48 protein-coding genes are annotated in these 53,997 nt (G+C 45.8%); 23 read left to right on the top strand and 25 right to left on the bottom strand.

All coding sequences use genetic code 11. The annotated features are described in order from the left end of the window. Positions 1-118 precede the first annotated feature (118 nt). Positions 119-1,447 (bottom strand): anaerobic C4-dicarboxylate transporter, encoded by a 1,329-nt coding sequence (locus AB6F11_RS14460; protein WP_010432780.1) that lies wholly within the window; start codon positions 1,445-1,447, stop codon positions 119-121. Positions 1,448-1,858: 411 nt separating this feature from the next. On the opposite strand from AB6F11_RS14460, the gene AB6F11_RS14455 reads away from it, so the two are divergent. The 10 genes from AB6F11_RS14455 to AB6F11_RS14410 all read left to right on the top strand — a co-directional run bounded on the left by AB6F11_RS14455 (position 1,859) and on the right by AB6F11_RS14410 (position 13,495). Continuing rightward, positions 1,859-2,518 (top strand): HAD family phosphatase, encoded by a 660-nt coding sequence (locus AB6F11_RS14455; protein ID WP_017069081.1) that lies wholly within the window; start codon positions 1,859-1,861, stop codon positions 2,516-2,518. 196 nt (positions 2,519-2,714) lie between these two features. Then, on the top strand, positions 2,715-3,341 hold the full coding sequence (locus tag AB6F11_RS14450) for an HD domain-containing protein (protein ID WP_102393980.1): 627 nt from the start codon (positions 2,715-2,717) through the stop codon (positions 3,339-3,341). A gap of 40 nt (positions 3,342-3,381) precedes the next feature. After that, positions 3,382-3,897, top strand: a complete 516-nt coding sequence (locus AB6F11_RS14445) for an N-acetyltransferase (protein ID WP_102393981.1) — start codon at positions 3,382-3,384, stop codon at positions 3,895-3,897. Between the two features lie 97 nt (positions 3,898-3,994). After that, a complete protein-coding gene (locus AB6F11_RS14440; RefSeq protein WP_102393982.1) occupies positions 3,995-4,681 on the top strand; it encodes a DNA-3-methyladenine glycosylase I in 687 nt (228 codons plus the stop codon). Between the two features lie 274 nt (positions 4,682-4,955). Continuing rightward, positions 4,956-5,690 (top strand): GntR family transcriptional regulator, encoded by a 735-nt coding sequence (locus AB6F11_RS14435; protein ID WP_065106896.1) that lies wholly within the window; start codon positions 4,956-4,958, stop codon positions 5,688-5,690. A gap of 424 nt (positions 5,691-6,114) precedes the next feature. Next, positions 6,115-7,560: a xanthine dehydrogenase small subunit gene (gene xdhA, locus AB6F11_RS14430; RefSeq protein ID WP_102393983.1), complete on the top strand. Its 1,446-nt coding sequence runs from the start codon at positions 6,115-6,117 to the stop codon at positions 7,558-7,560. Further along, positions 7,553-9,958 carry a xanthine dehydrogenase molybdopterin binding subunit gene (xdhB, locus tag AB6F11_RS14425; protein ID WP_102393984.1) on the top strand — a complete coding sequence of 802 codons (2,406 nt, stop codon included), beginning with the start codon at positions 7,553-7,555 and terminating at the stop codon, positions 9,956-9,958. Before xdhA ends, xdhB begins: the two co-directional genes overlap by 8 nt. Before the next feature lie 92 nt (positions 9,959-10,050). Continuing rightward, a complete protein-coding gene (gene xdhC, locus AB6F11_RS14420; RefSeq protein WP_004732871.1) occupies positions 10,051-10,932 on the top strand; it encodes a xanthine dehydrogenase accessory protein XdhC in 882 nt (293 codons plus the stop codon). A gap of 59 nt (positions 10,933-10,991) precedes the next feature. After that, entirely contained in the window at positions 10,992-12,326 is a 1,335-nt protein-coding gene (gene guaD, locus AB6F11_RS14415; protein WP_102320851.1) for a guanine deaminase, read from the top strand. A 287-nt stretch (positions 12,327-12,613) separates the two neighbouring features. Continuing rightward, positions 12,614-13,495 carry an AEC family transporter gene (locus tag AB6F11_RS14410; RefSeq protein ID WP_004732869.1) on the top strand — a complete coding sequence of 294 codons (882 nt, stop codon included), beginning with the start codon at positions 12,614-12,616 and terminating at the stop codon, positions 13,493-13,495. Here the strand turns inward: AB6F11_RS14410 and AB6F11_RS14405 are convergent. The 10 genes from AB6F11_RS14405 to puuE form a co-directional block, all read right to left on the bottom strand. Beyond that, complete coding sequence (locus tag AB6F11_RS14405) at positions 13,492-14,016, bottom strand: hypothetical protein (RefSeq protein ID WP_017067015.1); 525 nt, start codon at positions 14,014-14,016, stop codon at positions 13,492-13,494. The two genes, AB6F11_RS14410 and AB6F11_RS14405, sit on opposite strands and share 4 nt — an antisense overlap. Before the next feature lie 267 nt (positions 14,017-14,283). After that, on the bottom strand, positions 14,284-14,757 hold the full coding sequence (locus tag AB6F11_RS14400) for a GrpB family protein (RefSeq protein WP_102393985.1): 474 nt from the start codon (positions 14,755-14,757) through the stop codon (positions 14,284-14,286). Positions 14,758-14,773: 16 nt separating this feature from the next. Next, complete coding sequence (locus AB6F11_RS14395; RefSeq protein WP_102393986.1) at positions 14,774-15,013, bottom strand: hypothetical protein; 240 nt, start codon at positions 15,011-15,013, stop codon at positions 14,774-14,776. Between the two features lie 96 nt (positions 15,014-15,109). Next, on the bottom strand, positions 15,110-15,706 hold the full coding sequence (locus AB6F11_RS14390) for a DJ-1/PfpI family protein (protein WP_102393987.1): 597 nt from the start codon (positions 15,704-15,706) through the stop codon (positions 15,110-15,112). Positions 15,707-15,790: 84 nt separating this feature from the next. Next, positions 15,791-16,777, bottom strand: coding sequence for an ATP-binding protein (locus tag AB6F11_RS14385; protein ID WP_102393988.1), 987 nt, complete (start codon positions 16,775-16,777; stop codon positions 15,791-15,793). Positions 16,778-17,069: 292 nt separating this feature from the next. Next, positions 17,070-18,389 carry a urate hydroxylase PuuD gene (locus AB6F11_RS14380; protein WP_104216395.1) on the bottom strand — a complete coding sequence of 440 codons (1,320 nt, stop codon included), beginning with the start codon at positions 18,387-18,389 and terminating at the stop codon, positions 17,070-17,072. 14 nt (positions 18,390-18,403) lie between these two features. After that, complete coding sequence (locus tag AB6F11_RS14375; protein WP_004732859.1) at positions 18,404-18,964, bottom strand: ureidoglycolate lyase; 561 nt, start codon at positions 18,962-18,964, stop codon at positions 18,404-18,406. Between the two features lie 15 nt (positions 18,965-18,979). Further along, positions 18,980-19,966, bottom strand: a complete 987-nt coding sequence (gene alc / locus AB6F11_RS14370; RefSeq protein ID WP_061021346.1) for an allantoicase — start codon at positions 19,964-19,966, stop codon at positions 18,980-18,982. Positions 19,967-20,089: 123 nt separating this feature from the next. After that, positions 20,090-20,605 (bottom strand): 2-oxo-4-hydroxy-4-carboxy-5-ureidoimidazoline decarboxylase, encoded by a 516-nt coding sequence (gene uraD, locus AB6F11_RS14365; protein ID WP_017067791.1) that lies wholly within the window; start codon positions 20,603-20,605, stop codon positions 20,090-20,092. 22 nt (positions 20,606-20,627) lie between these two features. Continuing rightward, positions 20,628-21,566, bottom strand: a complete 939-nt coding sequence (puuE, locus tag AB6F11_RS14360; RefSeq protein ID WP_104216394.1) for an allantoinase PuuE — start codon at positions 21,564-21,566, stop codon at positions 20,628-20,630. Positions 21,567-21,977: 411 nt separating this feature from the next. Between puuE and uraH the strand changes: the two genes are divergently transcribed. The 4 genes from uraH (at position 21,978) to AB6F11_RS14340 (ending at position 27,117) form a co-directional block, all read left to right on the top strand. After that, the gene (gene uraH, locus AB6F11_RS14355) at positions 21,978-22,331 is read left to right on the top strand and encodes a hydroxyisourate hydrolase (protein WP_017083063.1); all 354 of its coding nucleotides are present in this window, start codon (positions 21,978-21,980) and stop codon (positions 22,329-22,331) included. A 246-nt stretch (positions 22,332-22,577) separates the two neighbouring features. Then, positions 22,578-23,921, top strand: coding sequence for an NCS2 family permease (locus AB6F11_RS14350; protein ID WP_104216393.1), 1,344 nt, complete (start codon positions 22,578-22,580; stop codon positions 23,919-23,921). A 224-nt stretch (positions 23,922-24,145) separates the two neighbouring features. Further along, a complete protein-coding gene (locus AB6F11_RS14345) occupies positions 24,146-25,597 on the top strand; it encodes a nucleobase:cation symporter-2 family protein (protein ID WP_104216392.1) in 1,452 nt (483 codons plus the stop codon). Positions 25,598-25,755: 158 nt separating this feature from the next. Further along, positions 25,756-27,117, top strand: coding sequence for an 8-oxoguanine deaminase (locus tag AB6F11_RS14340; RefSeq protein WP_104216391.1), 1,362 nt, complete (start codon positions 25,756-25,758; stop codon positions 27,115-27,117). Between the two features lie 173 nt (positions 27,118-27,290). Here the strand turns inward: AB6F11_RS14340 and gabT are convergent, their stop codons facing one another. From gabT to AB6F11_RS14300, 8 genes are all read right to left on the bottom strand, one after another. Then, positions 27,291-28,562, bottom strand: coding sequence for a 4-aminobutyrate--2-oxoglutarate transaminase (gene gabT, locus AB6F11_RS14335; RefSeq protein WP_017065005.1), 1,272 nt, complete (start codon positions 28,560-28,562; stop codon positions 27,291-27,293). A gap of 15 nt (positions 28,563-28,577) precedes the next feature. Beyond that, the gene (locus tag AB6F11_RS14330; protein WP_017065006.1) at positions 28,578-30,005 is read right to left on the bottom strand and encodes an NAD-dependent succinate-semialdehyde dehydrogenase; all 1,428 of its coding nucleotides are present in this window, start codon (positions 30,003-30,005) and stop codon (positions 28,578-28,580) included. Between the two features lie 93 nt (positions 30,006-30,098). Continuing rightward, the gene (gene aguA, locus AB6F11_RS14325; protein WP_017065007.1) at positions 30,099-31,181 is read right to left on the bottom strand and encodes an agmatine deiminase; all 1,083 of its coding nucleotides are present in this window, start codon (positions 31,179-31,181) and stop codon (positions 30,099-30,101) included. A gap of 11 nt (positions 31,182-31,192) precedes the next feature. Continuing rightward, positions 31,193-32,059 (bottom strand): N-carbamoylputrescine amidase, encoded by an 867-nt coding sequence (gene aguB / locus AB6F11_RS14320; RefSeq protein WP_017067340.1) that lies wholly within the window; start codon positions 32,057-32,059, stop codon positions 31,193-31,195. 21 nt (positions 32,060-32,080) lie between these two features. Then, on the bottom strand, positions 32,081-33,358 hold the full coding sequence (locus tag AB6F11_RS14315) for an FAD-binding oxidoreductase (RefSeq protein WP_017065009.1): 1,278 nt from the start codon (positions 33,356-33,358) through the stop codon (positions 32,081-32,083). A gap of 30 nt (positions 33,359-33,388) precedes the next feature. Beyond that, the gene (locus AB6F11_RS14310) at positions 33,389-34,873 is read right to left on the bottom strand and encodes an aldehyde dehydrogenase (RefSeq protein ID WP_017065010.1); all 1,485 of its coding nucleotides are present in this window, start codon (positions 34,871-34,873) and stop codon (positions 33,389-33,391) included. A 36-nt stretch (positions 34,874-34,909) separates the two neighbouring features. Then, a complete protein-coding gene (gene puuR, locus AB6F11_RS14305) occupies positions 34,910-35,467 on the bottom strand; it encodes an HTH-type transcriptional regulator PuuR (RefSeq protein ID WP_017065011.1) in 558 nt (185 codons plus the stop codon). 16 nt (positions 35,468-35,483) lie between these two features. Next, positions 35,484-36,230 carry a gamma-glutamyl-gamma-aminobutyrate hydrolase family protein gene (locus AB6F11_RS14300; RefSeq protein WP_017065012.1) on the bottom strand — a complete coding sequence of 249 codons (747 nt, stop codon included), beginning with the start codon at positions 36,228-36,230 and terminating at the stop codon, positions 35,484-35,486. A gap of 342 nt (positions 36,231-36,572) precedes the next feature. Here AB6F11_RS14300 and AB6F11_RS14295 point away from each other — a divergent pair, with 342 nt between their 5' ends. Further along, positions 36,573-37,916, top strand: a complete 1,344-nt coding sequence (locus tag AB6F11_RS14295) for a glutamine synthetase family protein (RefSeq protein WP_017065013.1) — start codon at positions 36,573-36,575, stop codon at positions 37,914-37,916. 17 nt (positions 37,917-37,933) lie between these two features. Next, positions 37,934-39,409 (top strand): Na+/H+ antiporter NhaC family protein, encoded by a 1,476-nt coding sequence (locus tag AB6F11_RS14290; protein WP_104216390.1) that lies wholly within the window; start codon positions 37,934-37,936, stop codon positions 39,407-39,409. Between the two features lie 109 nt (positions 39,410-39,518). On the opposite strand, the gene AB6F11_RS14285 is transcribed toward AB6F11_RS14290, so the two are convergent. From AB6F11_RS14285 to gcl, 5 genes are all read right to left on the bottom strand, one after another. Beyond that, positions 39,519-40,133, bottom strand: coding sequence for a TetR/AcrR family transcriptional regulator (locus AB6F11_RS14285; RefSeq protein WP_065584813.1), 615 nt, complete (start codon positions 40,131-40,133; stop codon positions 39,519-39,521). A gap of 163 nt (positions 40,134-40,296) precedes the next feature. Then, complete coding sequence (locus AB6F11_RS14280) at positions 40,297-41,607, bottom strand: glycerate kinase (RefSeq protein WP_065584812.1); 1,311 nt, start codon at positions 41,605-41,607, stop codon at positions 40,297-40,299. 187 nt (positions 41,608-41,794) lie between these two features. Beyond that, positions 41,795-42,691: a 2-hydroxy-3-oxopropionate reductase gene (locus tag AB6F11_RS14275; protein ID WP_017083054.1), complete on the bottom strand. Its 897-nt coding sequence runs from the start codon at positions 42,689-42,691 to the stop codon at positions 41,795-41,797. A gap of 37 nt (positions 42,692-42,728) precedes the next feature. Next, positions 42,729-43,505 (bottom strand): hydroxypyruvate isomerase, encoded by a 777-nt coding sequence (hyi, locus tag AB6F11_RS14270; protein WP_104216389.1) that lies wholly within the window; start codon positions 43,503-43,505, stop codon positions 42,729-42,731. Positions 43,506-43,621: 116 nt separating this feature from the next. Further along, positions 43,622-45,394, bottom strand: coding sequence for a glyoxylate carboligase (gene gcl / locus AB6F11_RS14265; protein ID WP_104216388.1), 1,773 nt, complete (start codon positions 45,392-45,394; stop codon positions 43,622-43,624). 313 nt (positions 45,395-45,707) lie between these two features. Between gcl and aceB the strand changes: the two genes are divergently transcribed. Continuing rightward, positions 45,708-47,333 carry a malate synthase A gene (gene aceB, locus AB6F11_RS14260; RefSeq protein ID WP_104216387.1) on the top strand — a complete coding sequence of 542 codons (1,626 nt, stop codon included), beginning with the start codon at positions 45,708-45,710 and terminating at the stop codon, positions 47,331-47,333. 101 nt (positions 47,334-47,434) lie between these two features. Further along, complete coding sequence (locus tag AB6F11_RS14255) at positions 47,435-47,875, top strand: heme-binding protein (RefSeq protein ID WP_008220964.1); 441 nt, start codon at positions 47,435-47,437, stop codon at positions 47,873-47,875. A 99-nt stretch (positions 47,876-47,974) separates the two neighbouring features. Here the strand turns inward: AB6F11_RS14255 and AB6F11_RS14250 are convergent, their stop codons facing one another. Further along, positions 47,975-48,457, bottom strand: coding sequence for a MarR family winged helix-turn-helix transcriptional regulator (locus AB6F11_RS14250; RefSeq protein WP_017054932.1), 483 nt, complete (start codon positions 48,455-48,457; stop codon positions 47,975-47,977). A 124-nt stretch (positions 48,458-48,581) separates the two neighbouring features. Here AB6F11_RS14250 and AB6F11_RS14245 point away from each other — a divergent pair, with 124 nt between their 5' ends. The 5 genes from AB6F11_RS14245 (at position 48,582) to AB6F11_RS14225 (ending at position 53,898) form a co-directional block, all read left to right on the top strand. Further along, entirely contained in the window at positions 48,582-49,475 is an 894-nt protein-coding gene (locus AB6F11_RS14245) for a DMT family transporter (RefSeq protein ID WP_104216386.1), read from the top strand. Between the two features lie 134 nt (positions 49,476-49,609). Next, positions 49,610-50,533, top strand: a complete 924-nt coding sequence (locus AB6F11_RS14240) for a LysR family transcriptional regulator (RefSeq protein ID WP_104216385.1) — start codon at positions 49,610-49,612, stop codon at positions 50,531-50,533. 171 nt (positions 50,534-50,704) lie between these two features. Then, complete coding sequence (locus tag AB6F11_RS14235; protein WP_104216384.1) at positions 50,705-51,889, top strand: hypothetical protein; 1,185 nt, start codon at positions 50,705-50,707, stop codon at positions 51,887-51,889. 73 nt (positions 51,890-51,962) lie between these two features. Further along, entirely contained in the window at positions 51,963-52,616 is a 654-nt protein-coding gene (locus AB6F11_RS14230) for a hypothetical protein (RefSeq protein WP_029406111.1), read from the top strand. A 367-nt stretch (positions 52,617-52,983) separates the two neighbouring features. Continuing rightward, positions 52,984-53,898, top strand: a complete 915-nt coding sequence (locus AB6F11_RS14225; RefSeq protein ID WP_104216383.1) for a DMT family transporter — start codon at positions 52,984-52,986, stop codon at positions 53,896-53,898. Positions 53,899-53,997: the final 99 nt, after the last annotated feature.

Genomic DNA, 53,997 nt, shown 5'->3' with positions numbered 1-53,997 from the left:
CGTAGAGGACTTTCACCTCCTAGATCAACGCCATGCTCGGCGCACAAACAAAAACAGCGCCAATTTAGGCGCTGTTTTTCGTTGTTGTCTTGGCTATTTCAAAAAAAGAGTTAATACATTAAGCGATAAAAATCTGAGCCAGTGCATAACCTAAGCAACATGCGCCGACCACACCAATTAAACCAACCGACATGAATGAGTGGTTGAAGTACCACTTACCAATCTTGGTTGTGCCAGAGACATCGAAGTTCACTGTTGCGATGTCTGATGGGTAGTTCGGGATAAAGAAGTAGCCGTAAACTGCTGGCATCAAACCGATAAGCAGTGCTGGATCTAATCCTAAGCCAAGGCCAACAGGTAGCATCATACGTGCAGTCGCCGCTTGAGAGTTCACCACAACCGATACGATGAATAGCGCTAGAGCAAACGTCCATGGGTAATTGGTCACCATTTCAACGATGCCAGACTTGAACTGAGGCATTGCGTATTGGAAGTAGGTATCCGACATCCAAGCGATACCGAAGATCGCAATCGCCGCCACCATTCCCGATTTGAATACCACACCGTTTGGCACATCTCGCGGGTCAGTTTTAGTCGCCAGCAAAATGATACCGCCGAAGCAGAGCATCATCATTTGGATGATCACCGACATCTTGATTGGCTTGTCGCCGTCAACGATGGTTCTGATCTCAGGCACCATCGCCACGATAACAATCACCACAATCGACAATAGGAAAATCAAAACCGCATTACGAGCCGAGGTTGGCAGCACTTCATCCAAAGACGTCGCAGTAGTGCTTTCGATACGCTTTTTCCACTCAGGATCTTTTAGACGAGCTTGGTATTCAGGATCGTCGTTCAGTTCTTTGCCGCGTTTCAGGCTGTACAAAGAAAGCAAAAACGTACCAAACAGCGTTGCAGGCACCGTCACCATCAAAATGGAAAGCAGTGTAATAGAGTGTTGAATATCAGAAAGCTGCGCGAGGTAGTACACCACAGCGGCTGAAATTGGAGATGCGGTAATAGCTAGTTGAGACGCAACTGACGCTGCCGCCATTGGACGCTCAGGACGAATACCGTTCTTCAGTGCAACATCGCCAATGATCGGCATGATGGAGTAAACCGCGTGGCCAGTACCCAATAAGAAAGTCATCGAGTAAGTCACGAACGGAGCTATCAGGGTAACGCGTTTCGGGTTCTTTCTAAGCACCCTTTCCGCCACTTGCAGCATGTATTTCAAACCACCTGCCGCTTCGAGAATCGAAGCACAAGTAACAACGGCGAGGATGATCAGCATCACGGTGACAGGTGGAGACGTTGGTGGCATCTTGAAGACAAACACCTCGATAACCAAACCAATACCAGAAACAACACCTAAGCCAATACCGCCATACCGAGATCCGATATAAAGGACGACTAATAAAAATAGAAACTCAAAATACAACATAAGCAACCCTGCTAAAAGTGTGGACTAATGTTATTTTCTCCCTAAGCTCAGCCATTTACTTATTGCTTGGTCACACTATGATTGCAGGCTCCCGGTAATTGTTTTTTATAAGATTATGGTCACGTAAACAGACCTGTAAGTTTATGAAATGTAATAAGAAGCCAGACGCACAAGCTAGATTTGTTATGTGGAATAATCATAATTGTTTCTGTTAGATCTGGATGGCCTATAAAATATCAGGCTCATAACTGAACGATATTATTTCAACCACAACCAATCACATTTAAAGTCATGCAGAAGCATATTGCCGAGCCGATTGGATATATTCTTACTGAACGTTGACTCGCCTATCACTAGACACTATGTCAAAATACCCGCCCTCACGATGACAACACATTAAGAACCACGGATATGAATTTTCAAGCTGCTATTTTTGATATGGATGGGCTGCTGCTCGACACCGAGCGACTTTGTATGCAGGTTTTTGAAGAAGCATGTCACGCGCAAGGTGTTCCGTTTTTGCAAGATGTCTACCTAGGCATCATTGGTTGTAACGCAAAAACCATCGAACAGATTTTTCGAAATGGTTACGGTGAAGGGTTAGATTACCCAGCGCTGAATAATGAATGGCGCACGCGCTACAGTGCAATTGTTAAAAACCAAGCAATCCCAGTAAAAGATGGCGTGATTGAGCTGCTTGAATGGCTAAAATCGAATGACATTCCAATCGCGGTGGCGACCTCCACTCAGCTTGATATCGCAAAGAAGAAGCTTGAGCTGGCTGGCCTAGATTCGTACTTCACCTCATTAAGCACAGGCTGCGAAGTGACTCACGGCAAGCCTCACCCAGAGATTTACTTGCTGGCGGCTGAACGCCTAGGTGTTGCGCCTGAAACCTGCCTAGCGTTCGAAGATTCGAACAACGGAATTCGCGCTTCTATGGCAGCCAACATGATCAGCTTCCAGATCCCTGATTTAGTAGAGCCATGTGACGAAGTGAAAGCGCTTGGACACACCATCAGCCCTTCTCTGCATGATGTGCTAGCACAGCTTCAACAAGCTGCAGCTTAAGCTCTGACTGCCGTTGATAATGCTTTTATCAACGTAGACAAGCCCCTCTATTAAGCCGACTCACAGAGTCGTTTTTTTTGTTGATATACTTTTTATAAAAGATAAAAACTCGCGCTTGAAACTGTTAAAGTCGATTTGGGATAAATGCTAAGTAATCAGCAAGATTGCTAACGTCTAAATATGGAGACAGAGACGCGTGAAGGAAAAGTTTGAAGACCAACTGCTTGAGTTTGCACAACAAGAAATGACACAAGATGCGGCGCATGATATCAGCCACATCAAACGCGTAGTCAAAACCGCCAAAGCTTTGTGTGCTCAAGAACAAGCTAAGCTTGAAGTCGTGTTACCTGCAGCTTATCTTCATGATTGCTTCACCTTTCCTAAGAACCACCCAGACAGAGCCCAAAGCTCAACAATGGCAGCAGATAAGGCGATCTCTTTCCTCAAATCTATCGACTATCCCGCGTCCTATCTTGATGAGATCCATCACGCCATTGTCACGCACAGCTACAGCGCCAACATCACACCTGAAACCTTAGAAGCTCAGATCGTCCAAGATGCCGATCGCCTTGATTCTCTCGGTGCAATTGGTATCGCTCGCTGTTTGTATGTGGGTCAGAGCTTTAACGCTGAACTCTATAATCACGAAGACCCGTTCGCGGAACATCGTGACTTAGATGACAAGCATTACAGCGTCGACCACTTCTACGTGAAGCTGTTTAAGCTCGCTGAAACCATGAATACAGAGTCCGCCAAGTTAGAAGCCAACAAGCGCACCGACTACATGCGTGGCTTTCTTGAGCAGTTGAGTACGGAAGTTTAATGGTTTAGAAAAAGAGACACACGACAAGGAGAAAAAGGATATGGAAATAAACCACTTTAAAGCATCCGACGCCGACGAGATCGTCACTTGGTTTACATCCCTAGAAGACTACGTGTTATGGGGAGGGCGAACATTTGGTTGGCCGTTGGAAGCAGCCTCAATCATCAAACGCTCTCAAGAGCCTCATGTCGATCTCTATACCTTCTCTGAACCTAGTGCTCTCTCTGAACTGAGTTCGAACGGCAATAACTCAGAACTGATCGGGTTTATGGAGTTTCAACGTATGTCAGACAGTGAACTTCGTTTTTGCCGAGTTGCTATTCACCCAAACCAACGAGGCAAAGGGTTAGGACAATCGATGCTTGAAACGGCCTTAAAGGCGGCGAAAGAAATACCGAATGTCACCACCATCACCTTGGCCGTATTCAAGCAAAACCACGGCGCAAAACGCTGCTACGACAAAGCGGGTTTTGAGGTGGTCGACAAAGAGCCAAGCGTTAAAGAATTTAATGGTAAAACATGGCCCTTGTATCAGATGGAATTAAAGATCTCTTAATTGGCTTTCATTTGATTTGAAGACAATGGCTTAAGCTCCTTTTCATATAGAAATTAATCCCCATATCATAAAGAATCGCTTTAGTTTGGAACCTCCAATGACCCAAGAAAAATTCGACACCATTTACCAACGTGCCGCTCACCGTAAAGGCGGCGCAGCAGAGCTCGAGAAGATTGTTCGTGCACCTCTTTCACAAACCGAGTTATCACAAATTACCGACGACCGTTGGCTAGCCGCCTTTACCGAGAAGGTATTCCAGTGTGGTATTTCGTGGAATGTGGTGAGAAAGAAGTGGCCACAATTTGAAGAAGTATTCTTTGAGTTCGATATTGAAAAGATGCTGATGCTGCCGAATGAGATGTGGGAACAGAAAGCGCAAGACCCGCGCATTATTCGCCACCTCACCAAGGTAATGACCATCCCTGCCAACGCCATGATGATCCACAATGCCAAGCGTGAAGCGGATTCCTTCTCGCAAATGGTTGCCGACTGGCCATCAGAACGTATCACCGAGCTGTGGGATTACCTGAAAAAACACGGCAAGCGATTAGGTGGTAATACTGGAGCCTACACTCTGCGCCAAATGGGTAAAGATACCTTCATCTTGTCATCAGATGTTGAAGCACACCTACGCAGCACAGACGTGGTTGATAGCGGTCGTAACACCAAGCGAGCACAACTGGCAGCGAGTAAAGCCTTCAACGAATGGCAGCAACAGTCAGGTCGTAGCCTGAGCGAAATCAGTCAGATCGTGGCATACAGTTGCGGCGATAATCGAGTATAGCTTTAAACAGAACGCGCATTTAGCTTTAATTACATACACACTTAGCTTCGACCAGATGAGCACTAAGCTTCAAACCAAAACTCACTTTTTAAAAAGTACATAGTTCAATATTGCACCGATTTGTACGAAGCTGAATGTTATAAGTCGTTAACAAATAAGCGTACATCGCACTTTCAGCCAGTGGCATTGTATAGATAAGTGTATACAATGTAAGGTAACACTCACGAATCATGCTCAACCCACCCTACTCGACTAAACAAGGGCCCTTATCTCTATGACAGCTCTCAAAAACTCTGTCTCCAAAGGTATAAATACAAAAGTATCAGGCCAGACTCAAGACGATGTTGTTTACTGCCATATCTTCGACGCGATACTAGAACAAAGGCTGCCACCAGCCACCAAATTAAGCGAAGAAGCCCTCGCAGAAATCTTTGGCGTTAGCCGTACTATTATCCGTCGTGCCTTACTACGACTCTCTTTGGAGCAAGTTGTGGTGATCCGCCCTAACCGAGGAGCTGTGATTGCGGCTCCAACAGTAGACGAAGCCAAACAGATATTTAAAGCACGTGAAGTAATGGAAATTGCTATCACCGAGCTAGCCGTTAAAAACGCGACCAAAGCTCAAATCGAAGAGTGCAGAAAATTGGTCGCGAAAGAGAACAGTGCTTTCGACCAAGGTGATTACGGCTCTGGCTTACGTTTGTCTGGAGAGTTCCACATCAAACTGGCTGAAATGGCCGAAAACGCTCCACTGCTGGCTTTCCAACGCAGTTTAGTATCGCAAACCTCACTGCTGATCGCTCAATACGAAACGGGCAACCACTCAAACTGTTCTTTAGACGAACACTCCGGCTTACTGGATGCAATAGAGTCAGGCAACGAACAACAAGCCGTCGAGTTGATGCAAGAACATCTAAGCCATATTCGTTCTAAACTCAACCTAGACAGCAGCACAGCTTCTAGTGATCTACATGTGGTATTCTCCGATCTGCTTAAGAAGAAATCATAGTCCTTTAAACAACAATTTTTATAAATCGACAGAAGTGAACCAATTGTGTTCACTTCTCTTCTTGATACCTGAATCCCTCTTTTTACCTTATAAAATCAACGCAGCTTTGCCCGGAAATTTTGCTCTCTATTACCTCAACACTTCAGAAAAGTTGAATAGTAACGATACTTCACATCACAAAAACTCCTCTTAATTTGTATACATAGTCAAAAGTCAACCTTCACCAAAAAACTTCCAAATAACCAGTCAAGTCCATATAAAACAAGTCACTACAATAGAAACTAAATTGTACACAATCCACCAAAGCGCCATATTGTTGCGTTTTTGTAAATAAATAGTTGACCCTTAGGTCAGGATGGATAATTATTGACCTAGAAGTCAAAAAGAATACACATGGAAATATGTCGATTTACAAGGAGGTCTCTTGATTACTTTTTTGCTCAATCAGGAAATAAGACGTGAAGATAATCTGTCGCCAAATATGACAGTGCTCAACTACCTTCGTACCAAAGTTAATAGAACGGGTACAAAAGAAGGTTGTGGGTCGGGTGACTGTGGTGCATGTACGGTAGTTCTGGGTGAAGTGGTTAATGGACAGCTACAATACCGCTCGGTGAACTCTTGCCTTACATTCGTTTCAGCGCTGCATGGCAAGCAACTGATCACAGTAGAAGATCTGCAAAATCGAGATCGCTCATTGCACCCAGTACAAAAAGCGGTGGTTGATTTTCACGGTTCACAGTGTGGTTACTGCACGCCGGGCTTCATCATGTCGATGTTTGCGCTAGGCAAAAACAAACCCGATGCGAGCAAAGAAGACGTCATGGAATCACTGGCGGGTAACCTATGTCGTTGTACAGGCTACCGACCAATTGTTGATGCTGCGATGTCACTTTCAACAGACCAACCTTTGATCGACCAATTTGCTGAACTTGAACGCAACACCATCAAGAAGCTAGAAAGCATTCAAGACACTGAGGCCAACTTACGCCTTGGTCACCTCACCGCTTTCTCCCCGAAAAGCACTGATGAGTTGGCCAAGCTTTTTCAAGCCCACCCGAACGCTAAGCTGGTTGCTGGCGGTACGGATTTAGCGCTGGAAGTGACGCAATTCCATCGTGAGATTGAAACACTGATCAGCGTGAACCTTGTTGAAGACATGAAGGTATGTGAAGAGACCGACACCGATCTAATCATTGGTGCCAACCTGCCTATCAGTGATTCTTACTCACTATTGAAAAAACACTACCCAGATTTTGGTGAACTGCTGCATCGCTTTGCTTCACTGCAAGTGCGTAACCAAGGCACCATCGGCGGTAATGTAGCGAATGCCTCACCTATCGGTGATACCCCTCCTCTGCTGATTGCCCTGAACGCGAAGATCAAACTTCGTTGCGGCGACGAGTCACGTACGATGCCGATTGAAGACTACTTCATCAGCTACAAAGTGACGGCGCAAAAAGAGAGTGAATTCATTGAGCAGATCATCATTCCTAAGCCAACTAACGACAGCTTCCGAGCTTACAAGCTGTCTAAGCGTTTAGATGATGACATCTCTGCAGTGTGTGGTGCGTTTGATATTCAAATCGAAGACGGCAAGGTTTCTTACGCTCGTATCGCCTTTGGCGGTATGGCTGCAACACCTAAGCGCGCGGCGCGTTGTGAAAATACGTTATTAGGCAAACCGTGGACAGACGCTAATATTAAGTTAGCGATGCAGGAACTGTATAACGACTTTGAGCCGCTCTCTGATTTCCGTGCAAGCCAAGAATACCGTTCAGTGTCGGCGGCCAACATGCTGCGTCGCTACTTCATTGAACAACAGAACAAAAACAACCAAATCGAAACAAGGGTAACGTCTTATGTCTAAATCAAATTCCTCTGTTCACAAGAGCAATGCGATGACCCACGAAGAGATGGTTACCATTGCAAAACAAGACCTTAAAACTGGCGTCGGTAAAAGCGTTAAACACGACAGTGCAGCCAAGCAAGTCACGGGCGAAGCGGTATACATTGATGACCGCCTAGAGTTCCCAAATCAACTGCATGTCTACGCTCGCCTGAGCACGCAAGCACACGCTAACATCACCAAAATAGACCTGTCACCATGTTACGAATTCGAAGGTGTGGCAATTGCCATTCAAGCCAAAGACGTACCGGGTGAGCTGGATATCGGTGCGATTCTTCCGGGTGACCCACTGCTTGCCGATGGCAAAGTTGAATACTACGGCCAACCCGTGATTGCTGTGGCAGCCAACGATTTAGAAACGGCACGCAAAGCCGCACATGCAGCCATTATTGAATACGAAGAGCTACCTGCGATTCTTGATGTGAAAGAAGCGCTAGACAAAGAGCACTTCGTAACAGAAAGCCACACTCAACAACGTGGCGACTCTAAAGCTGCACTGGCAAAAGCAAAACACGTGATCTCTGGCGACCTAGAGATCGGCGGACAAGAACACTTCTACCTAGAAACTCAAATCAGTAGCGTGATGCCAACCGAAGACGGCGGCATGATCGTTTACACCTCGACACAAAACCCGACCGAAGTTCAAAAACTGGTTGCGGAAGTGATTGGCGTACCGATGCACAAAGTCGTGATTGATATGCGTCGTATGGGTGGTGGTTTCGGTGGTAAAGAGACCCAAGCGGCCTCTCCAGCATGTATGGCTGCGGTTATTGCTCACCTTACAGGTCGACCTACAAAAATGCGTTTGCTGCGCAATGAAGACATGCAGCAAACTGGTAAACGCCACCCGTTCTACAATCAATATACGGTCGGTTTTGACGACAATGGTGTGATTCAAGGTGCCGATATTACCGTTGCAGGTAACTGTGGCTACTCGCCAGACTTATCAAGTTCTATTGTCGACCGCGCGATGTTCCACTCAGACAACGCCTATTATCTAGGTGATGCAACTGTGGTCGGTCATCGATGCAAAACCAATACAGCATCGAACACCGCTTACCGTGGCTTTGGTGGTCCGCAAGGCATGATGACCATTGAACACATTATGGACGAGATTGCGCGTTACCTGAAAAAAGATCCTTTGGAAGTACGTAAGGCGAACTACTACGGCGAAGAAGGCCGTAACGTGACCCATTACTACCAAACCGTTGAAGACAACTTTTTACCTGAGATAACCGAACAGCTTGAGCGCAGCAGTGACTATCACGCACGTCGTAAAGACATCGCTGAGTTCAACAAGCAGAGCCCTATCTTAAAGAAAGGCCTTGCGATCACACCAGTGAAATTCGGCATCTCGTTTACTGCGACTTTCTTGAACCAAGCAGGTGCGCTCATCCATATCTACACCGATGGCAGTATTCATTTGAATCACGGTGGTACGGAAATGGGGCAAGGCTTGAACATCAAAGTGGCACAAATCGTTGCACAGGAGTTCCAAGTCGATGTCGAACGTATCCAGATCACCGCTACAAACACAGACAAAGTTCCGAACACATCACCAACCGCAGCCTCATCGGGCACCGACCTCAACGGTAAGGCCGCGCAAAACGCCGCAATGACCATTAAGCAGCGCCTGATTGACTTCGCTTCTTCGCACTTCAAAGTGTGGCCTGAAGAGGTGGTATTTAAGAACGGCATGGTGCAGATTCGCGACGAGATCATGACCTTCAACTCATTTGTTGAACTGGCTTGGTTTAACCAAATCTCGCTATCGAGCACTGGCTTCTACCGCACTCCGAAGATCTATTACGATCACGAGAAAGCACGCGGTCGCCCGTTCTACTACTACGCATACGGAGCATCTTGTTCAGAGGTTATCGTCGATACCCTAACCGGTGAAAACAAGATTCTACGTGTCGATATTTTGCATGACGTGGGCGCTTCACTGAACCCTGCGATTGATATCGGCCAAGTCGAAGGTGGCTTTGTGCAAGGCGTCGGTTGGTTAACAACGGAAGAGTTGGTTTGGAACCAGCAAGGCCGCTTGATGACCAATGGCCCTGCAAGTTACAAGATCCCTGCGATTGCTGATATGCCAATTGATTTCAGAACGCACCTTTTAGAAAACCGTAACAACCCAGAAGACACCGTCTTCAACTCGAAAGCCGTGGGTGAACCGCCTTTCATGTTGGGTATGTCGGTATGGAGCGCACTGAAAGACGCAATCAGCTATGTCGCCGTCGATGGCGCGATTCCTAAGCTCAACACACCTGCAACGCCAGAACGTATTCTGATGGCGATTCAGGAAGTCACTGAAACGGCTCCGACTTCGGTCGATGCTCAATCAGAAACGGCTTAGGGCTCGGTTTATATAGACCGCTTAGGGCGCAATAAATAGCTTAGAGCACCTATAAATAGCTTAGGAAGCATAGAAGGGATTTAGGAGGACGTATGTTTAAGGATAATTGGATTCACGAACTGGCAAAACTGGAAGAGAACTACGAACCGTGTGTGATGGTGACGGTTCTTGAAGACAGAGGTTCCGTTCCACGCGATGCGGGCACCAAAATGCTTGTCACTCGTGACCGAATCATCGCTACGATTGGTGGTGGTCACCTTGAACATGTGGCCACTAAAATGGCTCGAGAGATGCTGATTGCCAGTGAAAAATCGCTCAAAGTGGAACGCTTCAACCTAGGTGCTCGTTTAGGTCAATGTTGTGGCGGAATGGCAACGTTAAGCTTTGAGCCGATTGGCACTCAACAGAACCACCTTGTGCTGTTCGGCGCAGGCCATGTTGCCAAAGCGCTGCTGCACATTGTGGCGACTCTGCCCTTCCGTGTGACCTGGATTGATGAACGTGAAGAAGTATTCCCTGAAACGCTGCCACACGGTGTGAAAAAGCTTGTCTCAGACGATCCAGTCGGTGAAGTAAAACACATGCCACCGAACAGCTATTACCTTGTGATGACCCACAACCACCAGCTTGATTTCGATTTAACCAAAGCGATTATCGACCGTGAAGACAGCCGTTACTTCGGAATGATTGGATCACTCACTAAGCGCAAGAAGTTCGATTTCCGCTTAGAGCAACGCGGCTATAGCCAAGAACAAATTGAAACCATGCTTTGCCCGATTGGTATTAGTGCGGTGAATGGCAAACATCCTGCGGAAATCGCAGTATCGGTTGCCGGTGAACTGATCGCACACTATCAAGGCCAAGCACTTGAACAAAAGCGCCCAACCAAACAATATCGAAATCAGGATTTGACCGATCAACACAGTCAACCAAGCGACGTAGGCGAACCACCATTGGAAGAGAAGATCGCCTAACACAAGTCGCAAAGCTTCAGTGGCCATAACGTCGCTGAAGTCATTAAAAGGAAGTAAACATGACAACGCAACGCAAAGCTTATCGCGCCAGCATTTTACACAGCGTCGCCGACCCAAAAGATGTCGGTATCGATGAGTCTTACGACTATTTTGAAGACGGTGTTTTAGTGGTTGAGAACGGCCATGTCGTCGACTTAGGCCATGCCGATGAGGTATTGGCTCGCCAACCTAAAACACTCGAAGTAAAAGAATACAAAGACAAGCTGATTACCTCTGGCTTTATTGATACGCACATCCACTACCCTCAAACAGGGATGATCGCGTCTTACGGTGAGCAGCTACTTGATTGGTTAGAGAACTACACCTTCCCAGAAGAAAAACGCTTCAAAAACCCAGTTTATGCACACAAAGTCGCGAAGCTATTCCTAGACGAATTGGCAAGCAACGGCACCACCACGGCACTGGTATTTGGCACGGTACACAAAGAGTCGGTGAACGTGTTCTTTGAAGAAGCTGAGAAGCGCAACCTACGTATGATTGCGGGTAAGGTTTTGATGGATCGCAATGCGCCTGATTACCTCACCGACACGCCAGAATCTGGCTACGCCGACTCCAAAGAACTGATTGAGAAATGGCACAACCGCAGCCGTTTGCTTTATGCCGTGACACCTCGTTTCGCGCCAACCAGTACACCAGAACAATTGGCTACCGTTGGTAAATTGCTAGAAGAGTACCCAGATGTGTATATGCACACGCACCTTTCTGAAAACGAGAAAGAGATTGAATGGGTAAAAGAACTGTTCCCAGAGCGCGACAGCTATTTGGATGTGTATGACCACTATGGCCTACTGCACAAACGTTCGGTTTTCGCCCATGGCATTCACTTGTCTGATTGCGAATGTAAGCGCCTAGCCGACACGGAATCTGCCATTGCTTTCTGCCCGACCTCTAACCTGTTCTTAGGCTCAGGTTTATTCCGATTACCAGAAATGGAAGAGCACGGCATTCGTGTTGGTATGGGGACTGATGTCGGCGCAGGCACTAGCTTCTCAATCCTACAAACCATGAGTGAAGCCTATAAGATCATGCAGCTTCAACATAAGAAATTGCACCCAGCTAAGTCGCTATTCTTAGCCACATTAGGTGGTGCACGTTCACTGCATTTAGAAGACAAGATTGGCAACTTGGAAGTAGGAAAAGAAGCCGATTTCGTGGTGTTGGACTTACACGCCACACAATTGATGCGCTTTAGAATGGAACAAGCGACCAAGCTTGAAGAGAAGCTATTTGTATTGATGAGCCTGGGTGACGACAGAACCGTCAGCGAGACTTACATCTACGGCGAGAAAGCCTACGATGTGAATTTCAAAGATTATCAAAAGCTCGTTAGCTAGACTGAAAACCGAGTAACAATCGCTAGACAGCGACAGCCGTCGTTAATTAAAAATCCGTCCAGATTTATCTAGCCTTGAAAGACCAGTTGCTGATGCCACTGGTCTTTTTTGTGCTTCATTCAAAGAAATATAAATTAACCGTTCACAAACAACGATCTTCGGTGACGCCAAGTCATTATATTGATAGGTTAATGTTTATACATATCGACTTCATACTTCACTTTAGCGTCTCTCTAAAACATTCGTTTCTCAGCTAAATGGAAGCACTCAATCTAGAAAGGAATTCTATGTTCGAACAGGTCGTCAGCATTCTGTTTCCCGTTTTTGCTTTAGCCAGTGCTGGCTTTGCGGTCGGTCGTTGGCTCAAGCCCGATTTCAAACCGATCAATCGCATCAACATGGATGTTTGTATTCCTGCTTTGGTTTTTGCATCGCTGACCACCATGCCCCTCGACACCGAACAACTGCCACTCATCACCGCCTCTTTGGTCGCGGTGTTAGTGCCAGCTTTATTGATGATTCCAATCTGTAAGATCTTTAAACTCAACTTCAAAGCTTGGGCTCCGCCACACATGTTCCGCAACAGTGGCAACCTCGCGATTCCCCTATTCACGTATACCTTTGGTGAGAGTGCATTAGCCCCTGCAGTACTGCTGTTTGTGGTATCGGCGTGTGTCCATATCAGTGTTGGTTTGGCGCTCCTAAGCGAAGGTAACCCGATCAAACAGATCCTCAAGATGCCGATATTTTTGGCCGCTGCATTAGCAATGACGCTCAACCTATCTGGCATTGCAGTGTGGAATCCAATCTACGAAGCCACATCGCTACTCGGCCAAGCAGCCGTACCTATCATGCTGTTATCGCTAGGTTCGCAAATGGTGAACTTGAAGCTAAGCGGACTCAAAGTTGGCTTGCTGTGTACGGCTCAATCGCTGTTTACTGGTGCCATCGCCTTTGCCATCATCTACTTCTTTATTCCGCTGCCTACGTTGCACCTACAGATGATGGTGCTGTTCACCATGCTGCCACCCGCCGTGATGAACTACCTGTTCGCAGAAAGGTTCAATGTCGAGCCTCCCAAGGTCGCGTCTATGGTGTTGTTCGGCAACTTCCTAAGTGTGGTGACTTTGCCTATCTTGCTATCGTTCGCTCTGTCTATGTCGAGTTAATTGTTTACGCACTTATCCAGTTTAAGCTCTGCCGTCACTTTAGTAAGGCGCAGAGCTATAGCAAAACAGACTAAGTAAGGACTCACATACCAGAAGAGGCTTTCTAGTGGCTGCTTCACCTGTGCTTCTCTGGTTTTTATGTATTGGTTTTTCTGCTTCTCATACTGACTCAGCATACCATCCACCCACACTGCATCGCTTTCAACCAGCGACACGCTCGGCGCAGGAACCGTAAAATCCGATGCGTTCGGTAACAAGGTGAAATCGACATCTTTGAACGTGATTGCCGTATTCAAATACCACAAACACGCTTCGTGGTGCTGAGCGTGATTATCTAAAGATGGCTGACCGGTGCAGGTATCACTTCTTAATTTATCCAAAGAAAACTGCTGAACCGATTCTAAAATCGCAACCGCTCTGGTTTGTTCGGTTTCAACCCAATCACCCGCTACTTTCGCACGAATCTCAGACACTGCACCCAGCATCCCGATACCCGCCAAGAACGGCCATAGATAATCCATAAGCTTCCATTTGCGTCGGCTCAAGTTGAACCCACACCAAATCGGAAGATGAAAAAGGAGCGTTAGCCCAAGCGATAGCAAAACGAAATTCAAAGAGCTAGAGAGCATGAGTTCGCTATCAAAGAAGTTCTTCATAATGAGAGACTTGCCTGTATAACAAAGAGAAATTTGATACTAAATTCGATATTTGAAATGAGTGTAAGGGGAAAGTAAAAACAGCACTAAAAGTTAGAGTTTGGATAAATAGCATCCAATTGAAACTTGTCGTTATTTCAAAGCCAACACATGATCGATAAAAGCCGACTTCTTTGCACGGTACTTTTCTTGAGACCAACCTTCACAAGACATTTTGAGGGTGTTGTATTGCTCCACTAAAGCTGGGGTCACTCGCAGCTTGTCACGAAATGCCAGAAAACATTCGAACTCAGAACTATTGGCGACCACTTGCAAGGCCACGTCATGAGCGGATGTAGATTCCAACATACACAGTTCCGGTGTTCTTAAGGTATCGAGTTTCTCTGTAAAGCCTAGTGTTGTGAGCCTCCCTATAACATCCTCAAGTTCGCCAAGCTCAACTCCAACGAATATATCCAAGTCGCCTTTAGATACTGCAGATGGAATCGAAGATGCGCCTACGTGCTCAACTCTCGCGTTAGGGATTAGCGTTTTGATGTCACGTTCGTATCGGACAAACAGCTCGTTGCAAGCCGCTTGGTATTGTTCCGCGGGGTAAAATTTCATATATCCTTACTCCGAATCACAAACTATTGAACATACCAATTGCTAACAGAAGCAACACGATGCTAATAGCTCCGATATAAGAGATTCTGGTTCGCTCTTTTTCAGTTGGAATCAATGGGGGAAAGCGCCCTAGTGTGAATACTTTACAGACTATCCAGCCAGCTCCGTAACCAATGAACTCAATCAATATCGACTGAAACAGATACCTAAAGAATGAGCTCAGTGCCCTAAAATACGCGACTATCAAGTCTTCCATTTTTTGTCCTAACTAAAGTCAATTTAGACCAAAAATGCCATGGGTAGATGTTCATATCAAGAACCTTATACAGGACTGCGCACGCAATGAATCAGTTTAAACGTAAGTACTTACTATCGACATGCAATGATTCACAGAGTCTTCTTTCTCACCAACAGGCGCAACATAGTGAATTGCAGCTTCGGCATGAGCTTGGCCTGCGAGCTTACAGATAACCCATGCAGCTAAGTATTTGGACGACAAGCATCCACCCGCTGTAGCAATGTTACCTTCCGCATAAAACGGCTGGTCCAACACGTTCACACCGGATTCAATTACCCATGGCTTCGTTGTTAAATCAGTACAGGCTGGAACTTGATTCAGTAACCCCAATACCGACATCAATAAAGTCCCTGAGCATTGACCGCCAATAAATTGTGCTTGTGGGTTAAGGTTTAACCTTGAGAGTAATTTATCATCTTGGGCAATATCGCGGGTCAACATGCCACTTCCAAACAATACCGCATCAGCAGTATTGGCAAATTCCAAAGGCTGTTGAGATTTAATTGTGACTCCATTCATTGAAGTCACTGATTCTGTAGGGCTAGTAATTTGCACATTCCAGCCAAACTCTTTCATTCGGTTCAAAATACCCGATGCGATGAAAGAATCTAGCTCATTGAATCCATCAAAAGTTAGTACGGCAATATCCATATTTTCTCTATTCCCACTTCGTTGTATTGATATCGATTACTTCACGAAAAGCAGCTATATCCTAGATTTACTTTTAACACAGAGCTAAGCCATTTTAGACATTCCAGAAGCCTTGGCTTTGATACCATAAGTATTGGCTTCTTGCTCTCCAGTATGGATTATATCATCAAGAATTCCCGAGAATTGGCTGGGAGCCTTATTAAGTCTCAAACCGATATATGTGCCATCAAAGTTGAGCTTTTGTTCATTAATGATGTTTCCTTGAGACACCAATTTTGCGGAGCCACTACCTAACATAAACCACCCGAATGATGAAACAAGCTGCTCTAACACATAAAGCCCAAAACCTGAGTTATCATAAACATTGTCGGTATCAGCAATCTTTGTAGTGCTTGATATGCCAGGCTTAATCGCCATTCTTAGTGCAGATAGTTCAGAATCAATCATAAATGATCGTTCTAATGAAGAGGATATACCAACTCCTTCATCAATGACTGCGACTTCCACTCTACCATCCGCCCAACGTTGTCCACACAAATAACACTCTTCAGCTGTTGAATGCTCAAATACATTGCGAACAATTTCTCTCAAAGCGTAGTGATAGAGTTTATTTTCTTCATTGTAACTTTTTGTTCCTGATAGCAAATTAGCAAAGCGTCTTGTTTGAGAGATAATTTCATCGTACCACTCTTGAACATCTTGAGTTGTGGAGTCAAACGATGGCTTATATATTTTGGTTATAGGCAAATACGTCATTGAGCCAAGAGCTTGTCCCACATTATTCCCTTCACCCATACCAATGAACTGAAAAAAGCCTAAATGACGTAAATAACAATGAACATTCTTGTTACTGTCATGACCTTTCTTTTTAGTAATTAAACCTAATTCACGTCTGTATTTGATCCACGCTCTCATTTTTGAGCCAGCAATTAACATCCCACTAGGGTAAGAAAAATTCAATGTTGAGCAATCTATACAAACCTCCGGTTCATTTAGGCTTTGTTCAAGTTGGTAAAAAAATTCATACAAGGTGTCTCGTCCAAGCTGGCTCGGAAAATAAATAGTCTTCATTTCTTAATACACTCGATAACTAAAAGGCTCTTGTTTACGCTTTTAAATGAAGGTGTCGAACTATATTTGAGCTGAGCACCGCCAACAAAATTGCTGTCAAGAACTCTAAACCACATATGCATATAGAGTCCCCAACTGAATGATAAATCTGCATTACCTTTGTCCAAAAACAAAAAGCCCCGGTTATATGAACCGGGGAAACAGGGTGGGATGAGTTTGGCGCGTGCCCGTAAACCAAACTCTCCCCAAGCCTTACCTAAGACTCATGCTCTTAGGTGAAGGATTCACATCATTATTGAAGCGTAGCGCCTTGCTCTACCCAAGTACCGATCAGTGCGCGTTCTTCGTCGGTCATTTGAGTCATGTTGCCGAGCGGCATCACCTTGGTTGTTACGGTTTGAGCAACAATCCTTGGGACGTTGGCTTTAATCTCTTCTGGGGTATCAAACATCACACCACCAGGTGCAGCAGCAAAAGCAGCGTGGCTCGGGGTTGATGAGTGGCACACAGAACAGCGCTCTTGAATGACTTTGTTGATGGTTTCAAAGCTGACGCCTGCGCTATCAGTTTGCATTGCGTGGTCTGCTGGTGCAGCTTGAGAACTAGCCGAAGTTGAAGCTGTGCCGTTTTCAGCCAGCTCTTCTGTCGTCGATTCCGTCGCGCTGACTTGCACTTCTTGAACCACTGGCGCTTGTACAACCGGAGTCATCTGCTTTTTCGCATAAGGTGAGGTCACAAACGCGAGCGTAATCATACCCAATGCAGCTACTGGCACTGTCCATGCAAACTTTTGGCTACCATGACGTGTGTTGAAGTAGTGACGCACCAAGATACTGAAGATCGCTAGCCCAGCAAGAATCAGCCAGTTGTATTCCGAGCCGTAAGTGCTTGGGAAGTGGTTACTGATCATGATGAACAGCACTGGCAGTGTCATGTAGTTATTGTGACGAGAACGCAGTAGACCTTTCGCTGGCAGTGCAGGATCCGGTTCGCGCTTCTCTTCAATCGCTTTCACCAAGTTACGCTGCGCCGGCATGATAACGCGGAATACGTTACCCACCATGATGGTACCAATGATGGCACCTACGTGGATGTAAGCACCACGACCACTGAACACTTGGGTTAGGCCATAGGTCGCAGCAACGAGCAATACAAACAACACAACGCCAAGTAGTACGGGTGTTTTACCTAATGGTGAATCACACAGTAAGTCGTAGATAAACCAGCCGGCAACGAATGAACCAATACCAATCGCGATTGCCGTTGTTGAATCAAGGCCAGAGCCCGGTGCAATCAGGTAAATCTCCGCGTTGAGGTAGTAAACCACACCCAGTAGACACACTCCGGTGATCCACGTGAAGTAAGCTTCCCATTTAAACCAGTGCAGGTGCTCTGGCATCTCTGGTGGCGCAAGTTTGTACTTCTCTAGGTGATAAATACCACCGCCGTGAATTGCCCATAAGTCGCCTGAAAGGCCCGTTTTTGGGTTTACTCGGTTAAGGTTGTTCTCTAACCAAACAAAGTAAAATGATGCGCCTATCCACGCAACACCAACAATCATGTGAGCCCAGCGTATTGCTAAATTCAACCATTCTGTAATATGCGGATCCATAATAAACTCCTGTATCACAACGCTTTAGCTAAGCGTTGCTCTTCCTTATTGTCGTCCGTTGGCAGATCGTCCAAATGCAATGCCACTCGGTCGCTGTCGAAATAAACTTCATCACAGTTGTGCCCTTCGCCGCCTCTATCGACGATCAAAAACTGGTCTTGATCGGTGAGGGCGAGAACTGGGTGATGCCACACCCCTTTGTGATAGTTCACTCCTTGACGACCGTTGCTCAAGAAAGCTCGGCTATTGGCTAATGTAGGATCATCGCCTTTTGGCGCAACAACAATTAAATAGGGTTGACCAAGTAATGGAATGAATGCCTGAGAGCCAAGTGGATGACGCTCTAACATTTTGATGGTCAGTGGGTAGCTCAACGGTGTGGCTTGGAAGATGCTGATGATGGCTTCTCCGTCTTGGTCTTGCACATCCGTTGTCGCTAGCTTGTGGTAGCGACGTGTTGATCCACTGTTGATCATGAAGAAATCACTATTATCGGACTCGATAACATCGCCAAACTCTGCAAAAGCCTGCTTGGTTAACGGTTCGATGGATAAACGACGTATTCCATTACTCATATCTGATTTCCTTACCTATTTCGCTTTCGTACCAAACAGACGCAAACGGCTGATACCACCATCTGGGAATATGTTTGCACGTACGTGGGTAATCGCACCAAGGTCGTTTACCTCAGAAATGAATTCGTGAATTTCGTGCGCTTGCAGCTTTTGTGCTGGCAAGAGTTCACGCCAGAATAGGCTTTGTGTTTCTACTTGGTCGTCGGTACCACCTTTCACGTAAGCGGCTTGAATTGAACAGCTGTCAGGGTAGTTACCTTTGAAGTGGGCCGTATCAACGACGATGCGTTCGATGTTACCTGGGTGACCTAGTGCCACGATAACCCAGTCGTTACCCGGTGTACGACGACGCGCTGTTTCCCAGCCATCACCCATGTTTTCACCGCGGCCAGGACCTAAGATGTTGGCTTTGTTTCCGTAGTGTTCGTCACTACATGCGAGTGCTCGGCCACCGTGTTCAACCGATGCTAGGTCGACTTGTTGCTGAGAATCAATTGCGTCCCAATCTACACTTGGTCGGCCATAAACACGTAAACGTGCAACACCGCCATCTGGGTAGATGTTCAAACGTAGGTGCGTAAATACTTGGTCACTTTCGATCGCTTCAAGATGATGATGATCACCTTGTAGTGCCATTGAAGGCAGAATTTCTTGCCACTCTGTTGCGTCTGTTGGCTCACCTTGTGGTGAATAACACGCGTCAATTGATGCCGAAGGTGGGAAGTTACCTGTGAAGAATGAGGTATCAATATCAACGCCAGCAATGGTGCCAGCTAGGCCAAGGCGAACGACACAGTAGTCGTAACCTTCACCACGTTTACGTCTGCTTTCCCAACCGTCCATCCACTTGCCGTTATCGTCGTATAAGTCGTCTTTCCACTCTGGCGCTGCGTGGCTGAGTAGACGGCTTTTATCCGCGAAAAAATCGTCTGTTGCGAAGATAGCTTCTGCGCCGAGTTTTTCGTCTGCAAGGTTTATGTATTGTTCAAATGTTTGGGTCATGTCCGTGTAATCCTATCCAATTAATCAAGTAATAATAAAATGAGAACTTAATGGCTTATTCGCTTATAAAGCGTGCTCTTAGCGCACTAAGACTGGGCTGAGATAGCTGTTAACTCCGTTAACTTACATATCCCAGAGACGAAACATCGCGATCTTGTTGATCTCTTGAATCGCCGTAGCAAACTCAGTTTCACTATCATTTCCTAATCGCATCTCGAACGACTCAAGAATTTGGTAACGATTGGCTCCCTTCACCGCCATGATAAAAGGGAAATTGAAGCGACTTTTGTAGCTGTTGTTGTAAGAAGTGAATTTTTCAAATTCTTCGGCGTTGCACTGGTCGATGCCCGCCCCCGCTTGTTCCTTGGTCGACGACTCGGTGAGCTCGCCGTTTACTGCTGCTCGACCGGCTAAATCCGGGTGAGCGTTGATCAAAGCCAACTGTTTGCCTTGGTCTGCACTTAACAAGGTCGATGCCATTTTCAGATGAAGATTCTCGATATGGTCGTCTTCGGCATTCAAACCTTGGTCATACACCACTTCTGCAACCCATGGGCTGTGCTCGTAAACATCAGCGAAGTGAGCGACAAAGGTATCGCGGTCCATGGTTGTTGGTTGGCATGATCGAAATTCAGTCACGTTAAGCCTCCTTGCTTCACTGCTACTTTTGATGTTGATGATTAGCGTTATTTGGTTGATATGGATGATGTTGGTGCCAGTGGTTGGCGATATCGATTCGACGACATAACCACACGCTGTCATGCTGCTTTACGTAATCTAAGAAACGTCTTAATGCAGCAATACGACCGGGGCGACCAATCAGACGACAATGCAACCCAACCGACATCATTTTCGGTGCGGTTTCGCCTTCCATATAAAGGGTGTCAAACGTGTCTTTCAGATATTGGAAGAACTGCTCACCCGAGTTAAAGCCTTGCGCCGTTGAAAAACGCATGTCGTTCACATCAAGTGTGTAAGGGATCACCAATTGCGGATGACCAGTCTCGGTGTGCCAATAAGGCAGGTCATCATCATAGGCATCTGAGTCGTAAAGAAAGCCGCCTTCTTCTGCGACTAAGCGACGCGTATTTGGACCTGTTCGACCTGTGTACCAACCTTGTGGGCGCTGACCCGTCACTTGTTGGATAACCTCAATCGCTTTGGTCATGTGGTCGCGCTCTTCAGACTCATCAATGTATTGATAGTCTATCCAGCGATAACCGTGGCTACAGATTTCGTGACCCGCTTCGACCATGGCTTTGGCAACGTCTGGGTGACGCTCAATCGCCATTGCAACCGCAAAGACGGTCAGTGGGATTTCATATTCATCGAACAAGCGAAGAACACGCCACACACCCGCACGGCTACCATATTCATAGATGGATTCCATGCTCATGTGACGTTCGCCTTTAATCGGCTGTGCTGACGGGATCTCTGAAAGAAAAGCTTCAGACTCGTCGTCTCCATGTAACAAACAACGCTCACCGCCCTCTTCATAGTTCAATACAAAAGAAACCGCGACGCGCGCATTACCTGGCCATTGAGGGTTTGGAGGGTTAGCTCCGTAACCGATCAAATTTCTTGAATAATCCTTATTCATCCAAGTACTCCTAACATAAGTGGTTGGCTTAGCCGCTCTTTAAGTAAGTCACCAAATGATTCAACCAAATGGATTCTCGATAAACAGAGCAACCTTACCCCTGTACATTTATTGTATACAATTATTTATCTCAATGTAAAGATTTTGTTATTCAAGTTAAATTTACGCACTATTTACAATTAAAAACAACAACTTAACAAAACAAAAACTCACAAAAAAACGATAATCAAGATCTATAAAGTCAGAAAAAACGACACAATAGTTAACATTTTTCCAACAATTATCTTTACTAATTGTGTACAGTTCGTACATAGTTAGTGATAACAAAGTGACCAGTTGCATTCTTTGCAAGGTCGAAACAGACAGATAAACCACGGAACAGAGGAGCGCCAAAAGCGCTATTAAAGGACTATGGGAAGATTAACAACACACGTATTAGACACGACTCACGGCTTACCGGGTGCAGAGATCAAGGTAGAGCTTTATAAGGTCAATGAAGACTCAACAGAAAAGTTGGCGACGGTAATTACTAACTCCGATGGCCGAACCGATGCGCCGATTCTGGCAGGGAATGATTTCCGACCGGGGAAATATCAATTGGTGTTTTACGTAGCCGATTACTACAGAAGTAAAGGCGTGGAATTGGATGGCGTGCCTTTCCTAGACGATGTTGTTATTCGCTTTGGTCTAGATGATCCAGAAGCGCATTATCACGTTCCTCTTCTCGTCTCGCCTTACAGTTTCTCAACCTATCGGGGCAGTTAGTCTCGTGACCTAGAGCTTCTAACTAGGCTCACCGACAAATATTAAGCAGATTAGTGCGTGCATCTAAAATGATGCGCGCTCATTAAACACGCTCATATAAAAATACTAATAACGTTATTAGTTAGAGAGTTGATGACTAATCAACTGATAGCTAAAGAAATAGCGGCTAGGAAAAAACCTTAAAACTTAATATTGAAATCTCGCTGTATTCAATAAATGGATCACAACATAAAAGGACTTGCTGACATGAGTGAGAGTAAAACAGAAATACTCAACCAAGATGCGAATAACGGAATTTTAGAGAAACTCTTTAAAATTAAGGCCCACGGAAGCAGTGTGAAAAATGAGTTGGTCGGCGGTGTCACCACCTTCGCAACCATGGCTTACATCATATTCGTTAACCCACAAATTATGGCCGCATCGGGTATGGATGCAGGAGCGGTATTCGTCGCAACTTGTATTGGTGCAGCTATCGGTTGTTTGTTAATGGGGTTATTTGCGAACTGGCCTGTCGGCCTTGCGCCGGGCATGGGCTTGAATGCCTTCTTCTCTTTCACGGTTGTGAGCGAAATGGGTTACAGCTGGGAGGTGGCACTGGGTGCGGTGTTTATCTCCGGTATCTTGTTTGTCGGGATGAGTTTTTACAAAGTCCGCCAATGGATCATCGAGAGTATTCCAGAGAGCTTGCGCTATTCAATGACTGCAGGTGTTGGTTTGTTCTTAGGTCTAATTGGCTTAAAAACAGCGGGTATCGTCGTCGAAAACCCAGCAACTTTGGTTTCATTGGGTGACTTCACGAAACCAGAAGCTCTGCTTGCTGCGATTGCATTCTTGATCATTGCGGTTCTGAGTGAGCGTAAAGTGTTTGGCGCGGTGCTTATCGGTATTTTGAGTGTAACGCTAGTCGGCATGATGCTTGGCCTAGTTCACTACGATGGCTTCTTCGCTGCACCACCAAGCTTAGCGCCTACCTTTATGGCAATGGATATCGCCGGTGCACTAAACGTATCGATGATCAGCGTTATCTTGGCTTTCCTTTTTGTAAACATGTTCGATACCGCGGGTACTTTGATGGGCGTGGCTGAGCGTGCAAACCTAACTAACCCTGAAACGGGAAAAATTGAAGGCCTGAGCAGAGCGCTGAAAGCCGACAGTATCTCAAGTGTGGCAGGTGCGTGTGTGGGTTGTCCGCCAGTAACCAGTTACGTAGAAAGTGCAGCGGGCGTTGCAGCAGGCGCACGAACTGGCCTATCTGCGATTGTGGTTGGGGTGTTGTTCTTAGCTGCGATTTTCCTATCTCCACTTGCTGGCATGATCCCAGCTTACGCAACCTCTGGCGCTCTGATTTATGTGGCGTTCGTGATGATGAGCAGCATGCAGCACGTGGATTGGAAAGACTTCACCAACGGTGCTCCCGCAGCCATTACAGCGTTAATGATGCCTCTGACCTTCTCTATCGCGAATGGTATCGCACTGGGTTTCATTACCTACACAGTGCTGAAACTGGCGACAGGTAAAACAAAAGACGTATCAATTTCGATGTACTTCCTAGCGGCTATCTTCATCGCCAAGCTAGTGTTCATCGGTTAACCCTAAAGCTCCTGAGCAGTCATTTCTTGATTGCTCACAACGTTGCTTGGCTGGTTCGCAAGCCAAGCAACAACATGATTTTTAAGAAAGCTAATTGCATTGATGACGAGAGAGCAGAAACCCTTCCGATTCAGTGCACTTTTTTATGACCCTACGCAGTTTGTAGAAGTCATTATTTGACCGCCAATCGCCTGTAAACGGAAACGCAGGCAGAGGAATATCAAATGAAACTTCTGTACACCCTTAATGAAAGACCGCCCCATGGGCTAACCCTTCTACTTGCTTTACAACACATGCTCGCCTCGATTGGTGGCATCGTCGCTGTCCCGCTTATTGTCGGTGCTTCTATCGGCCTACCTAACACAGAGATCGTTTCACTGATCAATGCGGCGCTATTGGCTTCTGGTATTGTGACTGTCGCGCAATGTCTCGGTTTTGGCCCTGTTGGTATTCGACTGCCTGTTGTAATGGGCTCAAGCTTTGCCTTTTTAGGTGTGGCTATTTCCATCGGTAACGAAGGTGGTGTCGCCGCTATCATGGGCTCAGCACTTATCGGCTCATTCGTGGTAATTGGTGCCAGCTTCTACATGGACAAGGTTCGCAAGCTGTTCCCGACCGTGGTAAGTGGTGTGGTGGTTACCCTAATCGGCTTAACCATTTTACCGGTTGCCATGAACTGGGTTGGCGATTCTCCTGCCAACACGGAACAATTCGCCACGCTACCAAAACTGTTTCTAGCACTGGTCTCTTTGGGGATCGTGATTGGCGTATCGGTTTACTGTAAAGGCGCGGTTGCGGCCTCCGCTATCGTGATTGGCCTAGCAGGCGGTTACATTGTGGCGCTGTCACTCGGCATGGTCGACCTTGAACAAATTAGCTCTGCTGCTTGGGTCGGTGGCCCAGAACCTTTCAAATATGGCTTTACCTTTTCTGCGAGTGCCATCATCAGCATGAGCTTGGTGTACATCGTAGTTATCGCCGAAGCAACCGGTGACTTCATGGCGCTTGGTAACAACTGCCAAACCCAAGTCAGTGGTAAAGATCTAAAACGTGGACTGCTAGGCGATGGCCTTGGTAGCACCTTATCTTCGATTTTAACAGCGATGCCACTAGCATCATTTAGCCAAAACGTCGGAATTGTGGGTATCACTGGTGTAGCAAGTCGCTATGTAGTAGCTGCAACAGGTGGTTTGTTAATTTTAGGTGGTTTATTCCCGAAATTAGCCGCTATTGCCGTCACAATCCCTAAACCCGTTTTAGGCGGCGTGGGCTTTGTAATGTTCGGAATGATTGCTTACGCGGGTATCCGCATGTTGATCAAGGCCGCAGACACCAAGCGAAATGCCTTAGTAATCTGTGTAGGTTTAGCGTCTGGCTTAGCCGTCACCTTCGAACCAAGATTGCTTCAACATTTGCCACACGATTTGGCCAATTTCCTTCACTCTGGCATTACGACTGGCACCATCATGACGGTTGTTCTTAACCTTGTATTGCCTAAATCTTCACGCGCAGAAGAACAAGAAGCGTTAGCCGAAAGCCAAGCGCAAGTTGAGCTAGAAATGAAAGAACAAGCAGAAGAAGAACTACACTCAAACGAGCAATTAGAAATTCAACAAGCAACAACAGAAACTGAAGTTCAAACGGCATCAGATAACCCTGAGCCCAAAGCGAACTAACTGGTTCACTGACTAACGTAAAACCGATTTTCACAGAATCAGGGAATGATTAGAACATTGAACGTTTAACGCCCCTGATTCGAATTTATCTATCAACAGCAAATACCAACAAAGACCCTCTTCCCTGAAAAGGCTGAGATGGCTAAGGACTACTATGAATGGAAACCATCTGGATTAAGAATCCTCTCGCAATCTACACTGGCTCGCTGGCTGATGCAGAAGGCGGTATTGTCATTAAAGGTAATAAAATCATTGAGCTAGTTGGCAAACACAAAGAGCCAACCTTACCCGTAGATTACAGCGTCGACGCTTCTCGTCATGTTGTGACTCCTGGGCTTATCAATGCGCACCACCACTTCTATCAAACCCTAACGCGAGCCTACCCCGGCGCACTCAATAAAGAACTCTTCCATTGGCTACAAAGCCTCTACCCAGTTTGGGCCAACCTCGATTCGGAGATGATGAGCCTCGCAACAGAGCTTGCTCTGGTTGAGCTGATGATGTCGGGCTGTACCACTGCTTCCGATCACCATTACTTGCTACCAGACGGGCTTGAGCACGCTATTGATTTGCAAGTCGAGGCCGCAGAGAAACTGGGCGTTAGAGCGATATTTACCCGAGGTTCCATGAGCCTAGGGGAAGATGAGGGTGGATTGCCACCAAGACACACCATTCAAACCGAACAAACCATCATTGATGACAGCCAGCGCTTGATTCGTGATTACCACCAGCGTGATGAAGGGGCGATGATTCAAATCGCGCTCGCGCCTTGTTCGCCGTTCTCAGTCACTACCGACCTGATGAAAGAGACCGCCAAGATCAGTGAGCGTGAAAACGTCATGATGCACACGCACCTATGCGAAACGCTCGATGAAGAAGACTTCTGTATAGAGAAGTTTGGCTTGCGCCCAGTTGATTACCTAGAAGATGTGGGTTGGCTGAACGAGCGCACTTGGCTCGCTCATGGTATTCACTTCAATCCAGAAGAGATCAAACGTTTGGGTAAAGCAGGCATTGGTATCAGTCACTGCCCAACTTCCAATATGATGTTGGCTTCCGGTATTTGTAAAAACAACGATCTAGAAGCAGCAGGCGTAAAAGTCGGGCTAGGTGTGGATGGTTCGGCCTCAAACGACGGCTCTAATATGATTGCCGAAGTGCGCATGGCGATGTATCTACAACGCCTGCAATATGGTTCCGCCAACGTTTCACACTTTGATGCATTGCGCTGGGCGACATCCGGTTCTGCCGCGGCAATGGGCAGAACCGACATTGGTACACTAGAGGTTGGCAAACAAGCCGATATCGCGATGTTCAAGCTCGATGATATTCGTTTTTCTGGCAGCCACGACCCACTGGCCGCATTACTACTTTGTGGTGCTCAACAAGCGGATAAAGTGATGGTTGCAGGTAAGTGGCGAGTGAACGATGGCGCTGTGATTGGCGTAGACATGGAACAACTAATGCACCGCCACCATGCAGCTGCAATGAAGCTAGGTAAACTGGCGATGAATAACTAGGTACACGCCAACTAGAAAAGCGAAAACAAAAAGGCCGACATGATGTCGGCCTTACTTATTCATTCACAGCCCCGTCCTCAATGTGTAAATACATTTCAGGAAGGGACATTATAAGCACGAAAAGAATATCTACAATGACCTTTATATTAAAATACAATGTCTTAATTCAAATCCTAAACAACTTCCAGAATAATTTTCTCAAGCTTATCTAAGCCTTCGCTGAGTACTTCAGATTCAATAGTTAATGGTGGAAGCAGACGAATTACATTCGCTTTTACACCACACGAAAGCAGAATAAGACCATTTTCTTGTGCTTTCGCTATCACCGCTTTAGTTAAGTCCTGCAATGGCTTGCCTGACTCTGGATCAGTAAACTCAATAGCCATCATCGCTCCAGTGGTACGTATTTCACCAATAGCTGGAACCGATTCCTGTAGCTTGCTCATACGGGCATTCACAACCTCACCAATGCCCATTGCTTTAGCACACAATTGCTCTTCTTCGATAATTTTTAGGACTTCTAAACCAGCCACACACCCCAACGGAGAGCCAGCGTAAGTACCACCTAAGCCACCTGGTAGTGCCGAATCCATAACACCGGCTTTTCCCACTACTGCTGAGATAGGGAAACCACCCGCAATACCTTTTGCCATTGTTATCATGTCGGGTTCAATGCCCAGATATTCAGTGGCAAACATTTTACCCGTGCGCGCAAAGCCCGTTTGAATTTCATCCGCGATAAGCATAATGCCGTATTTGTCACACAACTCACGCAGGCCTTGAGCAAACTCCGCGGGGGCTTGATAGAAACCGCCTTCACCTTGCACAGGCTCAAAGATTATCGCCGCCACGCGTGATGGCTCAATATCACACGCAAACAAATCATCGAGCGCTTGCAGGCTTTGTTCTGTGCTTACGCCATGAAAAGCATTTGGGTAAGGTGCATGAAATATTTCATTTGGAAATGGGCCAAAGCCCGCTTTGTAAGGCGCGACTTTACCAGTTAGCCCCATGGTCATATTAGTACGGCCGTGGAAGCCACCTTTAAAAGCAATCACACCACTGCGGCCAGTATGAGCTCTCGCTACTTTCACAGCATTCTCAACCGCTTCAGCTCCTGTTGTCAGGAAAATCGCTTTTTTATCACTGTCACCGGGGGCGAGTTCTGTGAGCTTTTCTGCCAGTTCAACAAAGGAGGCATAAGGCGTCACCATAGCACAAGTGTGTGAAAAGTTATCCAGTTGAGCCTTTACCGCTTCGTTGATACGCTTATTTGCATGCCCTGTATTCGTTACCGCGATACCAGCAGCAAAGTCGATATATTTATTTCCATCCACATCCCACACGTGAGCATTCTCTGCTTTTTCGACATAAAGTGGGTACAGTGCGCCCATGCCTTGAGCGATAACTTCGCTTCTTCTTTGATGTAGTTGTTGATTTGTCATTGTCATGTCCTTTGATTAGTTGCCGCCAAAGCAGAGATATTTGATGCTCATGTATTCATCGATACCTTGTTTTGCCCCTTCACGCCCGATACCGGACTGCTTAACTCCACCGAAAGGGGCTACCTCGGTAGAGATCATGCCTTCGTTAATTCCTACCATGCCGTACTCCAGTGCTTCTGCTATCTTCCATACACGGTGGATATTTTGGCTATAGAAGTAAGACGCTAAGCCATAGATAGTGTCGTTAGCCATTTCGATAAGCTGTTGGTCATCATCAAATTTGATCACAGGAGCGACGGGGCCAAAGATCTCTTGCGAGATAATATCCATATCATGCGTAACGTTTTTGAGAACGACAGGTTGCATGAATAGACCATCAAGAGTTTTCGGCTCAGTAACTGGTTTCGCGCCCTGTTCGATTGCGCCGTCAATGAGGGACTGAATACCTTGTTTTGCTGATTCGCTGATTACCGGACCAACATTTACACCCTCTTCTAGACCATTGCCTACTTTAAGCTGCTGCACTGCTGCATCGAATTTTTCAACAAACTCATCGTACACCTTGTTATGTACATAAAAACGGTTAGCGCAGACGCAAGTTTGACCGGCATTACGAAACTTAGACGCCATTGCACCAAGCACAGCCGCATCAATATCTGCATCATCAAATACGATAAATGGTGCATTTCCACCGAGCTCCATTGACGTTCGCTTGATGTCGTTTGCACTTTGCTGCATCAGCACTCTTCCAACTTGCGTAGAGCCCGTGAAAGAGAGCTTACGAATCAGAGGATGTGAGGTAAAAATACCGCCAACTTGACGAGAATTCGCGCCCAATACCACTTGCAGTACATCACGAGGAATGCCCGCTTGATATGCTAGCTCAGCTACAGCAAAAGCAGATAAAGGTGTGGATTCAGACGGCTTCACAATAAAACTACAGCCAGCCGCAAGTGCTGGACCTGCCTTACGAGTTATCATTGCAATAGGAAAATTCCACGGAGTAATCGCACAAGCTACTCCAATAGGTTGTTTCATAGTTACAAGGCGTTTGTCGCTACTTGGCGCTGGAATTGTCTCACCATAGGTACGCTTCGCTTCTTCAGCAAACCACTCGATAAAGCTTGCGCCGTACAACACCTCACCTTGTGCTTCTGCCCATGGCTTGCCTTGCTCTAACGTCATCAGGCGACCGAGATCTTCCTTGTTATCAAGTAACAACTGATACCATTTTTGTAGTAAACCAGAACGGGTTTTGGCTGGCAGCAAAGCCCACTCTTTTTGCGCGAAGCTTGCACGCTCGACCCCATCTAAAATGTCATGTTCAGACGACACTGGTGCATAACCAAGTATTTCACCCGTCGCGGGGTTACTTACAGCAATACCTTGGTCTTGATTTAGCACCATAAACGACAGCAATGATTGATTTGTAATTTGTTGCATGGGGATTCCTTTTGACAGCTTTACCTTGGCGTCTACTGATAGTTACCCTACCAAGCAGAAAACCAATAGTTCATTGTTTTAATAATGGTTTTCCTAAGCAGGGATCTGCTGAGTAATGCAGTGGATGTTACCTCCACCCAGCAAAACCTCACGCGTTGGTATACCAACGACTTGATGTTCAGGCATCGCTTGCCGCAATATTTTTATTGCCTGCTCGTCAGTTCTATCATCGAGCAATGGCAAAAACACATAACCATTCGCGATAAGAAAGTTGGCATAAGAAGCACTTAACCTTTCCCCTGCATCACGTGTCATTCCATCACTTTTATCAATTCCGCTTGCTTCTGCTTCGCTATAGTGCAAAGGCCCTGGCAACGGTAAACGGATGATTTCAATCTCTCGACCTTTAGCATCAGATTGATCTTTTAACACTTGTTCCGCCTGACGAGATAATGCGAATTGTGGGTCTGATGGATCATCTGTCCAACTCAATACCACTTTCCCCGGGGCAATTACATGCATCAAATTATCAACATGTCCGTCAGTTTCATCATCGAATAGTCCTTTAGGCAGCCAAATGACCTTTTCAATACCTAGATATTCTTTGAGATGTGTTTCTATCTGTTGTTGATTCAACTCAGGGTTGCGTCCCGGACTAAGCAAACACTCTTCTGTTGTATAGAGCGTACCTTCGCCATCAGTATGAATTGAGCCCCCCTCTAAAACGAATGGGGCGTTGTAGTGATCAATTCCGATAATGTCACATACTGAGCTAGCCACTAGGTCGTCCTGCTGCCAGTTTTCATAGAGGCCATTATAGTCACCACCCCAAGCGTTAAACTGCCAGTTGATTCCACGACGCTCGCCGTCTTGATTCACCAACACTGTGGGCCCAATATCACGCATCCACGCATCATTGAATGGGATTTCAACAAGCCGAATATCTGAATGAAGCAATGTTCTCGCCTTATCAAATTGCTTCGCACTCACGGCGACACAAACCTTAGTCACTTCTGCTATTGCATTCGCAATGCTAGCGAATGTTTGCTGGGCAGGAAGGGCGTTATCACGCCAATTGTCTCGTCTTTCTGGCCAAGCCAACCAAACTTCTTCAATAGGATGAAACTCAGCTGGAAAGTAGAACCCATCTTGCAGTGGTGTTGTCGATAACTGCATACTCTGCCCCTTTAAACTGCTAGTTTGCCCACAGAGCCATATAGATCTGGGCGGCGGTCACGGAACAGCCCCCACGAGTGACGCGCTTGAGCCGTTGCGGCTAAATCAATCTCCGCGTAAATGATAGCTTCCTCATCACGTGGCGCTTCTGCCAACTTGCCACCAGTATGATCGGTAATAAAAGAAGAACCGTAGAATGTGGTTTCAATGCCATCATCACATTCTGTGCCTACGCGATTAGACGCAATCACAGGAACCAAGTTTGCAGCGGAATGGCCTTGCATAGTGCGTTGCCAGTGATCACGAGAATCTAAAGTTGGATCTTGTGGTTCGCTGCCAATAGCGGTTGGGTAAAAAATGGCTTCTGCACCATGTAACGCTAAGCTACGAGCAAGCTCGGGAAACCATTGATCCCAGCAAATACCAGCGCCGAACTTACCAAACTGGGTTTGCCATACTTTGAAACCAGTATCTCCAGGACTAAAATAGTATTTTTCGCTATAACCCGGACCATCCGGGATGTGTGATTTGCGGTAGTTATCTAGCACAGTGCCATCGGCATCAATCATCACTAATGAGTTAAAGAAGGTATTGCCCGCTTTTTCAAAATAACTAACTGGAATCACGACCCCGAGTTCTTTTGCCAATGCACTCATCTCTGTTATCAACAGACAATTGTCTACTTCCTCAGCCAACTCAAAATACTTAGCTTCTTGCTTCTTACAAAAATAAGGAGCAGCGAACAATTCCTGCGGCAAAACCACATTGGCACCGTTACTCGCAGCTTCACGAATCGCTTGCTTAGCTTTATTTAGGTTATCTTCCAGATCCCAGCTTTTGGTCAGTTGCAGGGCCGCGAATTTTACTACTCTACTCATTGGATGTTCCTTATCGTCCGGTTAGATAGCCAGTTTATCTCTTAGGTTGTAATACGCTGCGCCAACTGCTGTGAATGGTATTTGGAAGTGACGTCCACCAGGGAAGGCGTAGTGCTTGAGTTGTGCGAAGGCATCAAATCGTTCGGCATGCCCTGTTAAGGCTTCTGCCAATAACTTGCCAGCCAAGTGAGTACAGGTAACTCCATGACCACTGTAGCCTTGCAAATAATAAATATTGTCGTCGAATGCGCCGAACTGCGGCATACGTGAGTAGGTAAGTAAGAAGTTACCAGTCCATGTGTAATCAATCTTGATACCTTTAAGTTGAGGGAAAATACCTTCTAACTTAGGACGAATCAGAGACTCAATGTCTTGAGGGTCACGAGCGCCATAAACCACCCCGCCCCCAAACAACAAGCGTTTGTCGGCACTCAATCGGAAATAGTCCAGTAAGTAATTACAGTCTTCAACGCAGTAGTCACTTGGTAAAACCTGTTTTAGTTGCTCATCGGTAAGCGGCTCTGTCGCCACGACTTGAGTTCCACATGGGATGGCTTTGTTACTGATATTCGGAGCCAACCCACCTAAGTAGGCGTTGCCAGCTAACACCAAGTATTTACTCTTCACGCTACCGCTCGCTGTTCTTGCAACAGGATTCGCACCTTTTTCAATGGACGTTACCGCTGATTGTTCAAAAATTTGGCCACCAAGAGAAACAAATGCTGCGGCTTCCCCCAATGCGAGTTTAAGCGGATGAATGTGCCCACCTCGCATATCAAGCAAGCCACCGGTGTAAGCTTGAGTACCAACCGCCTCTTCTACTTGGCTAGCATCCAACATGGTGAGCTGGTCATTACCATATCGCTCCCAGTTTTTCTTATGATGCTCTAAACCTATTAACTGCTTTTTGTTTAGCGCGGTAAATAGGCCACCGCGTTTGTGGTCACACTCAATATCGTATTTTTCGATTAGGCCACGAATGACATCTCCGCCTTCGAAAATCATGTCACACAGGGCTTTAGCCTGGGGTTGGTCGTAACGGCTTTCTATTACATCAACATCTCGGCTGTAGCTATTGACGATCTGTCCACCATTACGACCAGTTGCTCCAAAACCAACTTTGGCACTCTCTAGTACCACTACCTTAAAACCTTTCTCGGCTAAATGAAGAGCCGAAGATAAACCTGAAAACCCAGCCCCAACCACACACACATCACACTCAATGTTGTCTTGCAGTTGTGGGAACTCTGGCATGTTCGGGATAGAGTGGGCGTAAAACGAATCCGTATGCTTATTCATAGTGATATTCCTTTATTAATCATCAGCAGGCTAAGGGTGAAGGCGAATCCAAGTGGTTTTGGTTTCTGTGAATTTTTCGATGGCGTGCAGTGATTTATCACGGCCGTTACCACTCATTTTGAACCCACCAAAAGGGACGGTCATATCACCTTCGTTGTAGTTGTTCACCCAAACAGAACCTGCCTGAAGCTGTTTAGCTACACGGTGTACGCGGTTAATGTTATTGCTCCAAAGCGCCGCACCTAAACCGTATTTTGAGTCATTGGCGATTGCGACGGCTTCAGCTTCATCTTTAAATGAGATAACACAAAGTACAGGACCAAAGATCTCTTCCTGGGCGACACGCATTTTATTGTCAACGTTATCAAGAATGGTCGGCTCAACAAATGCACCTTTGCCTTCAACATCACCCCCGCAACGAAGAACTGCACCTTCCGCTTGGCCAAGCTCTATATATTCAAGCACTTTTGATTTGTGACCTTGATCGATGAGCGCTCCCATCGAAGATGAGGTGTCCATTGGGTCTTTCGGCATAAAGGATTGAGCCGCAGAAATGACTTTATCAACAAAGCGATCTTTGATGCTTTCGTGCACTAATAAACGAGTTGCAGCGACACAGACTTCGCCTTGGTTATAGAAGCAACCACCAGCGGTTTCTGCGGCTGCACGATCGAGGTCTTCGCAGTCTTCAAATACGATATTGGCATTCTTACCACCAGCCTCAGCAAACACACGCTTAAGATTGGTTTCACCAGAACGAACCATTAATTGACCAGCAATACGAGTGGAACCCGTAAATGCAATACAGTCGACGTCATGGTGTTTCGCTAAAGCATCACCGGCTTCATGGCCAAAGCCTGTAACGACTTGAAAAACGCCACGTGGTAAGCCTGCTTGATTGGCGAGTTGACCAATATAAATAGCAGTGAGAGAAGATTTTTCAGAGGGTTTAAGAATAACGCTATTACCTGCTGCTAATGCAGGGCCAAGTTTCCAGCAAGCTAACCATAATGGAAAGTTCCATGGAACTACCGCTGCAACAACACCGATAGCTTGATGAGAAACAAAGGCGTGTACATCTTGTTCCGTTGGCGCGACTTCCCCATACACTTTATCGATGGCTTCTGCATACCAACGCAGTGCACTTGCAGCACCAGGGATATCGGTTGAAAAGCTATGGCTGATTGGCTTACCCGTATCTAGGGTTTCCAGCAACGCAAGTTCTTCACGATGTTGGTCAATCAGCGTTGCAAATTGGCTGAGTACCGCTTTGCGATATGACGGAGCGCTGTTGCTCCATTCACCAGAAAGGAAAGCTTGACGAGCACATGTTACCGCAAGCTCAACATCTTCTTCTTGGCAACGAGCTATCTGGGTCAGTGTCTCGTCGGTAGCCGGGTTAACAACATCTAGAGTTTCTCCACTGATAGCTGCGCTATATTCGCCATTAATAAAGGCACGATTTTCGATGTTTAGATTGTTTCTCAGTTCAATCCATTGTTCTTGGGTTTTCATACGCTCTCCTTGTTATCACAACAAGGCAAGGCCCACTTAGAATGTGGTTGGCGTATGCGCGCTTATCATTCGACAAGCCTTGTCTGTGTGATTTGTGAACTTGTGCGGCTGCGTCGTATCAATAATGTACGATTCACCTTGTTTAAGGACAAAAGATTGCTCTTTGTATTCCAGAGTGATTTCGCCCTCTAAAATAGTGCCGATCTCTTCGCCTTCATGTTTAATTTCCGCCGCACCCGTTGTGCCGTGGGGGGCATACTCTTCAATCAAAAATCCAATTACCTGTTCTTTGCTGCCGTTGGTTACCAATTTCATTGAAACCGACTCACTGCCCATTTCAACCAACTCTTCAGGTGCAACGACAACCTTCACTTCATCGCTTTTGGGTTGTTCAAGTGTGAAAAACTCCGAAAGAGATAAAGAAAAAACATTCACTATTTTTTGCAACGAACTTACTGAAGGGCTTACCTTCGCATTCTCAATCGAAGAGATCGCGCTATGTGTAATACCTGCTCGTTCGGCTAATTCTCGTTGTGACAATCCATGTTCTTTTCTTAATCGAACAATATTTTTACCAATCTCTTGGTTGTCCATGTAGGTGGCTCCTAACTTATAGAGAGGCCGCCATCATAAATTCTTTAAACAAAATTTGAGAGAAATGATTCGTTTTTGCTTTCCATTCTGGGTGCCACTGCACGCCAACAAAGAATTTTTGCCCTGGAAGACTAAACGCTTCCACTAAACCATCCGGTGCTTTAGCTTCCACAGTCAGTTGGGGAGCTAATTGGTCAACCCCTTGGTTATGAAGAGTATTAACCTCAAAAAAGATAGTGTTTTCCCAATGATTTTCAGTCAGCCATTTCTCAAACAAACTTTGTTTTTGCACCAACACCGCGTGTGATGGAGCGTACTTTTCCTCAAAGTCTTCGACCTCACTCTCTCTATGGTCGTTGAAACCTGAATCATGAACTGCTGGGTTCAGTGAGCCTCCCAGAGCAACATTCATCTCTTGAAATCCACGGCAAACACCAAAACACGGAATGTCTTTGTCTATCGCTTGACGAATCAAAGTAAAGGAAAGCTCATCTCGAGCTTCATCTTTCTTAGACTCTTCATGAGTGCCGTTGTAATGATGTGGTGCCACATTTGAGTGACTCCCCGGAAATAAAAAACCGTCGCAGATGTTAAGAAGACGCTCAACGTCTTCACTTGCCATATCCGGAGCCAATATCAGTGGCAACCCACCAAAGTCTTTCACAGCCGTGAGGTAAAAATTATTCACTGCCTGTATTTGATAGCCACCCAATTCTTTAGCGCAACTAACAATTCCAATAATGGGTTTGCTTGTTCTAGACATGTTACTTCCGTGCTCGATTTATTTAACACTTACACTACAAATCATGTACAAAATTATCAACACCGATGTTCGATATTATGACCAAAGCGTGACCAAACCCACCTTTTTGGTCAAAAAAACGACTAATTTTGGACATTATATTGAGCAAAACACAATCAACTGTTACAAAATAGTTAACAGAAACATCTTTCAATAAAATTGTAAATTTCAAAGTAATCAACGCAAGCTTATGTATTAAAAGGAAATAACCTTTAAAACTAGACTTTAGTCTAATTAGTACAATTGACTTGTTTCTTTTTTATTACTTTTAATTTACCAAATAGAGGCTAGTTGGAGAACACAATGGAATCGTATCTACAGGAAGTTAAAAATTTTCGACAAAAATGGCCCAACATCGAGTTTGTTGATCTGATTTTTACCGACATCAATGCCACACCAAGAGGCAAGCGCATCCCAGTAAGTGCACTACACAAGCTGCATAAAGGAGTAGCTCTTCCCCTCTCGACAATTACTTTAGATACCAAAGGTAATGTGGTTGAAACAGCAGGGTTAGGTGAAGAATTGGGAGAACCAGACAACATGTGTTTCCCAATTGCGGATACATTGATGCCTACCGCTAAAGAGCAAGTGGGCCAAATAATGTTGAGTATGATGGATGAGTCAGCCCACACCCCAAACCCGCTCTTTATTCGTAATATCGTCAGTGAAATTCTCGAAAAGTTACACACCAAAGATCAACATCCATGTGTTGCCTTAGAGCTAGAGTTTTACTTAATAGACAGGAAGCGGGGTGAGATGGGAGCACTACAAACAGCCATCAACCCAAACAAAAAATCACGAGAAAAAGATACCGAAGTCTATGACTTAGATGGTTTGGATGATTACGCAGACTTTTTGGCCGATCTTAACAAAGTCGCTCAAGAACAAGGGTTAAATACTTCGGGGGCACTATCTGAATCCGCCCCAGGACAATTCGAAATTAACTTCAACCACTCTAAAGATGTACTACGAGTGTGTGATGAAATCATCATCGTCAAACGCCTAATTCGTCAAATTGCTAATCAACATGATTTCGATGCTACCTTCATGGCTAAGCCATTTAGTGAGCAAGCTGGTAACGGTATGCACATCCACCTTAGCTTGGTGGATTCCAACGACAATAACCACTTCAGCCAACAAGATGGTGAACCCAGTAATCTCTTTTATCAAACCATGGCCGCGATGCTTGCTCAAACATCCGATTCCATGGCCTTGATTTGCCCTAACGTTAACTCTTACCGCCGCTTTGTTCCAGGAGCTTACGTGCCAACGAAAGCAGACTGGGGCGAGAACCATCGTGGTGTCGCACTGCGTGTTCCTATCAGCGACAGCAACAATCGCCGAATTGAACACCGCATTGCGGGAGCTGACGTTAACCCTTACATTCTCGCTGCAGTAGTACTATCCGCAGTATTAGCGAGTGAAAACTATACCAAAGACCAATGTCCTAACTCCCTCAGTGATGATGCAATAGACTTACCTCTGCGTATGTCTGAAGCTCTCGATCAGCTAGAACGCAGTGAGCTGACCCCGTACATCTCTAAAGAGTTTGTCGATCTATATTTAGCTTGTAAACGAAGTGAACTGGCGGAGTTTGAACGCGCCATCACTCCATTAGAAATCGACTGGATGTTGCACTCAGCATAAACAAAGGAACTACACGTATGACTACGCAAACTAAGGCGTTGGACGCGCCGCTGAAGATCAACAGTCAACACATCATGGTATCTCTATTGGTTGTCGCGACTTTCATTTTCTTCACATCAATTGGATTGAACCACCAAGAAGGAGAGGCCTATGGATGGATGAGCCTTCTCCCTACCGCACTTGTTTTGGTATTCGCCCTAACTACACACCGCACCGTAGAGGCGCTTTTTAGTGGTACCATCGCTGGTGTACTACTACTCAATCCTGCGCAAGCCGTTGAGCAAATTGTCGGCATATCGATGGATGTAATGATGAACGAAACCATTGCATGGATCGTTCTAGTTTGCGGACTGATGGGGGGATTAATCGCAATTCTCGAAAAAGGCGGCAGTATTTTAAGCTTTTCAGATATGTTGGTCACAAAGGTTAAGAGCCGTAAACAATCTATGCTGATGACCTTTTTCCTCGGCATCATGATCTTTATTGATGACTATCTGAACGCGATCGCTATCTCATCATCGATGAAGAAGATTACTGACGGATACAACATCTCCCGTGAAAAACTATCTTATCTAGTCGATTCCACCGCTGCGCCGATTTGTATTCTGGTGCCAATATCAACATGGGCTATTTTCTTTAGCTCACTGCTTGAAGCGAATGGAGTGGCTGAAGCTGGTGAGGGTATCAAAGCATATATTGAAGCGATTCCATACATGGCTTATGGCTGGGTTACGCTGATAATCGTCCTTCTCGTTGCGTTAGAAAAGATGCCGGATTTAGGCGCAATGAAGCAGGCTGAGGAACGAGCGAAGAAAGGTCAAGTACGTCCTGACGGTGCAACAGACATCGACTTTGGCGCAAATATTACAGCGCACACCAACCCAACGATGGGATTAATCAACTTCCTATTGCCTATGGTGGTGTTAGTTGGTGCAAGCTGGTACTTCGGTATTGATCTATTAGCAGGCGTATTTGTCGCAATTATCTTTACTATCTGCTTCTATGGTGTTCAACGTCTAATCTCAATGAATGATATGTTTGAAGCTGTCTACGACGGAATCAAAGTTATGCTGCTGCCATTGGCAACGGTGATTGGTGGATTCATGCTGAAGTCTGTGAATGATTCTCTAGGAGTGACACAATATGTCATCGAGACAGTAAGCCCTTATCTATCGGCGTCTTACTTCCCAGCAATTATCTTTATGATCACCGGTGCATTGGTGTTTGCTACCGCATCTTCTTGGGGAACTTTTGCAGTTGCTATGCCAATCGTATTGCCTCTAGGCGAACAACTTGGCGTACCTCTACATTTAACTATTGCGGCTCTGCTTTCGGCATCAGCAGCGGGCAGTCACTCATGTTTCTTTAGTGACTCAACGGTATTGTCAGCTCAAGGTTCCGGGTGTACCTCAATGCAACACGCAACCACTCAATTCCCCTACGCATTGATAGGTATTGTCGCAACAGCTCTCTTCTTCTTGTTAGTTGGCTAAGCCTCATACAGCTAAAATACAAGCGTAAAAAATGCCTTATTCTACGATAAGGCATTTCAATTTCCTGAAGAGCAAGCTTAAAGCAACTCTCAGCAAGACTCTCCAGCTTTCAAGTGCTCCCTTTCACACCACAGCCTTTAATCACTAGCTGAGTGATGAACTCAGCGGCATCGGCATAGTCTTTATCATCGAGTTGGTCCTTCTGCATCACGCTGCAAATCTGCCAGCCAAAATCGGCGTAGGTTTGAGTTGCCGCCCAGATGGTAAACATCAGGTGATGAGCGGGAACATCGTCCATTAGGCCCTGCGCCGACCATGTCGAGAACTTATCAAGAATCATCTGGGATTGCTTATACAGCTCGTCACCAATCTCTTTCGGCAATACTTTAGCGCCAGACATCACTTCATTGGCAAATACTTTAGAGGCATGTGGATGGTCGCGAGAAATAATCAGTTTGGTTTGAATATATTGAGACAAGGCTTCAACAGGATCGCTCAGCTCTTCAATCGGACGAGATGCTTCTAGCAAGGGCTGAGTGACGGTTTCAAGCACAGCGTTGTAGAGCTTATCTTTAGAGCTGAAATAATAGAATACGTTAGGTTTGGGAATGTCGGCCGCTTTTGCGATGTCAGCCATTTTTGTTGCGGCATAACCATGAGTGGCGAATTGTTCACACGCGACTTCGATGATTAAATCTTGATTCTTTTGTCTGATCCTAGACATATTGCATCCTATACAGCTCGTTACTAAAATCATAGTAATCAACGTGCTTCATTAGTCCAGAAGATAATCTCAGAACTCAAGGTCACCGCATTGATAACAATAAAATGGCCGCTCTATTTGTTAAGAAGCGACCATTCCATACCGTGTTTTTGAACTGTTCAAGTTAAAGAATCAATATTGCGCGGAAGTCATTCACATTAGTCAGCGTTGGTCCCGTGGTAAGAAGCACATCGACTTGCTTGAAGAAATCGTAGCTGTTGTTGGCATCGAGGTAGTCTTGCGCTTTAAGCGACAAGCTCGAACCTTGTTGCCATGTTTGTGGGGTAATCCACGCACCCGCATTGTCCTCCACGCCATCAATCCCGTCGGTATCGGCGGCCAATGCAAATATGTTGTCTTGGCCTTTAAGCTCATTATACAAGCTCAATAAGAACTCACAGTTACGCCCACCACGACCATTGCCTTTAACGGTTACTGTGGTTTCGCCACCAGAAAGTATCACGCAAGGCGTCGCAAATGGGTGCTTGTGATTGGCCACTTGCTTAGCCAACGCAGCGTGAACTTTCGCAACATCTCGCGCTTCTCCCTCTATGCAATCACTCAACACATAAGCCGGAATGCCTAAGCCTTCAGCTTCTGCTGCAGCGGATTCCAATGCCGACATCGGAGTCGCGATAATATGGTGCTCGGCATTCTTCCAGCAGACGTCATCTGGCTTAACGGTTTCTGACTCTGGATTATTTAACCATTCAAATGCCGAGCGTGGTGTTTCTATTCGGTAACGTTCTAAAATTGCCATCGCATCAAAACGCGTAGTGGTGTCGGGTACGGTTGGGCCAGAGGCAATCACACTAATGTCATCACCCGGCACATCAGAAATCGCCAGTGACACTACCCTTGCAGGATAGGCCGCTTTGGCGAGTCGACCGCCTTTTATTGAAGATAGATGTTTGCGAACACAATTCATCTCATCAATGGCGGCGCCTGATTTGAGCAACGCCTTATTGATTTGTTGCTTCTCTGCCAAGCTGATGTCGCCCCCGGGCAGACTTAGCAAAGCAGAACCGCCCCCCGACAGTAGGCAAATCACCGTGTCGTCGGCGCTCAAGCCACTCACTAATTGCAGCATACGTTGGCTTACTTCTAAGCCCATCGCATCTGGCACGGGGTGCGCTGCTTCAATCACCTCAATGTGTTCGCAAGGTGCGGTGTGTTCGTAGCGGGTCACGACTAAGCCTTCAAGATCACGCAGTGCAAGATCTTGTTGTTTCTTTGCCTGCCACACCGCTTCCAGCTCTGCTGCCATTGATGCGGCCGCTTTTCCTGCTCCTATCACCACAGTACGCCCGGCTTGATTAGCAGAGCGATAAAAAATGTCTTGAGGAAGAAAAGGTTCGATGTGATTTTTAGGCAGCGCCTGATTAACAGCACTTGAGAAAAGGGTTTGTAGAAACTGCTTAGCATCAATGTCCATCAGCCACTCCTTAGTTGACGGAGAAAAAAAGAACCCCGATACAAGGCCAAAGGGTGCCTGCTAAGATCAAGTTGGAAAGGAACAACTTCAACCTCTGCCTCGTATCAGGAACGCGTATAAAAGGAGACGAAACTACGCGATTTATAAACAAACTGTTGGGCTACGAATCGATAGCAGCCCTAATTAATTAGCGAATCGAGTGGTCAGAACGTTTCTCAATCGCTTGGATAAGCGCAGAGTGGTCCCAACCTTCACCGCCCATTTCGGCGCACTCGCCAAATAGCTCTTGAGCGTTAGCCGTATTCGGTAGTGCGACACCTAATTCTTGTGCGCCCGTTAGCGCTAAGTTCAGGTCTTTCTGGTGAAGTGAGATTCTAAAGCCCGGGTCGAATGTGCCTTCAACCATACGCTCACCGTGCACTTCCAAGATCTTAGAGTTAGCAAATCCGCCTAGTAGCGCCTGACGCACGCGTGCTGGATCAGCGCCTGCTTTCGAAGCAAAGACTAACGCCTCAGACACGGCTTCGATATTCAGAGCAACGATGATTTGGTTTGCGACCTTACAGGTTTGACCCGCACCGTTGTCGCCTACTAGCGTGATGTTCTTACCCATGATTTCGAACAGAGGTCGTGCTTTATCAAAGGCTTCTTGCTCACCGCCAACCATGATAGTCAGCGCCGCATTGATAGCGCCTACTTCGCCACCTGATACCGGTGCATCAAGGTATGAAGCACCGCCTTCGTTGATTCGCGCTGCAATTGCTTTGGTCGCGATTGGCGAAATTGAACTCATGTCGATAACCAGTTTTCCAGCTGCACCGCCCGCCATTAGGCCTTTCTCAACACCGTTGTCACCAAACAGGACATCTTCAACTTGAGGGGTATTCGGCACCATTAAGATAATGATATCTGCTGCTTCAGCCGCTTCTGCTGGTGAATGACAGACCGTTGCGCCTGCTGCCACAAGATCGACAGGTGCTGCATTAAAGTGATCCGACAGAATCAATTCATGACCCGATTTTTGAAGGTTACTCGCCATAGGTTTACCCATGATGCCAGTTCCGATAAATGCAATTTTAGACATGTTGTTCTCCTTAACGTTTGAGGGTTACCAGACGCAATTAACGGTACTGGTTCAGCCAACCAAGGCCTTCTGTCGTTGTCGTTTTCGGTTTGTATTCGCAGCCAACCCAGCCTTGATAGCCAAGCTCATCAAGATAATTAAGCACGAATGGGTAATTGATTTCTCCGGTACCCGGTTCGTGTCGACCTGGATTATCCGCCAATTGCACGTGTGCGATTTGACCAATGTTCTGCTGCATGGTCGGCGTAAGATCGCCTTCCATAATTTGCATGTGATAAATATCGTATTGGATAGAAAGGTTATCGCTCCCTACCTCTTTGATGATCGCTTTGGCTTGCTCAGTCGTATTCAAGAAGAAGCCCGGAATATCACGGGTATTGATCGCCTCTATCACTAAGCTAATGCCTTCTGCTGCTAGCGCGTTCGCCGCGTAATGCAGGTTAATCACAAACGCCGATTGCGCGTCTTGTTGGGTCACACCTTGCGGAACAATCCCCGCCAAGCAATTCACTTGAGTACAACCGAGTGCTTTTGCGTAAGCGATGGCTTTAGGTACACCCGCTTGAAATTCTTCAACTCTTGCTGGGTCTACCGCGATACCACGGTCGCCAGCGTCCCAATCACCCGCAGGCAAGTTAAATAGCACTTGCTCTAGGTGATTAGCGTCGAGCTTTGCTTTGATTGCCTGAGCATCAAAGGCGTAAGGGAAAAGATACTCCACACCTTGAAAGCCCGCTTCTGCGGCAGCTTCAAAGCGATCCATAAAATCAACTTCCGTGAATAACATTGACAAGTTTGCTGCAAATTTTGCCATGACTCTGTCCTTATTCTTTATCTGTAAAAATCTGGTTATTTGTAGTAAAGCCTCGCTCTATTGGAGACTTTCCGTAGAGCTAAACCTCAGCTCTACGGATACACATTACTTAATGATTACTTGTACGCCAGCGCCGTTGGAGCATCGTCGCGGCTTTCGGCAAGCGGTTCAAATTCGTTAATTGCATTGATCTCAACGCCCATCGCAATGTTGGTTACTCGCTCAAGAATCAGCTCAACAACAACCGGTACTTTGTGCTTGTTCATCAGCTCTTTTGCTTGCTCAAACGCAGCGGCAATTTGCTCTGGTTCACGAACTCGAATTGCCTTACAACCTAAACCTTCAACAACCGCGACATGGTCAACACCGTAGCCTTCAAGCTCTGGCGCATTCTGGTTATCAAACGCCAGTTGTACACAATAGTCGATATCAAATTGGCGCTGTGCTTGGCGAATCAAACCTAGATACGAGTTGTTCACCAACACATGAATGTATGGCAAGTTGAACTGCGCACCTACCGCCAGTTCTTCGATCATGAATTGGAAATCATAATCACCAGAGATAGCGACAATATCACGATCAGGATCGGCCGCTCGTACACCTAATGCAGCAGGTGTTGTCCAACCCAATGGGCCTGCTTGACCACAGTTGATCCAGTTACGAGGCTTATAAACATGCAGGAACTGAGCGGCAGCGATTTGCGACAAACCAATGGTGCTCACATAGCAAGTGTCACGGCCAAATGCCTTGTTCATCTCTTCATAAACACGCATCGGCTTCATTGGTGCTTCATCGAAATTGGTTTTACGCAGCATGGTCGACTTGCGTTCCTGACACTCACTTGCCCAAGCATTTCGGTTCGGCAACTTGCCAGCATCACGCCACTCTTGCGCCACTTCAACCATTAGCTCTAGTGCAGCTTTCGCATCAGATACAATGCCTAAATCTGGGCAGAACACACGGCCGATTTGGGTTGGTTCAATGTCCACGTGTACGAACTTGCGGCCTTCGGTGTAAACATCCACAGAGCCGGTATGACGGTTTGCCCAACGGTTACCCACACCAAACACAAAGTCAGAGTTGAGCATGGTTTCGTTACCGTAACGATGGGACGTTTGTAGCCCCACCATACCCGCCATTAAGTCATGGTCATCTGGAATAGAGCCCCAGCCCATTAAGGTTGGGATCACTGGAACACCGGTAATTTCTGCGAACTGTTGTAACAATTCAGATGCGCCAGCGTTAATCACACCACCGCCCGATACAATCAGCGGTTTTTCAGATTGAGACATCATGGTTAATGCTTTCTCAACCTGCGCGCGGGTTGCTTGCGGTTTGTAAGGTTCTAGCGGTTCATAGGTATCGATATCAAATTCAATCTCAGCCAGCTGAACATCAATCGGTAGATCAATCAGGATTGGACCCGGGCGACCCGAACGCATTAAATGAAAGGCTTTTTGAAATGCGCGTGGCACTTGAGCAGGTTCCAGTACCGTGGTTGCCCACTTAGTCACAGGCTTAACGATAGATTCAATGTCGACCGCTTGGAAATCTTCTTTGTGAAGACGAGCACGTGGCGCCTGGCCTGTGATGCATAGAATTGGAATCGAATCTGCAGACGCAGAATAAAGGCCCGTGATCATGTCCGTTCCCGCAGGACCAGAAGTACCAATACACACACCTATATTGCCTTGATTGGTACGCGTATACCCTTCAGCCATATGGGATGCACCCTCTACGTGACGAGCTAAGACGTGGTCGATTCCTCCGAGCTTTTTCATCGCTGCGTACATTGGATTTATCGCTGCGCCGGGAACACCAAATGCGATGTCTACTCCTTCACGTTTAAGCACCTCTACCGCTGCTTCAATCGCTTTCATAATTGCCATTCGAACCTCCAGTTCAGATTGTATACAATTAACCTAACTTTTGTGTACTATGAACCATCCTCGCTATTTATCAACCCCAGAATGAAACAATCTTGTTACATCAACCCATCACATTAAGTACGCACTTACCCTGAAAAGCTTACAATTCATTGCTTTACATAAAATATCTTTACGTAAAAATAAATTAAAAAAGATTAAATGATAAATAAATGTTAAATACCGTTTGCTTGTTTACAATTTCTACAATATAAATATCCTTAAAAAGATAATTTTGTATACAAAATGACATCGTATTGTACAAAGGAGACAAGCAATGATGAATGACGTGAAAGAGAGAGAAGATGTGCTGTGTATGCAGGTACTTGGGAAGATGGACAACTCCGAGTACAAAGAGATCTTGTCTAAAGATGCATTAAAGTTCTTAGAAGCCCTTGTTAATAAGTTTGGAGATCGCCGTCATACCCTGCTAAATGACCGTGACATAAAACAAGCTCAATATGACAACGGTGAGTTACCTAATTTCAGAAAGGACACCGTATCCATTCGTCAGAATAATGAATGGAAAGTGGCAACACCGCCGCCAGAGTTACTGGATCGCCGCGTAGAGATCACCGGACCTATCGAAAGAAAGATGGTGATCAACGCGCTAAACTCAGGCGCGAAAGTCTTCATGTGTTGCTTTGAGGATGCCTCTTCCCCGACTTGGGCCAATATGGTCGAAGGGCAAATCAACCTAAGAGACGCCAACCTTGGCACCATTAGCTACTTCGATGAGAAGAAGCAGAAGCGTTACCAATTAAACGACGATCCTGCACTGCTGATCGCACGCCCACGAGGGATCCACCTTCCTGAGCAATCCATCCAATTCAACAATCAGCCTATCGGCGGTTGCTTGATGGACTTCGCTTTGTACTTTTTCCATAACTATCAGTCACGTGAAAAACAAGGCTTAGGTGTTTACTACTACATTCCCAAGCTTGAGAGCATGGAAGAAGCACAGTGGTGGGACGATATTTTCAGCTTCACCGAAAACTATTTCCACGTACCCAAAGGCACCATTCGTGCGACCGTGTTGATTGAAACTCTGCCAGCCGTATTCCAAATGGAAGAGATCTTATACGCCATGCGTGATCATATCGTAGCGATGAACTGTGGCCGTTGGGATTACATCTTCAGCTACATCAAAACGCTGAAAAACCATAAAGACCGCATCTTGCCAGACCGCCACGGGATCGGCATGGATCAAGAATTCCTCAACGCCTATAGCCAACTGTTGGTGCGCACTTGTCACGCTCGTGGCGCATTAGCAATGGGTGGGATGTCAGCCTTTATTCCAGCAAAAGACCCGCAAGAAATGGCACGTGTAACCGCCAAGGTTATCGAAGATAAACAAAGAGAATCTCAGAACGGACATGATGGCACATGGGTCGCACACCCTGCACTGGTTGATTTGGCAATGTCGATCTTTGATAAGCACTTAGATGGCAAAGTAAACCAAATGGATTTCCAAAGCCCAGAGCATGTGATCAATGCAGACTCGTTGCTAAAGCCTTGTGAGGGCAGTCGCGACGAAGTAGGAGTACGTAAGAATATACGCATCGCGCTGTATTACATCGAAGCTTGGATTCAAGGCTACGGCTGTGTGCCTATCTACGGCCTCATGGAAGATGCCGCGACTGCTGAGATCTCAAGAGCCAATATCTGGCAGTGGATCCACCACGGGGTAACACTCGATGATGGCCAAACCTTTACCAAATCACTATTCCACTCTTGGCTTTACCAAGAGCTAGGCACGATAAAACATGAAGTCGGAGACTCGTGCTATACAGCAGGTCGATTTGAAGAGACAGCTGATCTTTTCTATCAACTTTCTACAGCCAAAGAGTTCGCTGCCTTCCTAACTTTACCCAGCTATGGGCTATTACAAGAGTCCAGTTAGGACTCTTGTACCGAGCTGAATCAGTCGATGATATTCACAACAAGCGTAATGATTGGCTGACTTAGCTTGGTACACGGCCCCTTGAAAAACTAGGAGATAACATGGGAAGTTTGACTCTACAACAAGCGTTAACCATCATTGATGGCACCTTAAAAGCAGGAAACAAGATCCACACAGAACCTTTGACGGTCGCCGTCTTAGACAGCGGTGGCAAGCTGATTTCTCTGCAACGTCAAGACGGCTCTAGCATGATGCGACCAGACATCGCGATCGCTAAAGCGTGGGGGGCACTCGCACTGGGTTGTTCCTCTAGAAAACTCGCCCAAGATGCTGACAACCGACCAGCATTTATCTCCGCCGTAAACGTGCTCGCGCACGGAAACATGGTGCCAGTTCCTGGGGGGCTACTGATTCGAGACAAGGATAAAACGGTATTGGGTGCTATCGGCGTGAGCGGTGACATTTCAGACATTGATGAAAGCTGCGCCATTAATGGCATTGGCTGCGCAGAACTGTTCAGTGATGAGATGCTGCAAGCTTAACTCGCTAACTCTCTGTACTTGAAATTCTTAGACAGGAACAAAAAAACCGAAGCGATTAGGCTTCGGTTTTTTATTGAATCTAAAGGAAGATCAGAAAAACTACTCGTACGCGCTCAACCATGTTTTCAGAAGTTGGTTGGTGTTCTTCTTCTGACTCGCAGACAATGATTTAACCAGTTTTTTCTGCATTTCGACATGTTCAGTCATCATTTGGTCAATAAGAATAAGACCATCTTTTGTTAACTGAACACTCACGCTGCGTCTGTCTTCTTTACTGTGCTCACGACTGATCAGCCCTTTCGCTTCTAGCTTATCAAGGCGATTGGTCATCGCGCCTGATGTCAGCATCATCGAGCCGATCAATTCTGACGGAGTCAGTCGGTAAGGCTTTCCAGAACGTCGCAACGTCGCCAGCACATCAAACTCACCCAGCTTCATGTCGTATTTTTTATGAAGCTCGGCAACTTGCGTCTCCATATACTTGGCAATACGCATAATCCGGCCCATCATTGCCATAGGCTCAGTTTCTAATTCGGGCTTTTCCTTTGCCCATTGCTCTACAACGCGGTCGATAGCATCCATTTGCAATCTAGCTCCGTGATTAGTCTTGTTTACTTCAAACTAGTTTAACATAAAGATACTTTACAACCACTAGTTCTCAGTATACAGTTCACACAATAGTTATCTTAATGTAAAGATATTTTAAATGAACATATTATTAGCAATGATCCCCGCGTTCTTTTGGGGAACAACCTATGCAGTGACGCAATTTACGCTACAGGAGTGGCCACCATTATTATTAGGTGCTTTGCGTGCGTTACCTGCTGGTTTGTTATTGCTAGCAGTAAAGCCGACACTGCCTAAAAACGGCGAGTGGCAGATCATTTTCACATTGGGTCTTATCAATATTGCGACCTTCTTTGGCCTGATCTTCGTGATGGCACTAACGCTGCCTTCAGCGATTTCTGGCGTGGGTATGATCTCTGTGCCTGTGTTCGCGATGATCTTCCATTGGGTAGTGAAAAAGCAGCGCCCGCATTTGATTCAAGCCCTGTCTGGTATTGGCTTGATCACCTTAGCGTGGATATTGTTTAACCCAAGCCAAATCGCTTTGAATCCAATCGGTTTAGGTGCCATGTTCGCCGCAATCATGTGTATTGTCATCGGCAGCAGTATTACCAAATCACTGGGTAATCGCATGCACTGGTGGAAGGTATTAACATGGCAACTGATTCTGGGCGGTACGATTTTGTCTGTCGCGTCTGGCGTTCATGCATTCATCGATCCGCAGCCTTATGTTAATGCCGTGACTCATTTCGATACTCGTAATGCTATGGGACTCGTATGGGTTATTGGGCTAAACACAGCGCTGGGTTACGGCATGTATGTGTGGTTGCTACAGCGTATGTCGGTGGTTGATTTCACCTTCGGTGGCATCGCAAACCCAGTAGCTGGCATCGTGACCGGTATGGTGTTGATGGGTGAATCCTTTACTCCAGTACAGTATTCACTGATGACAGGCATGATCGTGATGTCACTACTACCGCAACTTATTCTGGCAGTAAGACAGTCCAAACAAGTTAAGCCTGTTACGCAGTAGAAGATTTAGATTGTTACTTATAAACCCGCCAAGTGCGGGTTTTTCTTTACAGGCATCACACCTATATAAAATATGTATTTGTTCTCGTACCGACCCAACCTTATAGTTAAACAACTAATAATAAGGTGCTCAATATGGCAAAAGACTTGTTTTCTAGCTTAGATTTAAATCTACTGCGAACTTTTATGATCCTGCATCAAGAGCGGAATATGCGCAAAGCATCCGAGCGTTTATTCGTATCTCAACCGGCGATCAGTAAAGCTCTACAAAGATTGCGCGATCATTTTGACGATGAGCTATTTGTAAAAACGCACCACGGATTACGTGCAACAGAGCATGCCAATATGCTCGCCGAGAATATTTCACCAATCTTGGATGATCTTTCTTCAGCACTCAATAATAGTAATGAATTCAACCCTAGTGAACTACGCGGGCCCCTCAAGTTAGCGTTATCTCCTTTCCTCCTTAGCTCACTATCAAGTAAGTTATTCAAAGCAATTCGCTCTCAAGCTCCGCATGTTCAAGTTCAGCTATTAAACTGGTCTAAAACAACGATGGCTGACATCATTAATGATGAGGTGCTGATTGGTTTCAATTATGAAATTAACCACGCCCCCAAGGAGCTCTTACAACAACCGATAGCCCAAGACAGTTTTAAAGGTTACTTGAGAGAAGGCCATCCTTATCAGAAAGATTTTATTGAAATCAAAGATGGCGTTAAGTTTGAGCTGGCTACAATTATTGCGATAGATTGGAACTCTCATCAAACACTTGCAGAAAAAATAATGAAAATCAAAGGACTAGAAGCAAGAATAGGCTTCCGTTCAGAGCTGCCATCAGCGGTTATTGATGTAGTACAAAACTCCGACATGATGTTCCCTGCCTCGAAATTTTTAGGCATAGAGAAGAAAACCTCCTTACGGGCCATCGACATCTTATTTGACAACAAGGATATCAACCCTATCGTGTGTGCATACTTTCACCACAAACATCGTAACAGTCCTACAACTCTATGGCTTAAGAAGATATTGGATAACCTTCTCAATAATAACCAGTAGTTATCACCCTCTTTACTCTGTTTCATTAATAACTAATCGTTAAGGCCTCTATTCTTTTAAGGAATTAGAGGCTTTTTTATTCAGTCCATATACTTCTCTCATCGGCTAGGAACGCCACATAACACTGCAAGAAGCAAACCTTGTTCCTATACAATTATTTGAGAGTAAACCATGAAACTAAAACTACTAAGCACTGCTATCGCAGCGACATTCCTTGCTGGCTGTTCTTCTTCTGGTAGCAGCGATAACGGTACAAGTCCTGAACCACAGGTTGGCGTTGCTGATGTTATTTACAACGAAGAACTACGAACAGCATATATCATCGGCGATGAAGGTAACAATGCTGTAGTGATTGGAGATGGTGAAGGTAACGCTGTAGTAGCTGTAAATGGTGAAGTATTCACTATCCAAGGTGATGTTGTTGTCGACGCGAATGGCGATATCGTTGGCACAGTGGTTACAGACAATGGTGTTGCGACCGTTTATATTAACGATAAATCATATACATTAGCTGTTGAAAATGGCCGATTGATCATCGAAGGTTCAGTGTTAGAACCAGAATTTGGTGATGACGAATGGGGACCTTCTGCTGGCAATGAATTCTTTGCTAATTACATGATTGTAGACGACCTTGGAATGCCTGTAGCGCTTATCGAAGGTGACAACGGTAACTACATGTGGGTCATCCAAGGAGATGATACCTATTACCTCAATATTAACGGTTCAGATGCTAAACCAACTCACAAAATCGTAGATGGTGAAGTGTTAACGATGTCTGGTGAAAGCACCGGAATCACAGTAGAAACTCACCGTACTGATGGTCAAATTACACATCTGACATTCAATACTCCCCGCGGTGAAGAAATCATTATTCGCCATGAAGACGGCCGTCTAATCGCAACAGTCTTTGGTCACGGGCATGAGCACGAAGGCCCTGATTCCGCGCCTACTTACGGTGACATAGATGACGTTCTAGGCACAACTATCATTACTCTGGACAACGGTGAGACACTGATTTTGAAAGATGGTGTTTTATACCACCCAAGCTCAGACAGCGGAGCTGTGCTCAATGCTGACGGTACAATCACTAATATGGATGGCGAAGTTATCGCTCACGCTGAAATGCAAGAGCTCGGTTTTGTTGTGAGCTTAGAAAATGGCGCAGAAATTACGTTCCGTAATGATGACGGACGTCTTTTCGCAGCAATAACTGGTAAGCCAAACATTGCTCAGGAAAAAGTAAGAGGCCTTTCAGATATCCAAAAACAAGAACTAAAAGGTAAAATTCAATCTCTTTCTCAAGAACAACGTCAGCAAATTAAACAAGCAGTCAAAGACCGCGTTAGTCGTAGCTAGTAAAAAATAATAAATATAAAAGCAAAGGAGCCGCTTATTAGCGGCTCCTTTTTATTTGAGAGTTGAGAACACGATGAAACGACTATTGATCACTTTATTGATGCCCTTCGCCATATATGCAAACGACCATCAATTACAAACATTAAGCTACCACGAGCCAAGTTTAAGTTTTCAAACAGCCAAAGCCGGAGACAGCTGGATAGGTACAGTCTCTGGTGTCATTCAAGCAACTGAAGAAATCAACATCAGTGCAGAAATTGACTCGGAAGGTTACCTAGAAATAGGGACGGGTTACGGATTGATGTTGGGTAACTTTTACACTGAAGCTTTCGTGAGTTATGGCCGAGCAGACCTGATCGATATCTACGATATAGGCTTATTTGGTGGCACAGCTATCACGAGTAATATTATGGTTTTTGCTAATACATCGCATGAATGGCGCGATGTTTCTTTATCCCTCATAGATATGACAGACAGAGAATGGAAGAACACGGTTGGGACCAGTTACTCTCCCACACAGTTTATGAACTTTTCTTATTCATTCAGCCATGATCGTCAATTAACGGGTTCAAAAGGCTATTACAACAGCCAAGACGTCACTTTTACGCTGAAACCCAAATGGGTGGAACCGTATGTGAAATATACATTCGGTCAAAAACGCGTTAGTCCGGGAGACGTATTTCGTTCTGATGGTAGCGTTGAGCTAGGATTCAACCTTCGTTTTTAGTTTACCGTTTCGTGTGGTAGCTCTCACCCCTTTATAGTTTGATTCAATAAAGGGGCTTTTTGCCTCGTACTAAGTCTTTAGTACCAATCAAGAATAAAACAATCACCTTAAATAATGTTCTCACTTCGGCCTCAATTTCAACCTTCTATCTCCCACCAACCCCTCAAAAAGAACAATAACTTTAACTCACCCTGCCTTTGTGAAAATAAATTATTAAAAAAGATTACATTAGAGATTTAATTTCTATATTTCATTTCAATTAGAGATAAAAAGACAAAAACTTTCTCCGACGACCTACTTATACTGTGCCACGTCGTTAAGGCGCTACAAGCCTATGATTTAAAATAATTATTAATGAGTAGTCACCATGAATTCGAAGTCGCTAACTATTTTGCTTTTTGTCTCTGTTTGCTTAATTTGGGGAACCACTTGGTTCGCGATGGAAGTAGCATTGCATTCTATCCCACCTATTTTTGCTACTGCGTTGCGCTTTTTACTTGCAGCACCTCTGCTTGCAGTATTGGCGAAAGTCTTCAACCAACCACTGCTGTTCCCTAAAGGTAAGCGCCAATGGCTGCTTATTGTTGCGTTGATGTATTTCGCGATTCCGTTTACGTTGATGATCTATGGCGAGCAATACATCTCTTCAGGTTTAGCGTCGATCATCTTCGCCAACATGCCTGTGGCTGTGATGTTGATGTCTGGCTTATTCTTAGGTCTACGACTAGCGAAGCACCAGATATTCGGGTTGATCGCTGCTGTTGTGAGCCTATGTCTAATCCTTGGTAATGAAATGCAGATGGGTGGCGATGACTACCTAATTGGCACGGTTTGCTTAGGCCTTGCTGTGGCGATTCACGCAGTTATGTATGTGCTGGTTCAAAAGCACTGCAAAGGCATTGAAGTACTGACCTACAACGCCGTACCAAGCTTAATTGCAGCTCTATTCTTATTTGCCGTATCAGCTATGGGCGAAAACGTAAATGTTAAATCTTTCACTTGGGATTCAATCTCAGCTGTGGTTTACCTAGGCTTTGTGGCGAGTGTGGGCGGCATTGTGGCTTACTTTAAATTAGGTCAGGTTTCGACCCCTTTCCAAGCGTCTATCTGCTTTTTGATTTTCCCGGTAGTAGCGCTGCTAATATCTTGTTACGTCAATGGTGAGGTTCTATCTGAACAGTCACTTGTAATGATGATTCCTCTACTTTGCGGCATCCTGCTAACCAAAGCACCAAAGGGAATCTTCAAGCTGCGTACCGAATTAAAAACCGTAAGAAACTGATCCGCGTGAAACCTATTTTGCGGATTAGATATACATATCCCACATAATCGAGTAGGAGGAGGCCTCACGGCCTCCGTCCTCTCACACCACCGTACAAGC

Source organism: Vibrio sp. 10N.247.311.14, from assembly GCF_041467715.1.
Classification (GTDB): Bacteria; Pseudomonadota; Gammaproteobacteria; order Enterobacterales; family Vibrionaceae; genus Vibrio; species Vibrio crassostreae_C.
The sequence above is the reverse complement of the archived record's forward strand: the minus strand, read 5'-3'. Positions and strand labels throughout refer to the sequence as shown.

What these genes read in the sequence shown, in the direction of transcription:
- AB6F11_RS14460 (WP_010432780.1), bottom strand. Translation starts at nt 1,447, where the DNA reads ATGTTGTATTTTGAGTTTCTATTTTTATTAGTCGTCCTTTATATCGGA.
- AB6F11_RS14455 (WP_017069081.1), top strand. Translation starts at nt 1,859, where the DNA reads ATGAATTTTCAAGCTGCTATTTTTGATATGGATGGGCTGCTGCTCGAC.
- AB6F11_RS14445 (WP_102393981.1), top strand. Translation starts at nt 3,382, where the DNA reads ATGGAAATAAACCACTTTAAAGCATCCGACGCCGACGAGATCGTCACT.
- AB6F11_RS14440 (WP_102393982.1), top strand. Translation starts at nt 3,995, where the DNA reads ATGACCCAAGAAAAATTCGACACCATTTACCAACGTGCCGCTCACCGT.
- AB6F11_RS14435 (WP_065106896.1), top strand. Translation starts at nt 4,956, where the DNA reads ATGACAGCTCTCAAAAACTCTGTCTCCAAAGGTATAAATACAAAAGTA.
- xdhB (WP_102393984.1), top strand. Translation starts at nt 7,553, where the DNA reads ATGTCTAAATCAAATTCCTCTGTTCACAAGAGCAATGCGATGACCCAC.
- xdhC (WP_004732871.1), top strand. Translation starts at nt 10,051, where the DNA reads ATGTTTAAGGATAATTGGATTCACGAACTGGCAAAACTGGAAGAGAAC.
- guaD (WP_102320851.1), top strand. Translation starts at nt 10,992, where the DNA reads ATGACAACGCAACGCAAAGCTTATCGCGCCAGCATTTTACACAGCGTC.
- AB6F11_RS14410 (WP_004732869.1), top strand. Translation starts at nt 12,614, where the DNA reads ATGTTCGAACAGGTCGTCAGCATTCTGTTTCCCGTTTTTGCTTTAGCC.
- AB6F11_RS14405 (WP_017067015.1), bottom strand. Translation starts at nt 14,016, where the DNA reads ATGGATTATCTATGGCCGTTCTTGGCGGGTATCGGGATGCTGGGTGCA.
- AB6F11_RS14400 (WP_102393985.1), bottom strand. Translation starts at nt 14,757, where the DNA reads ATGAAATTTTACCCCGCGGAACAATACCAAGCGGCTTGCAACGAGCTG.
- AB6F11_RS14395 (WP_102393986.1), bottom strand. Translation starts at nt 15,013, where the DNA reads ATGGAAGACTTGATAGTCGCGTATTTTAGGGCACTGAGCTCATTCTTT.
- AB6F11_RS14390 (WP_102393987.1), bottom strand. Translation starts at nt 15,706, where the DNA reads ATGGATATTGCCGTACTAACTTTTGATGGATTCAATGAGCTAGATTCT.
- AB6F11_RS14385 (WP_102393988.1), bottom strand. Translation starts at nt 16,777, where the DNA reads ATGAAGACTATTTATTTTCCGAGCCAGCTTGGACGAGACACCTTGTAT.
- AB6F11_RS14380 (WP_104216395.1), bottom strand. Translation starts at nt 18,389, where the DNA reads ATGGATCCGCATATTACAGAATGGTTGAATTTAGCAATACGCTGGGCT.
- AB6F11_RS14375 (WP_004732859.1), bottom strand. Translation starts at nt 18,964, where the DNA reads ATGAGTAATGGAATACGTCGTTTATCCATCGAACCGTTAACCAAGCAG.
- alc (WP_061021346.1), bottom strand. Translation starts at nt 19,966, where the DNA reads ATGACCCAAACATTTGAACAATACATAAACCTTGCAGACGAAAAACTC.
- puuE (WP_104216394.1), bottom strand. Translation starts at nt 21,566, where the DNA reads ATGAATAAGGATTATTCAAGAAATTTGATCGGTTACGGAGCTAACCCT.
- uraH (WP_017083063.1), top strand. Translation starts at nt 21,978, where the DNA reads ATGGGAAGATTAACAACACACGTATTAGACACGACTCACGGCTTACCG.
- AB6F11_RS14350 (WP_104216393.1), top strand. Translation starts at nt 22,578, where the DNA reads ATGAGTGAGAGTAAAACAGAAATACTCAACCAAGATGCGAATAACGGA.
- AB6F11_RS14345 (WP_104216392.1), top strand. Translation starts at nt 24,146, where the DNA reads ATGAAACTTCTGTACACCCTTAATGAAAGACCGCCCCATGGGCTAACC.
- AB6F11_RS14340 (WP_104216391.1), top strand. Translation starts at nt 25,756, where the DNA reads ATGGAAACCATCTGGATTAAGAATCCTCTCGCAATCTACACTGGCTCG.
- gabT (WP_017065005.1), bottom strand. Translation starts at nt 28,562, where the DNA reads ATGACAAATCAACAACTACATCAAAGAAGAAGCGAAGTTATCGCTCAA.
- AB6F11_RS14330 (WP_017065006.1), bottom strand. Translation starts at nt 30,005, where the DNA reads ATGCAACAAATTACAAATCAATCATTGCTGTCGTTTATGGTGCTAAAT.
- aguA (WP_017065007.1), bottom strand. Translation starts at nt 31,181, where the DNA reads ATGCAGTTATCGACAACACCACTGCAAGATGGGTTCTACTTTCCAGCT.
- aguB (WP_017067340.1), bottom strand. Translation starts at nt 32,059, where the DNA reads ATGAGTAGAGTAGTAAAATTCGCGGCCCTGCAACTGACCAAAAGCTGG.
- AB6F11_RS14315 (WP_017065009.1), bottom strand. Translation starts at nt 33,358, where the DNA reads ATGAATAAGCATACGGATTCGTTTTACGCCCACTCTATCCCGAACATG.
- AB6F11_RS14310 (WP_017065010.1), bottom strand. Translation starts at nt 34,873, where the DNA reads ATGAAAACCCAAGAACAATGGATTGAACTGAGAAACAATCTAAACATC.
- puuR (WP_017065011.1), bottom strand. Translation starts at nt 35,467, where the DNA reads ATGGACAACCAAGAGATTGGTAAAAATATTGTTCGATTAAGAAAAGAA.
- AB6F11_RS14300 (WP_017065012.1), bottom strand. Translation starts at nt 36,230, where the DNA reads ATGTCTAGAACAAGCAAACCCATTATTGGAATTGTTAGTTGCGCTAAA.
- AB6F11_RS14295 (WP_017065013.1), top strand. Translation starts at nt 36,573, where the DNA reads ATGGAATCGTATCTACAGGAAGTTAAAAATTTTCGACAAAAATGGCCC.
- AB6F11_RS14290 (WP_104216390.1), top strand. Translation starts at nt 37,934, where the DNA reads ATGACTACGCAAACTAAGGCGTTGGACGCGCCGCTGAAGATCAACAGT.
- AB6F11_RS14285 (WP_065584813.1), bottom strand. Translation starts at nt 40,133, where the DNA reads ATGTCTAGGATCAGACAAAAGAATCAAGATTTAATCATCGAAGTCGCG.
- AB6F11_RS14280 (WP_065584812.1), bottom strand. Translation starts at nt 41,607, where the DNA reads ATGGACATTGATGCTAAGCAGTTTCTACAAACCCTTTTCTCAAGTGCT.
- AB6F11_RS14275 (WP_017083054.1), bottom strand. Translation starts at nt 42,691, where the DNA reads ATGTCTAAAATTGCATTTATCGGAACTGGCATCATGGGTAAACCTATG.
- hyi (WP_104216389.1), bottom strand. Translation starts at nt 43,505, where the DNA reads ATGGCAAAATTTGCAGCAAACTTGTCAATGTTATTCACGGAAGTTGAT.
- gcl (WP_104216388.1), bottom strand. Translation starts at nt 45,394, where the DNA reads ATGGCAATTATGAAAGCGATTGAAGCAGCGGTAGAGGTGCTTAAACGT.
- aceB (WP_104216387.1), top strand. Translation starts at nt 45,708, where the DNA reads ATGATGAATGACGTGAAAGAGAGAGAAGATGTGCTGTGTATGCAGGTA.
- AB6F11_RS14255 (WP_008220964.1), top strand. Translation starts at nt 47,435, where the DNA reads ATGGGAAGTTTGACTCTACAACAAGCGTTAACCATCATTGATGGCACC.
- AB6F11_RS14250 (WP_017054932.1), bottom strand. Translation starts at nt 48,457, where the DNA reads ATGGATGCTATCGACCGCGTTGTAGAGCAATGGGCAAAGGAAAAGCCC.
- AB6F11_RS14245 (WP_104216386.1), top strand. Translation starts at nt 48,582, where the DNA reads ATGAACATATTATTAGCAATGATCCCCGCGTTCTTTTGGGGAACAACC.
- AB6F11_RS14240 (WP_104216385.1), top strand. Translation starts at nt 49,610, where the DNA reads ATGGCAAAAGACTTGTTTTCTAGCTTAGATTTAAATCTACTGCGAACT.
- AB6F11_RS14235 (WP_104216384.1), top strand. Translation starts at nt 50,705, where the DNA reads ATGAAACTAAAACTACTAAGCACTGCTATCGCAGCGACATTCCTTGCT.
- AB6F11_RS14230 (WP_029406111.1), top strand. Translation starts at nt 51,963, where the DNA reads ATGAAACGACTATTGATCACTTTATTGATGCCCTTCGCCATATATGCA.
- AB6F11_RS14225 (WP_104216383.1), top strand. Translation starts at nt 52,984, where the DNA reads ATGAATTCGAAGTCGCTAACTATTTTGCTTTTTGTCTCTGTTTGCTTA.